Below are 56,313 nucleotides of genomic sequence, written 5' to 3' on the forward strand. Positions count from 1 at the left end.
CCCCGTCCTTGGCGGGCGACCCCTCCAGCGACGTGGCCGCCATCCCCAGCGGCTCCAGCACCGCCTGCCGCGCGTACTCGGCGAAGGGCATGTCCGTCGCCTTGGCGACATGGTCCCCGAGCTGCTCGAACCCGGCGTTGGAGTACAGCCGCCGCTGCCCGGGCGGCGCGGTCGTGCGGTGCTCGTCGAAGGCGAGCCCGGAGGTGTGCGCGAGCAGGTGGCGGACGGTCGCCCCGGGCGGCCCGGTCGGCTCGTCCAGCTCGATCGCGCCCTCCTCGTAGGCGACCAGCACGGCGTAGGCCGCCAGCGGTTTGGTCACCGACGCCAGCGGGAAGCGCTGCCCGGTCGGGCCGTGGGTGCCCAGGACGGTCCCGTCGGCCCGTACGACACCCGCCGCGGCGGTGGGAACCGGCCAGTTCTCGATCAACGCGAGGCTCTGCAGCGACATGCCGTCGAGCCTAAGGGGGTCACAGCGGCAGCTCCATCAGCGGGTCCGGTTTGGGCCGGAAGCCGAGCGAGGCGTACAGCGGCTCGGCCTCCCGGGACGCGGTGAGCTGCACCCGGCGCACGCCGCGCGCGCGGAACCACTCCAGCAGGACGTCCATGCACGCGCGCGCATAGCCGCGGCGCCGCGCGTCCGGATCGGTGGCGACGCTGAAGACGTACCCGACGATCCCCAGGGGGTTGCCCGTCCTCCCGATCCGGTAGTCGACCGTCCCGGCCACCAGCGCCGCCAGCGTTCCGGGCCGCTCGGGATGGTCCACCACGAACGCGGCGAAGTCCCCGTCGGGCTCGGCCAGCCGCGCGCGCAGCGTGGGCAGGGACTCGGCCTGCCAGTCGGTGGCGGGGTTCCCCCCGCGCACCGAGTCGAGCATGACCTGGCGCAGGCGGAGCACTTCCTCCGCGTCCTCGGGCGTGGCCCGGCGTACTGGTGTCATGGCCCTCACGGTACTGACAACAGGGGCTGATTTCTTACCGATTCCGCTTGCTTGGAGCGCGCTCGAAGGTCCTAGCGTGGGGGTCATGACGGTCATGCAGAGCACGCCCGCGACCACCGAGGAGCGCGCGGCCCCGGCGGCTGCCCGGGTGGGGGGCTGCGGCGCCCCGCCCCGGCGGCATCCACGCCCCGACGGCCAGGACCGCTACACGATCAGCGAGGTCGCCGCCTTCACCGGCCTGAGCGCGCACACGCTGCGCTGGTACGAGCGGATCGGGCTGATGCCGCACATCGACCGTTCGCACACCGGCCAGCGGCGCTATTCCAACCGCGACCTGGACTGGCTCGACCTCGTCGGCAAGCTCCGGCTGACCGGCATGCCGGTCGCGGACATGGTGCGCTACGCGGAACTGGTGCGCGAGGGCGAGAGCACCTACGGCGAGCGGTACGAGCTCCTCGCGGCGACCCGCCGGAACGTCCTGGCGCGGATCACCGAACTGCAGGACACGCTCGCCGTGCTCGACCAGAAGATCGGTTTCTATGCGGACGCCGGATGTCCGAGGGAGGCGGGGAACACCCGATGACCGACAGCACCATCCCGACGGTACGGCTGGGCGAGAACGGGCCCGAGGTCGGTGTGCAGGGCCTGGGCTGCATGGGCATGAGCTTCGCCTACGGCCCCGCCGACGCGGACGCCTCCCGGGCCACCCTGGAACGCGCGCTGGACCTGGGCGTGACGCTGTACGACACGGCGGACGCCTACGGCGCCGGCGACAACGAGCGGTTCCTGTCGCCGTTCTTCCGGGCGCACCGCGACCGGGTCGTCATCGCCACCAAGTTCGCCCTGTCCATTCCGCCGGACGACCCGACGAAGCGGACCATCCGCAACGACCCGCCCTACATCCGCCAGGCCGTCGACGCCAGCCTGCGGCGCCTCGGCGTCGACGTCATCGACCTGTACTACATGCACCGGCGCGACGTGAACGTGCCGATCGAGGAGAGCGTCGGCACCATGGCCGAGCTGGTGCGCGCCGGCAAGGTCAAGCACCTGGGCCTGAGCGAGGTGACCGCCGACGAGCTGCGCGCGGCGCACGCCGTGCACCCCATCGCGGCGGTGCAGTCGGAGTGGTCGCTGTTCAGCCGGGACATCGAGGCGAAGGTCGTGCCGGCCGCCCGCGAGCTGGGCGTGGCCCTGGTGCCGTACTCGCCGCTCGGCCGCGGCTTCCTCACCGGGTCCTTCACCAACGCCGAGACCGACCTGACCGCCGACGACTTCCGCCGCCACCAGCCCCGCTTCACCGGCGCCAACGCGGCCGCCAACGCCGCCCTGCTGGAGCCGGTCCGCGCGGTCGCCAAGGCCCACGACGCCACCCCCGGGCAGATCGCGCTGGCGTGGGTGCAGCAGCGGGCCGCGGTGCACGGCCTGCCGGTGGTGCCGATCCCCGGCACCCGCAAGCCGTCCCGGGTCGAGGAGAACGTGGCCGCCACGCGCATCGAGCTCACCGAGGAGGAGCTGGCCCTGCTGGAGCCCATCGCCGGGCAGGTGGCGGGCGACCGCTACGCGGACATGACGTTCACCTCGGCGGGCCGGGAGTAGCCGGTCCGGGCCGCTGGGAGTAGCCGGTCCGGGCCGCCGGGAGCAGCCGGTCCGGCCCGCTGGGAGCAGCCGGTCCGGCCCGCTGGGAGCAGCCGGTCCGGCCCGCCGGGAGCCGGTGGCCGTCACAACTCCGCCAGGAGCTGCGCCTTCTTCACCGAGAACTCCTCGTCCGTGACCAGCCCCGCCTGGTGCAGCTCGCCCAGGTGCCGGATCCGCTCGGCGATGTCGGCGGGGTCGCGGCGGGGCGCCGGAACGGCGGCCGGGTCCGCCGCCGCGGGCGCGGCGGCCCGTACGGCGGCCAGCACGGCGGCGGCGAACGGCAGCGACTCGTGCACGGCGCCGTAGCCGAGCCCGAACACGACGGCCGCCGGGTCCTGGTCCGGCTGCGCCGGCTGGGCGGCCGCGGCCGCCGGGTCGCGGTGCAGCAGCCGCAGGTGGCCCTCGAAGACCTCGGGGGAGCGCCACTCGACGCCGCTGAGGCCGGTGACCGGGAACACCTGGTCGCCGGCCTTCCACTTCGCGGAGGACGCGCCCGTCCAGAACCAGCGGAAGGTGACGGCCGTGCCGTCGAAGGACGCCTTGCCGTCGTACGCCTTGAACCGCACCGGCGGCTCGGGCGCGGCCACCAGATGGCGGTCGGCGGGCCCGGTCTCGGTGAGCCGGGCGCGCAGTTCGTCGGCGTAGTACTCGGCGAGGGTCGCGCGGTCGGCGGGCAGCACCAGCCGGTAGGGGTCGCAGGTCTCCTTCAGCTGCCCGGCCGCCGCCTCCATCAGCGGGTCGGCGCCGGGCCGCGGCGCGGCGCGCAGCACGACGGTGCCGCGTCTGCCGGGCGTCAGGGTCACTCCGGCCAGGGCGGCGAACGGGACGCGGCGTTCCCCGAGCGCCTGGAACAGGCGAGGCGTACGGATGCCTCGTTCGTAGCGGATGAGGACGGAGTCGGACTCGAACTCCCAGGCGGCATGAAATCCGGCCAGTACGTCACCCATGCGGCTCATCGTATGCGGCACGCGCTTCTTCCGTCCCTCCTCCGCGCACACCGCGGTTCCTGCGGCTCTACGCGCGTCCGTCCGCAGGTGCGGCGGTCAGGTCCCGGCGGCACGTGTCGTCCCCGTGCACGCACCCGACTGCGTCATATGCGCCAACGCCGATCCGCGCGAGGTTGCGCAGGCTCTCGGTGCCGGGCGTGAAGTACCCGGTGTGGCCCCGGGCGCCGGCCGCGGACAGCACCCGCGCGCCGAACGCGGGCGAGACCGGGTCGGCGCCGTGGCCCAGGCCGCCGAGCTCCAGGTACGGCACGTCCTGGATCCAGTCGGTGGGGTTCCGCATCGCCCACACGTGGGCGGCGGTGCCCAGCTGCGCGGCCCGCCGCACCCGCATGCCGGGGCTGCCGGCCACCGCGATGTCCGCCACCCGGCGCGGCAGGCCGCGCGCGGCCACCCCGCACACCACCGAGCCGTAGCTGTGGCAGAACAGGGAGACGGGCGCGTGGCCGGGCAGCGCCCGCACCAGCGCGTTCAGGCGGACGGCGCCCTCCTCGGCGCGCATCGCGGTGGCCGCGTCCACGCCGAGCCCGCTGGGCGCGGTGTAGTCGGCCCAGGCGATCACGGCGGTCCGGGCGTCGGGGCGCGCCGCGCGCTCGGCGTCGTACAGCGACTCGGCCATGCCGACGGGCGCCGCGTACCGGCGGTTGGTGCGCTGGAAGGTGAGCAGGTCGGTGTCGACGCCGGGCACGACGACGGAGACGCGCCGGGCCCGCGTCAGGTCGCCGAAGACCTCGGCGACCCGGCCGGAGCCCTCCGGGTCGAAGGCGAGGATGTGCCGGCGGGCGCTCATCAGCATGGTGTAGCGGTGCATGCGCCGGCCCGCCTCTTGCTGCCCGGCCGGGGTGAGCCGCGGGTCGTGCAGGCGGGCGAGCTCGGCCCTGCGGGCCTGCCCGAGCGCGATGCGGTTGGCCTCGTAGCGCAGGGCGACCGGGGCGCCGTTCATGTTGCCGACCGCGAGCGGGTAGCGGTGGGCGAGGACGGCGCGCTCCCGGGCGGTGAGGGAGGCGAAGAAGCGGGCGATCCGGGCCGGGGCCGCCTGCGGGTCGGGCAGCCGGTGCCCGCGCAGGCGGCCGTGCTCCCAGGCGGCCACGGAGGCCTGCAGCGCGGTGGTGGCCCGGTGGCCGCGCACGGCCGTCCAGCCGGTGGTCGCGAGCATCACGAAGACCACGGCCAGCGCCGCCAGCGCACGCCAGACGTTCGGGGAGGGGGAGGTGTCGAAGGAAGTCACTGGGAGGACACACTAGGAGAACGAACCGGTCTCGCGTGAATCGAGTGACAGGGATCACGTTTCGACCGCGGGGCCGACGGTCACCGGTCCGCCCCGCTCACCGCCCGCCTGCCTGCGTCTTCCGCGTCGGCCGCCGGCCGCCTGTCCGCGCCTTCCGCGCCTTCCGCGTCTTCCGTGTCGGCCGACGGCCCGCCCGCGCCCCCCGCCCCGGTCCCGCGCCGGTCAGCCCGTCAGTCCGCGCGCCAGTGCCCGGTCAGCGCCGGGCCCACCTGGTCGAGGTAGGCCGCCGTCAGCGTCCGGATCGCCGCCAGGCTGAAGTCCTCGCCGGTGCTCCACTGCCGTTCGGTGACCCGCATCACCCCGCCGAAGACGGCCACCGCCAGCCGCGGCCGGGGATCGGTCGCCACGTCGACGCCCTCCCGCTCGGCCAGCAGGCGCGCGAGGCGCTCCTCGATCTCCGCCGAGCGGCGCAGGTGCGCGGCGAGCAGCACCGGCGTCGACTCGATCAGCCGGTACATGCGCAGGTACAGCTCCACCGGCACGACCGACTCGACGGCCTCGCGCAGGGTGTCCCAGCCCTCCAGCACGGCCCGGCGCAGCGCCTCCATGGGCGCCTCGTGCGGCGGGCGCGAGCGCAGGGCGGCGAGGAAGTGCTCCTCGGCCAGGGCCTGGACGGCGAAGGCGGCCTCCTCCTTGCCGGGGAAGTAGCGGAAGAAGGTGCGCTGCGAGACCTCGGCGGCCTCGGCGATCTCGTCGACGGTCGTCCGCTCGTAGCCCTGGGTGGTGAACAGCTCCAGGGCGGTGCGCAGCAGGGTGTCCCGGGTGCGCCTCTTCTTGCGTTCGCGCAGCCCCGGCCGCGGCGCCGGACGTGCGATCTCCGCCGTGTCCATGGGTCCTCTCCAACCGGTCCTACCCGCTCAGGGTAGAGGCGGATGTTCTGTCAGTGACCGACTGGTGAACCGGTTTGTCAACTGTCAGCGGCTGTCACTAGCCTCGAACGCATGACTGGTCAGACCGCCATCGAAGCGACGGGCCCGGGGGGCGCGGCCGGCTCGTCCGGCTCGACGCCGCCCAGGGGGCTGCGCGGCCACCCCTGGATCACTCTCGTCACCGTCGCCGTCGGGGTCATGATGGTGGCCCTCGACGGCACCATCGTCGCCATCGCCAACCCCGCCATCCAGAAGGACCTGGACGCCAGCTTCTCGGACGTCCAGTGGATCACCAACGGCTACTTCCTCGCCCTGGCGGTCACCCTGATCACCGCGGGCAAGCTCGGCGACCGCTTCGGCCACCGCCAGACCTTTCTCGTCGGCGTGACCGGCTTCGCCGCCTCCTCCGGCGCCATCGGCCTGTCCCACTCCATCGCCCTGGTCGTCTCCTTCCGGGTGCTGCAGGGCCTGTTCGGGGCGCTGCTGATGCCGGCCGCGCTCGGCCTGCTGCGGGCCACCTTCCCGGCCGAGCGGCTCAACATGGCCATCGGCATCTGGGGCATGGTCATCGGCGCCTCCACCGCGGGCGGCCCGATCCTCGGCGGCGTCCTCGTCGAGCACGTCAACTGGCAGTCGGTGTTCTTCATCAACGTGCCCGTCGGCGCCCTCGCGCTGGTCCTGGGCCTGCTGATCCTCCTCGACCACCGCGCCGAGAACGCCCCGCGCTCCTTCGACCTGCTCGGCATCGCCCTGCTGTCGGCCGCGATGTTCTGCCTGGTGTGGGCCCTCATCAAGGCCCCCACCTGGGGCTGGGGCGACGGGCGGACGTGGGCCTTCATCGGCGCCTCCGTCGTCGGCTTCGCCCTGTTCGCCTTCTGGGAGACGAAGGTGCGCGAGCCGCTGATCCCGCTGGCGCTGTTCCGCTCCGTGCCCCTGTCCGCGGGGGTCGTGCTGATGGTCCTCATGGCCATCGCCTTCATGGGCGGCCTGTTCTTCGTCACCTTCTACCTGCAGAACGTGCACGGCATGAGCCCGGTCGACGCCGGCCTGCACCTGCTGCCGCTCACCGGCATGATGATCGTCGGCTCCCCGCTGGCCGGCGCCCTCATCACCCGGCTCGGCCCGCGCATCCCGCTCGCGGGCGGCATGATCTGCACCGCGGTCGCCATGTACGGCATGTCGACGCTCGAGGCGGACACCGGCGGCGGCGTGATGTCCCTGTGGTTCGCGCTGCTCGGCCTCGGCCTCGCCCCGGTCATGGTCGGCGCCACCGAGGTCATCGTCGGCAACGCGCCGATGGAGCTCTCCGGCGTCGCCGGCGGCCTCCAGCAGGCCGCCATGCAGATCGGCGGCAGCCTCGGCACGGCCGTGCTGGGCGCCGTGATGGCCTCCAAGGTGGACCACGCCCTGCCCGGCAACTGGACGCGCGCGGGTCTGCCGCGGCTCACCCCGGCCCAGCTCGACCAGGCGTCCGAGGCGGTCCAGGTCGGTGTCGCGCCGGTGCCGAAGGGCACGCCCGGGCCGATCGCCGCGAAGGTCACGGCCGTCGCGCACGACACCTTCATGTCCGGCATGAGCCTGGCCTCGCTCGTCGCGGCCGGGGTCGCGGCCGTGGCCGTGCTGGTCGCCCTGCTGACCAAGCGCGGCGAGAACGCGCAGGCGGGCGCGGGCGTCGGGCACATCTGAGGGCGACACGTCCGAGGGCGGCCGCCTGCGGCTTCCCGCCGCGGGCGGGCACCCGTGGGCGGGCGACCCACGGATAGGCACCCGTGGGCGGGCACCCATGGGCGGCGGACGGCCGTCCGCCGCCCACCGGCCGGACCGGCCGGTGGGGAAACCGGCCTGTGGGGAAATGAGAGAAATTCACCTATTTGGGTGACTCTGTTCAAGATCCCTCGCCTCCGGCGCGCGCCGCAGGTCACAGTGGGTCACGTCCTCCGCAGGGCATGGGGACGGATCGCTGCGGCGCGCTGCTGGAGGGGGGCAGCGCGCGGGCAGCGCCCTCTCCCGCCCGGAACATGGGGACTCCCGCCCGGGACGTGGGGGCTCCCGCCCGGGACACCAGGAAGAGCACGGCCGCCGAGGCGGAAAAAAGTACGGCCGTCAAGGATTGCCCGCCAGGGCCGGGGTACCCGCACCAGTATCACGGAGAACCCGAACTGGCCGCACGGCCAAGGGAGTTGATATGGCGGGCTTGGGGCACGGAACGCGCGGGTACCCCCGCTCACGTGGCCGGACGGGGTCACGGACCGGGCCGGACCGCGCGACACTCGGGATCATCGGGGCCATCTGCGCCGTCGCCGGATTCTTCGCGCTGAGCATCGTCCTCGGCCCGGTGGCGGTCGTCTGCGGCCGGCTGGCCATGGGTCGCGCCTGGGCGGGCGGCCGCGGCAACCTGCCGGCCCTGATCGCTCTCGTGCTGGGCGCCATCGACACCCTCCTGGCGGTCGTCCGGCTGATCGGAGCCGCGGCTTCGGGCAGCCCGGTGTTCTGACCGGATCCGGTCCGGGGCCGCGGCCCCCGGCGGGCATCCGCCGGGGGCCCGCCCGTGCGCCGGTGTGCTCACCGCCGCAGCTCCTCCGCCCGTTCGGAGAGCAGGGCGACCTCCGCCCGCAGCGCGCGGACCTCCTCCGCCAGCCTCTCGATGGCCTCGGTCTGCCGCCGCTCCGCCATGTCGTCCCGCTCGAACCGGGCGATGAACCATGTGGCGATGTTCGCGGTCACCACACCCAGCAGCGCGATGCCGGACAGCATCAGCCCGACGGCCAGCATCCGCCCCAGTCCGGTCGTCGGCGCGTGGTCCCCGTACCCGACGGTCGTCATCGTCGTGAACGACCACCACACCGCGTCGCCCAGCGTCTTGATGTTCCCGTTCGGCGCGTTCCGCTCCACCGACAGCACCGCCAGCGAGCCGAACATCAGCAGCCCCACCACGGACCCGGCGACATACGTGGTCAGCCGGATCTGTGAGGCCATCCGCGCCCGCCGCCCGACGAGCAGCAGCGTCGCCACGACCCGCAGCAGCCGCAGCGGCTGCAGCAGCGGCAGCAGCACCGCGCACAGGTCGAGCCAGTGCGTGCGCACGAACTCCCGGCGCCGCGGGGTCAGCGCCAGCCGGACCAGGTAGTCCACGGCGAACGCGCCCCACACCGCCCACTCCGTCACCGTGCAGGCGAGCGTGACCGGCCGGCTCGCGGCGCTGTCCACGATCGGCACGGCGTAGGCCAGCGCGAAGACCACCGCCAGCGCCAACAGGGGCCGCTGGGTGCGCCGTTCCCAGCGGGCCTGGGCCGAGTCTTCCCTCATGGGGGCATCGTAAAGAAAACGTAAGGGCGGCGGAGCTGCGCGCTCCGCCGCCCCGCGGCACCGGGACCGCGCGGCGCTACGCGTCGCCGCCGGCCGTCCCCGGGTGCGCCGCCGTCACGTCCAGCAGCCGGTAGCGGTCGACGGCCTGCTTGAGCACCGACCGGTCCACCTTGCCCTCGCGCGCCAGCTCGGTGAGCACCGCGACCACGATCGACTGGGCGTCGATGTGGAAGAACCGCCGCGCCGCACCCCGCGTGTCGGCGAAGCCGAAGCCGTCCGCGCCGAGCGACTGATAGGTGCCCGGCACCCACCGCGCGATCTGGTCGGGCACCGACCGCATCCAGTCGGACACGGCCACGAACGGGCCCTGGCAGCCGCTGAGCTTGCGCGTCACATACGGCACCCGCTGCTCCTCCTCCGGGTGCAGCAGGTTGTGCTCCTCGCAGGCCACCGCATCGCGCCGCAGCTCGTTCCAGGAGGTCGCCGACCACACGTCGGCCCGCACGTTCCAGTCCTCGGCGAGGATGCGCTGGGCGTCGAGCGCCCACGGCACCGCCACGCCCGACGCCATGATCTGCGCCGGGATCGAGCCGCTCGAGCCCGCGCTGATCCGGTGGATGCCCCTGAGGATGCCCTCGACGTCCACGCCCTCCGGCTCGGCCGGCTGCCGGATGGGCTCGTTGTAGACGGTGAGGTAGTAGAAGACGTCCTCGCCGTTCGGGTGCTCGGGGGAGCTGCCGTACATCCGGCGCAGGCCGTCCTGGACGATGTGCGCGATCTCGTAGGCGTACGCCGGGTCGTAGGCGACGCACGCCGGGTTGGTCGACGCCAGGAGCTGGGAGTGCCCGTCGGCGTGCTGCAGCCCCTCACCGGTCAGTGTCGTACGGCCGGCGGTCGCGCCCAGCACGAAGCCGCGCGCCAGCTGGTCGGCCATCTGCCAGAACTGGTCGCCCGTGCGCTGGAAGCCGAACATCGAGTAGAAGACGTACACCGGGATCATGTGCTCGCCGTGCGTGGCGTAGGCCGAGCCGGCCGCGATCAGCGAGGCCGTGCAGCCCGCCTCGGAGATGCCGTCGTGCAGCATCTGCCCGGTCGGTGACTCCTTGTACGCCAGCAGCAGGTCGCGGTCGACGGACTCGTAGAGCTGGCCGAGCGGCGAGTAGATCTTCGCGCTGGGGAAGAAGGAGTCCATGCCGAAGGTGCGGTACTCGTCCGGCGCGATCAGCACGAACCGCCTGCCGATCTCCTTGTCGCGCATGAGGTCCTTCAGCAGCCGGACGAACGCCATGGTGGTGGCGATCATCTGCTGCCCGGAGCCCTTCTTCACCGTGGCGAAGGTCTTGTCGTCGGGCTGCGGCAGGGGCTTGGCGCGCACCACGCGGGTCGGCACGTACCCGCCCAGGTTCCTGCGCCGGTCGTGCATGTACTGGATCTCCTCCGAGTCCCGGCCCGGGTGGTAGTACGGCGGCGGGCCGGACTCCAGCTCCCGGTCGGAGATCGGCAGGTGCAGGCGGTCCCGGAAGCGCTTGAGGTCGTCGACCGTCAGCTTCTTCATCTGGTGGGTGGCGTTGCGGCCCTCGAAGTTGGGGCCCAGCGTCCAGCCCTTGATCGTCTTGGCCAGGATGACCGTCGGCTGCCCCTTGTGCTCCACGGCCGCCTTGTACGCCGCGTAGATCTTGCGGTGGTCGTGCCCGCCGCGGCCCAGGTGCAGGATCTGGTCGTCGGTCATGTGCTCGACCATCTTGCGCAGCCGCAGGTCGTCGCCGAAGAAGTGCTCGCGGATGTAGGCGCCCGACTCGGTGGCGTACGTCTGGAACTGGCCGTCCGGCGTGGTGTTCATCTTGTTGACGAGCACCCCGTCGCGGTCCTGGGCGAGCAGCGGGTCCCAGGAGCGGTCCCAGATCAGCTTGATCACGTTCCAGCCGGCGCCGCGGAACACCGACTCCAGCTCCTGGATTATCTTGCCGTTGCCGCGCACCGGGCCGTCCAGGCGCTGCAGGTTGCAGTTGACCACGAAGGTCAGGTTGTCCAGGCCCTCGCGGGCGGCCAGGGTGAGCTGGCCGAGCGACTCCGGCTCGTCCATCTCGCCGTCGCCGAGGAACGCCCACACCCGGCAGCGGGAGGTGTCGGCGATCCCGCGCGCGTGCAGGTAGCGGTTCATCCGCGCCTGGTAGATCGCGCCGATCGCGCCCAGGCCCATGGAGACCGTCGGGAACTCCCAGAAGTCCGGCATGGAGCGCGGGTGCGGGTAGCTGGACAGGCCGTGGGGGGCCTTGGACTTCTCCTGCCGGAAGCCGTCCAGATTCTCCTCGGAGAGCCGGTCGAGCAGGTACGCGCGCGCGTAGATGCCCGGGGAGGCGTGCCCCTGGAAGAAGACCTGGTCGCCCCCGTCGCCCTCGCCCTTGCCGCGGAAGAAGTGGTTGAAGCCGACGTCGTAGAGGGAGGCGGAGGAGGCGAAGGTGGCGATGTGGCCGCCGACGCCGATGCCCGGCCGCTGGGCGCGGGAGACCATCACCGCGGCGTTCCAGCGGGTCGCGTTCAGGATCTTGCGCTCGATCTCCTCGTTGCCCGGGAAGAACGGCTCGTCCTTGGTGGCGATGGTGTTGACGTAGTCCGTGCTGCGCATCTCGGGCACGGCCACGCGCCGCTCGCGGGCCCGCTCGATCAGCCGCAGCATGAGGTACCGGGCCCGCTCGCGGCCGCGCGCGTCGATCGCCGCGTCGAGCGAGTCGAGCCACTCCTGGGTCTCTTCGGGATCGAAGTCAGGAACCTGACTCGGAAGGCCGCCAATGATGATCGGGTTGCGATCGGATCCGGAAGCCACGCTGTTCCTTACCTGTCGGAGGGCGACATTTTCTGGGTTTCTCGGGGTGTCGTGGGACTTCGGGGGGAGTCTGGGGCTGGACCTGAGCTGTTCCCCATCGTGTACCTCGCGGAAGCGAAACGACATCTCTACCGAGAGGTAACCCGGGAACCGGCCGGGCTCCCCTCCACCCGGGCCGGGTTCCCCCGCGTCCGGGCTCGTCCGTGCTCATTCGGGCCGGGTTCCCAAAGTCGCAAAGCGGGCACAACGCCGTGGTGTGCGTCACCGCGGAGCGCGATACCGTGTCAGGAGTTGCGGCGACCCGGCCCGGATCGTCACCGTTTCGACGGTCCGAACCGCCGGGTACTTGCGCGATCCGCCCCGCCCGTGTGGACTACGGCCAATGCTTCGCGCACGCGCGTGGCTGAAGACCTATATCGCAACATCACCAGGAGGCAACCCGTGAGCGCGACCGCGGACCACGCGGAGGAGCGGACGAACCCTGCCGTGAGGCTGGGGTTCCAGCCCGGGCAGGTGGTCCAGGAGATCGGCTACGACGAAGACGTCGACCAGGAGCTCCGCGAGGCCATCGAGGACCTGATCGGCAGCGAGCTCGTCGACGAGGACTACGACGACGTGGCCGACGCCGTGGTGCTGTGGTTCCGCGACGAGGACGGCGACCTGACGGACGCGCTGGTGGACGCCACCACGTACGTCGAGGAGGGCGGCGCGATCCTGCTGCTCACGCCGAAGACCGGCCGGGACGGCTACGTGGAGCCCAGCGACATCTCTGAAGCCGCGACGACGGCGGGTCTGTCGGCGAGCAAGAGCGTCAGTGTGGGCAAGGACTGGAGCGGCTCGCGTCTGGTGACGCCGAAGGCCGCCAAGTCCAAGCGGTGACGGCTCCGCCCCGGTGAGCGACCCCGGACGGGCCGGCGTTCCCCGGCCCGTCCGCCACCTCTCGGCGGGCGCTGCGTAGGGTGGTCCCACCCGAACAGCCCACCGAAGGGAAACCGAGGACGATGGCGATCCAGGTCGGCGACAAGGCGCCCGACTTCGAGCTGAAGGACAACCACGGCCGCACCGTACGGCTCTCGGACTTCCGCGGCAGCAAGAACGTGGTCCTGCTCTTCTACCCCTTCGCCTTCACCGGCGTGTGCACCGGCGAGCTGTGCGAGCTGCGCGACCACCTGCCGCAGTTCTCCGACCGCGACACCCAGGTGCTCGCCGTCTCCAACGACTCCATCCACACCCTGCGCGTCTTCGCCGAGCAGGAGAACCTGGAGTACCCGCTGCTCAGCGACTTCTGGCCGCACGGCAACGTCTCCCGCGCCTACGGCGTCTTCGACGAGGACAAGGGCTGCGCCCTGCGCGGGACCTTCATCATCGACAAGGAGGGCGTCGTGCGGTGGACCGTCGTCAACGGCCTGCCGGACGCGCGTGACCTGAACGAGTACGTGAAGGCGCTCGACACCCTCTGACGTGTTCGGCTCCAGGGCCTGCGGGGGGCGGGAACCCGTCACTAGGATCGACTCGTTGATCCGGCATACGGCACACGACGTACGAAACGACGGGGCTCCCCGCCCCCGGAACCCAAGGAGGACTCGTGGGAGTCAGCCTCAGCAAGGGCGGCAACGTATCGCTGACGAAGGAGGCCCCGGGCCTGACCGCGGTCATCGTCGGTCTGGGGTGGGACGCCCGCACCACGACCGGCACGGACTTCGACCTGGACGCCAGCGCGCTGCTGCTGAACTCCTCCGGCAAGGTCGTCAGCGACCAGCACTTCGTCTTCTTCAACAACCTCAAGAGCCCCGACGGCTCCGTGGAGCACACCGGCGACAACCTCACCGGTGAGGGCGAGGGCGACGACGAGCAGATCAAGGTCAACCTCGCCGGGGTCCCGGCCGAGGTCGACAAGATCGTCTTCCCGGTGTCCATCTACGACGCCGAGAACCGCGGCCAGTCCTTCGGACAGGTGCGCAACGCGTTCATCCGCGTCGTCAACCAGGCCAACCAGCAGGAGATCGCCCGCTACGACCTGAGCGAGGACGCCTCCACCGAGACCGCCATGGTCTTCGGTGAGCTCTACCGGCACGGCGCGGAGTGGAAGTTCCGCGCCATCGGCCAGGGCTACGCCTCGGGCCTGCGCGGCATCGCGCAGGACTTCGGCGTCAACGTCTGAGCGAGCGGCCGCAGCACCCACCGCACCCGTCCGGCGCCGCACGCCTTCGTGCGGCGCCGGACGCGCAGGACCACCGGCACACGGCACGACCCGCACAGGGCACGACCCGCACACGGCACCACCGGCTCCGCTCGGCACCATCTCGCACCGTCTCGGGGAGGACCATCATCATGGGCGTCACGCTCGCCAAGGGGGGCAACGTCTCCCTGTCCAAGGCCGCACCCAACCTGACCCAGGTGTCGGTCGGGCTCGGCTGGGACGCGCGCTCCACCACCGGCGCACCCTTCGACCTCGACGCCAGCGCGCTGCTGTGCCAGGGCGGGCGGGTGCTGGGCGACGAGTGGTTCGTCTTCTACAACAACCTCAAGAGCCCCGACGGCTCCGTGGAGCACACCGGCGACAATCTCACCGGTGAGGGCGAGGGCGACGACGAGACGATCCTGGTCGACCTCTCCCGGGTGCCGGCGCAGTGCGACAAGATCGTCTTCCCGGTCTCCATCCATCTGGCCGACGAGCGCCGCCAGACCTTCGGCCAGGTCAGCAACGCCTTCATCCGCGTCGTCAACCAGGCCGACGGCCAGGAGCTGGCCCGCTACGACCTGAGCGAGGACGCCTCCACCGAGACCGCCATGATCTTCGGTGAGCTCTACCGCTACCAGGGCGAGTGGAAGTTCCGGGCCGTCGGACAGGGGTACGCATCCGGTCTGCGCGGCATCGCCCTCGACTTCGGGGTGAACGTCGCGTAGGTGCCGGCCGAGGGGGCCCCGCCCGCTCCGCGACCTACAAGCACTCTAAACTTCGGGGTCAACGTTGAGTAAAGCCGAGTGCGGCGCGGGGGGTTCTCCCTCCAGCTCCGCCCGGGGACCCCGACACACGATTGGGTAGCCAGTGCTTCTGAAAACCTTCGGCTGGTCGTTCGCGGTCACCGCGCTCGGTCTGGTCGCAGCGGTGCTCTACGACGGGTGGACCGCCCTCGGCATCGTGGCGATCCTCGGCATCCTCGAGGTCTCGCTGTCCTTCGACAACGCGGTGGTCAACGCCGGGATCCTGAAGAAGATGAGCGCCTTCTGGCAGAGGATCTTCCTCACCGTCGGCGTGCTCATCGCGGTCTTCGGCATGCGGCTGGTCTTCCCCGTCCTCATCGTCGCCGTCACCGCGAAGAAGAACCCGGTCGACGCGGTCGATCTGGCGCTGACCGACCGGGACCTCTACCAGCAGCTCGTCACCGACGCCCACCCGGCGATCGCGGCGTTCGGCGGCATGTTCCTGCTGATGATCTTCCTGGACTTCATCTTCGAGGACCGGGACATCCAGTGGCTGCGCTGGATCGAGCGGCCGCTGGCCAAGCTCGGCAAGGTCGACATGCTGTCGGTCTGCCTCGCGCTGATCGTCCTGCTGATCACCTCCTTCACCTTCGCCACCCACGCCCACCAGCACGGCGGCGCGCACGTCGACAAGGCGCAGACCGTGCTCATCGCCGGCATCGCCGGCCTGATCACGTACATGATCGTCGGCGGGCTCTCCGGCTACTTCGAGGACCGGCTGGAGGAAGAGGAGGAACGCGAGCACGAGGAGGAGGAAGAGGCCGCGCGCAGCGGCAGGCAGCGCTCGGCGGTCGCACTGGTCGGCAAGGCCGCGTTCTTCATGTTCCTCTACCTGGAGGTCCTGGACGCGTCCTTCTCCTTCGACGGCGTCATCGGCGCCTTCGCCATCACCAACGACATCGTCCTGATGGCCCTCGGCCTGGGCATCGGCGCGATGTACGTCCGCTCCCTGACCGTCTACCTGGTCCGCCAGGGCACCCTGGACGACTACGTCTACCTGGAGCACGGCGCACACTACGCGATCGGCGCGCTCGCCGTGATCCTGATGGTCACCATCCAGTACGAGATCAACGAGGTCGTCACCGGCCTGGTCGGCGTCCTCCTGATCGCCTGGTCCTTCTTCTCCTCCGTGCGCCGCAACCGCGCGCTGGCGGCCGGGGAGGGCAAGGCGGAGGATTCCGACGAGCCGGCCGAGGTCTCCTCCCGCGCGTGAGGCGGGCCCCCGCCGCCCGCGCCGGCCCGGGTGTGTGAACGGCACCCGGGTGAGGCAGGCTCTCAGCGGGGCGGCCCGGAAACCGGCCGGTTTCCGGGCCGCCCCGCTGAGTCGTGTCCACGTGCGCAACAGGGGGCGGGAGACGGGAGATGGGACTTTTCGACGGTCTGCTGGGCGGGCGGGCGGCCCAGTTCGACTCGGGCAGCTCCTCCACCAACGCCATCGAGCTGACCAAACGGCACCATCAGGTGTCGCTGACCAAGCAGGGCGCGGCCACCGGCCACCTGCGGATCAACCTGACCTGGCGGATGCGCACCTCCGACGTGGGCGGCGGCCGGCGCGAGAGCCTGCTGCGCCACCCGCTGCGGGCGCTGAAGCCGCCGGAGGTGATGGGCCACACCCAGAGCATGGTCGACGTCGACCTCGACCTGGGCTGCCTGTACGAGCTGGCCGACGGCAGCAAGGGCGTCGTCCAGCCTCTCGGCGGCTTCTTCGGCGACGTCAACTCGCCGCCGTACGTGAAGCTCAGCGGCGACGACCGGTTCGGCTCGGCGTCCGGCGAGACGATGTACGTCAACCTCGACCACCGGGACGACATCAAACGGCTGCTCGTCTTCGTCTACATCTACGACCAGACGCCCGCCTTCGACCGCACCCACGCCATCGTCACGCTCTATCCCGGCAACGGCCCCCGCATCGAGATCCACCTCGACGAGCGCCACCCGCAGGCCCGTTCCTGTGCCGTCGTCATGATCGAGAAGGTCAGGGACGAGATCGTGGTGCGCCGTGAGGTGAAGTTCGTCTACGGCTTCCAGGCCGAACTGGACCGGCTCTACGGGTGGGGGCTGCAGTGGGGCCGGGGCTACAAGACGAAGGTGTAGGCGCAGCCCCGGCCGCGGCGCGGCTCAGTCCCGTACGCGGCGCGGCTCAGCCCCGTACGAACTGCGGGCCCATCGGCGGCATGCGGAACTCCGCGTCCGGCACCGGTGGCGCCGCCGGCGGGTAGCCGTAGCCGAAGGCCCCGCCCTGCGCGGTCGCGGCGCCCTGCGCGGTCGAGGCGGGCTGTGCGGTCGCGGCGGGCTCGCCCTGCGGGTGCCCGTAGGCCGCGGTGCCCGCCGGCTGCGGGTAGCTGTACGCGGGCTGTGCATGCTGCGGCTGCTGCGGCTGCGGATAGCCGTAGGAGGGCGGCGACTGCTCCGGCGGCAGCGGCCGGGACAGGTCCGGTGCCGGGGCGCCCTGCTGGAGTGCCGTCGACGGGGCACCGTCCGCCCCCTCCGACTCGTCCACGGAGATGCCGAAGTCGGTCGCCAGGCCCTTAAGGCCCTGGGTGTAGCCCTCGCCGAGCGCCCGGAACTTCCAGCCCTCCCCGCGCCGGTAGAGCTCACCGCAGATCAGCGCGGTCTCCTCGCCGGTCTCCGGCTTGATGTCGAAGGTGGCCAGCGGCTCCCCGTCCGCGGCGCCCGCGTCGTACAGCAGGATGCACAGCGACCGCACCCGGCCGAACGGCACCCCGTCCGCGGAGGCGACCAGCAGCACCCGGCCCACCTCCGCCTCCATCGCGGCGAGGTCCGTCTGGATCGTGTCGGTCAGACCGTCGGCGGTGCGCTTCTTGCCCAGCCGCCACACCGTGCCCGACGGGTGGCGGGGCTGGTTGTAGAAGACGAAGTCCTCGTCCGAACGCACGCGCCCGTCCGGGCCGAGCAGCAGCGCCGAGGCGTCGACGTCGGGAACGCCCTGACCGGGCTGCCAGCGCAGGACGGCGCGTACCGTGGCGGCTTCCAGCGGGACGTTCGACCCCTTCAGCATGGCGTGCGTCATGCGGCAATCCTGCCTTGCCGGTCCTGGCCACGACAATGCGGGTGCGGCGGCGCGGGCGCCACCCGCACGGCACCGCCACCGCGGGAGCTCCCCGCGTGCGTTACCTGATTTTCATGCGCCGGGGGAACCGGGGGCACCCGCACCTACGTACTATTACCGGCCACCTTTCGACCGTCTGTTCTCGGCCGTCACGGCCGCAGAGGGAGCTCCATGCGTCATTTCGGGCACATCGCCCCGGAGGTGCGGCAGCGCCTCTTCCACCGCCAGCCGTGCGAGTTCACCACCGACTCCCCGGCCCGGCTGCTCTCCGCGGCCCTCGGGGCCACTCTGTACAGCCCGGCCACCCGGCCGCGGCTCGCCGACGACATCGTCAAGCAGACCGGCCGCGGCGTGGTGTCGATGGTGCTGTGCCTGGAGGACTCGATCGACGACGCGGACGTGCCGGCGGCCGAGGAGAACCTGGTGCGCCACCTCACCGACCTGGCCGGACGCGCCCCCTTCGACACGGACCCGCCGCTGCTGTTCGTCCGGGTCCGCGCCCCCGGGCAGATACCCGACCTGGTCCGCCGTCTGGGCCCGGCGGTGCGGCTGCTGTCCGGTTTCGTCCTGCCGAAGTTCACCGAGGAGCGCGGCATGCCGTTCCTGGAGGCGCTGGCGCAGGCCGAGGCGGACAGCGGGCGGCGGCTGTTCGCCATGCCGGTGCTGGAGTCGCCCGAGCTGCTGTACCGCGAGTCGCGCGTGGAGACCCTGGAGGGCATCTTCCGCGCGGTCGACAAGTACCGCGAGCGGGTGCTGGCGCTGCGCCTGGGCGTGACCGACTTCTGCTCCTCCTACGGGCTGCGCCGCGCCCCCGACATGACCGCCTACGACGTGCAGGTCGTCGCCTCCGTCATCGCCGACGTGGTCAACATGCTGGGCCGCGCCGACGGCACCGGATTCACCGTCACCGGACCGGTGTGGGAGTACTTCCGCGTCCAGGAGCGCATGTTCAAGCCGCAGTTGCGGCAGAGCCCGTTCCTGGAGGGGCACGCGGTGGAGCTGCGGCAGGCGCTGATCGAGCACGCCATGGACGGACTGCTGCGCGAGATCAGCCTGGACCAGGCCAACGGCCTGCTCGGCAAGACCTGCATCCACCCCTCGCACGTGCCGCCCGTGCACGCCCTGTCGGTCGTCAGCCACGAGGAGTTCAGCGACGCCCGGGACATCCTCCGGCCGGAGCGCTGCGGCGGGGGCGTGCTGCGGTCGGCGTACACCAACAAGATGAACGAGGTGAAGCCGCACCGCGCCTGGGCCGAGCGGATCCTGCTGCGCGCCGAGGTGTTCGGCGTCGCCCGCGAGGACGTCGGCTTCGTGGAGCTGCTCGCCGCCAGCATCCCCGGCGGCCTGCGCGGCACCGGCACCGGCACCCGGACGGGTGAGGCCGGCTGAACGGGGAGAGACTGGGAAGACCGCAGCACACGCGACGCAGGGACGGGGAAGTGAACGACGAGGCCGACGAGGCCAACAAGAGCAACGGGGTCAACGGGGCCGATCGGGACGGCAGGACCGACGGGAGCGGCAGGACCGGCGGGGACAGCAGGATCGACGGGAGCGGCAGGATCGACGGGGACGGCAGGATCGACGGGGACGGCAGGACCGGCGGGGACAACAGGGCCGACGGCACCGGTGACGTCTGGTCGGGCAGGTGGGTCGCCGAGCGGCTCGGCGTGGAACTCACCGGCGACGACGGGCTCACCGGCCTGCTGGGACTGGCACTGCGCCGCAACCCCAAGCGGGCGCACCTGCTGGTGTCCCACGTGCTCGGCAAGCACGTCCCGCAGTCGCCGTCCGTCGTCTACGGCCACGGGTTCGCCCTGGGCCGCCGGGTGCGCGACCTGCTCGGCGACGCCGAGGCGCGCCGCGCGGTCGTCCTCGGCTACGCGGAGACCGCCACCGGCCTCGGCCACTCGGTCGCCGACGGCCTGGGCCACGCCCCCTACCTGCACTCCACCCGCCGCCCCGTGCCGGGGGTCGCCCCGGCCGGCGGCTTCGAGGAGTCCCACTCGCACGCCACCTCCCACCTGCTGCTGCCCGAGGACCCCGGGCTGCTGGCCGGCGGCGGCCCGCTGGTCCTCGTCGACGACGAGTTCTCCACCGGCAACACCGTCCTGAACACCGTGCGCGCCCTGCACGAGCGCCACCCCAGAAAGCGGTACGTCGTGGTCGCCCTGGTCGACCTGCGCTCGCCCGCCGACGCCGGCCGCCTGGAGGAGTTCGCGCGGGAGATCGGCGCCCGCGTCGACCTGGTGGCCACCGCCTCCGGCACCGTACGGCTGCCCGAGGGAGTGCTCGCCCGGGGACAGGAGCTCGTCGCCCGCCACGAACGGCCCGCGCCCCCGCCGCCGCGGCCCCACGGCCGCATCGCGCGCGTCGAGCTGCACTGGCCGCGCGGGGTGCCCGACGGCGGCCGGCACGGCTTCACCCCCGCGCACCGTGCCCGCCTGGAGCGCGCCCTGCCCGCCATGGCCGCCCGCGTCGCCGAGGCCCTGCCCGCCGGCGCCCGCCGGGTGCTCGTCCTGGGCTGCGAGGAGCTGATGTACGCGCCGCTGCGCATCGCCCGCGAACTGGAGCAGGTCGTCGACGCCGAGGTGCGCTACTCCACCACCACCCGCTCGCCCGTCCTCGCCGTCGACGACCCCGGCTACGCCATCCGCACCCGCCTGGTCTTCCCCGCGCACGACGACCCGGCCGACGGCCCCGGCGAGCGCTATGCCTACAACGTCGCGGGCGCCGGCTTCGACGCGGTGGTCGCCGTCGTCGACTCCGCCGCCGACACGCCCGCGCTGCACGCGCCGGACGGCCTGCTGGCCCAGCTCGCGGCGCACACCCCGCACGTCCTGTACGCGGTCGTACCGTCGTACGTGCCGCCCGCCTCCGCAGAAAGACCCGCCATGCTGCCCGAGCCCCTCCGCGGCCCCGCCTTCTCCTCCTACGCGCCCGACGAGGTGGGCTGGCTGCTGCAGGACCTGTCGGACGTGACGCTGGAGGCGCCCACCGAGGAGCGGGAGGAGGCCATCCAGAGCGGCGGCGCGCACTACGCCGAGTCCCTGCCGGTGGAGTACCAGCCCAGCGAGCAGTACCAGCAGTTGTTCCACGCGGCGCTGCAAGCCTCCGCCGCCCGGCTGGCGCAGGCCGTCGGCGTGGTCACCGAACTCGTCCTCGCCGAGCGCTCCCCGCGTCCCGTGCTGGTCTCGCTGGCCCGCGCCGGCACCCCCGTCGGCATCCTGATGCGCCGCTGGGCCAGGCACCGGCACGGCCTCGACCTGCCGCACTACGCCGTCTCCATCGTGCGCGGCCGCGGCATCGACGCCAACGCGCTGCGCTGGCTGGCCGCCCACCACGACCCGCGGGACGTGGTGTTCGTCGACGGCTGGACCGGCAAGGGCGCCATCGCCCGCGAACTCGCCGCGGCCCTGCGCGACTTCGAGCAGGCCCACGGCATCACGGGCTTCGACCCGGAGATCGCGGTGCTCGCCGACCCCGGCTCCTGCGTGCGCACCCACGGCACCCGCGAGGACTACCTCATCCCCTCCGCCTGCCTCAACTCCACCGTCTCCGGCCTGATATCGCGCACGGTGCTGCGCGCCGACCTGGTCGGCCCGCACGACTACCACGGCGCGAAGTTCTACCGCGAACTCGCCGGCGCCGACGTGTCCTCGGTGTTCCTGGACGCGGTCTCCGCCCGCTTCCCGGAGGTCGGGCACGCCGTGGAACTGGCCGCGAAGGAACTGCTGAACAGCGACCGCACGCCCACCTGGGCCGGCTGGGCGGCCGTGGAGCGCATCAGCGAGGAGTACGGCATCCACGACGTCAACCTCGTCAAGCCCGGCGTCGGCGAGACCACCCGCGTCCTGCTGCGCCGGGTGCCGTGGCGGATCCTCGCCCGCGCCGGGGCCGGCGCCGACCTGGACCACGTCCGGCTGCTGGCCGAGCAGCGCGGGGTGCCCGTCGAGGAGGTCGCCGAACTTCCCTACTCCTGCGTCGGGTTGATCCACCCCAAGTACACGCGCGGGGCGATCGGCGCCGACGGCCGGGCGGTGGGCGCCTGATGCCGGTACTGGTGGCGAGCGACCTCGACCGGACGCTGATCTACTCCGCGGCGGCCCTGTCCCTGACCATGCCCGACGCCCGCGCGCCGCGGCTGCTGTGCGTGGAGGTGCACGAGCACCGGCCGCTGTCGTTCATGACGGAGACGGCGGCACAGTTGCTCACCGACCTCGCGGACGCCGCCGTCTTCGTACCGACGACGACCCGCACCCGCAAGCAGTACCTGCGCATCAACCTGCCGGGCCCCGCCCCCGCGTACGCGGTCTGCGCCAACGGCGGCCACCTCCTGGTCGACGGCGTCTCCGACCCCGGCTGGCACCGGCGGGTCACCGCGCGGCTGGCCGGCGAGTGCGCGCCGCTCGCCGAGGTGCAGGAGCACCTGCTGCGCACCGCCGACCCGGTGTGGGTGCGCAAGCACCGCGTCGCCGAGGACCTCTTCGCCTACCTCGTCGTCGAGCGCGAACTCCTCCCCGAGGACTGGGTGAAGGAGCTCGCCGTGTGGGCCGAGAACCGCGGCTGGACGGTGTCCCTGCAGGGCCGCAAGATCTACGCCGTCCCCAAGCCGCTCACCAAGAGCGCGGCCGTCCGCGAGATCGCCCGCCGCACCGGCGCCGACCTGGTGCTCGCCGCCGGGGACTCGCTCCTCGACACCGACCTGCTGCTGGCCGCCGACCGGGGATGGCGCCCGGGCCACGGCGAACTCGCCGACTCCGGCTGGACGGCTCCGTCGGTCGGCGCCCTCCCGGAGCGGGGGGTGCTGGCGGGGGAGCGGATCGTGCGGGAGTTCCTGCGGGAGGCGCGGCAGGGGGGCGTGCGGCGCTGAGCCGGGCGGTGCCGAGGGCGGATGGTGCCGGGGGTGGATGGTGCCGGGGGTGGACGGTGGTGGGCAGGGGGCGTTGAGCCGGGCGGTGTCGGGGCGGTGACGGCGCCGGGCCGGCGGAACGGGGCCCGGCCGGCGGGGGCGGGGCTACGGTGGAGACGTGGCCCGGACCGGGAGGTGGGCGTGAGCGAGGACAGGCGGCGGCCGCGGACGCACGATCCGGTGGTGGAGCGCATGCTGGCGGGCGTCCCGCACACGCCGTGGCCGCTGTTCCCGCGCCGGCCGGGGGACGCGGAACTGCCGGAGCTGCTGGGCTTCCTGGCCCGGCTGACGGGCGCGCGCCGGATCGCCGTGCTCGGCGCGCCTGCCGCCGACTGGCCTGCCGCCGACTGGCCGCCCGTCGGCGCGACGGTGGTGACGTTCGTCACCGAACCGCCGGACGGGGACGGGCAGCGGCTGGACATGGCGGTCGTCGGCCCGGCGGCAAAGGACCGCGTCGCCTGCTGGGACCGGCTGGTGCCGCACCTGCGCGAGGGCGGGCTGCTCGCCGTGACCGATCTCACTGACCCCGCCGATGTGGCCGGCGCGTTCTTCGCGCACGTGCGTGCCGACGACCGCGTGGACGCGGTGCGGCTGCCGCCGCCGACGGCGCTGGTGCTGGGACGGCGACGGTGAGGAGGAAGTGAGGAGAAGGGGGCGTGGAAGCGCCGGAGCGGAAGTCAACGACCGTGGGCCCACATGTGTTGACCGGCCGTAGGCCCACATGTGTTGACCCGCATCAGCGGGTCAACGGTTGTAGGCAAACGCGCGTTTACGCACGTCAGCGGGTCGACGGCCGTAGGCCAACGACTGTTGGCCACCGGATGTTGGCAAACGCCCGTCGGCGAACACCCGTTGGCCACCGCCCGTTGGCAAACGCCCGTGGGTCACCCTCCGCAGCATCCCCCGCCGCAGCAGCCCCCACCGCCACCGCCGCTCGGAGCGGCGCCCGGCGCGGAGGAGGAACCGCTCACCGCCACCGTCGACAGCAGCTTCACCGTGTCGTCGTGGCCGGCGGGGCAGGTCGCCGGGGCGGAGGATTCGGCCATCGGACGGCTGAGTTCGAAGGTGTCGCCGCAGCTGCGGCACCGGTACTCGTAGCGAGGCATGTCCCCAGGTTAACCGCCGGACGGGCGGTGCGGGCGGGACCGCTGAACCTCTCTGTGCCCCTTGAGATCCAGGGATGTTCGTTTCTGTCTGCTTCCCGGCCGCGGAAAACAAAAAGTTCGCTGGTAATTTGTGAAGGCCGCGAGGAGCCGCAAGGCCCGGGGAAAAGGGGGGCTCGGACAGGGGGGCTCGCAGCCGCGTCTGCGGCCGCTCCGTCAACCGTACGTCCACCCGCGCGAGCACCATCCAGTGCGGAGGGAGACGCAGGCGTGAGCGAGGCAGGTCAGGACGGGAGCATGCCCGAGGAGGGCCGCCGTCCGGAGGGACGCGGCAGGCGTGCCGCGCCCAGGCGTTCCCGGCGTCACCGCCCGGAGACCGGCCCCACGGCCGCCGGCCCGGAACAGACCGGCCCCGGGCAGACCGGCCCCGGGCAGCACCCGCACGACGCCCGCGACGAGGCGCCGCCGGAGCCGGACGCCACCCTCCAGCTCAAGGTCGGCTCCCTGCCGGAGTCGGACGCCACCCTCCAGTTGAAGGTCGGCTCCCTGCCCAAGCCGGACGCCGCCGCGCCCAAGCCGGACACCGCCGCCCAGCCGCCGGACGCCACCATGCAGTTGCGGGTGGTCAAGCCGCAGAGCGAGGCCGCCCGTCGCGCCGAAGGCCGAGGCGGCCGCTCCGGGGCCCGGGACGGCCGCCGCCGCGCCGCGCCGCCCGCCGCCCCGGCCGGCCGCGTCCCCGCCGCGCTCGCCGCCGTGACGGCCCGCCTGGCGCCGTACACCCGCCGTCTGGCGCCGTACGCGCAGCGCCTCGCGCCCTACGCCCGCCGCCTGATACCGGCCTACCCGCGCCCCGGCCGCACCGGCTGGCGGCGCTGGATACCGTCCTGGCGGCAGTGGCTGGGCGGGGTGCTGGCCGTGTTCGGGCTGAGCACGGTATTCCTGACCGTGGCGTACGCCGCCACCGACATACCCTCCGACCTCAACACCTTCGCCACCCAGCAGGACAACGTCTACTTCTGGTCCGACGGCACCCCCATGGCCCGCACCGGCTGGGTGCAGCGGCAGGCGATGCCGCTGAAGGACATACCCGAGCACGTCCGCTGGGCCGTGCTGGCCGCGGAGAACGAGAGCTTCTACAGCGACCCCGGCATCTCCCTGAAGGGCATCACCCGCGCCCTGGTGCGCACCGTCGGCGAGGGCGACACGCAGGGCGGCTCCACCATCACCCAGCAGTACGTGAAGAACGTCTACCTCACGCAGAACCGGACCGTCGGCCGCAAGTTCACCGAGGCGATGATCGCCCTCAAGCTCGACAACCGGATGAGCAAGGACAAGATCCTCGAGGGGTACCTCAACACCAGCTGGTTCGGCCGCGGCACCTACGGCATCCAGCGCGCCTCGCAGGCCTACTACGGCAAGGACGTCACCAAGCTCAACGCCAGTGAGGCCGCCTTCCTCGCCTCCCTGCTCAAGGGCGCCGGCCTGTACGACCCGTCGCTGGGCAAGGCCAACCACCAGCGCGCCGTGGAGCGCTGGTCGTGGATCCTGGACCGGATGGTGAAGATAGGCAAGCTGTCCCCGGCCGAGCGGGCGAAGTACACCAAGTTCCCCGAGCCGCTGAAGCAGTACCGGCCCTACGACACCGGCAAGCAGAGCGACTACCTGGTGGAACTCGCCGCCCAGTACGTCAAGAAGGCCGCGCACATATCCGACCAGGAGTTCGACCGGGGTGGCTTCCAGATCTACACGACCTTCGACCGCAAGCGGGAGGCCGCCCTCACCGACGCGGTGACCAAGGCGCGCAAGCAGGGCAAGAAGAACCACCCGGCCCTGGCGAGGAGCGCGCACTACGGCGCCGCGTCGGTCGCCTCCGACGGCCGGATCCTCGCCGTCTACGGCGGCCCCGACCACCGCGTCCAGGGCTACAACGAGTCCAACGCCACCACCGTCCCGGCCGGTTCGGCCTTCCTGCCGTTCGTGTACGCGGCGGGCCTGCAGCACGGCGTCGTCAAGAAACGCGACGAGCCCCGGCAGCAGGTCACCCCGCAGACGGTGTACGACGGCGACGACGGCGTCCCGGTCACCACCCCGGAGGGCCCCTACTGGGACCGCAGCGGCCGCAAGGTGGCCGCCCACAACGACGACGGCAAGTCGTGGGGCCCGATCACCCTGCACCGGGCGCTCGCGGAGTCGGTGAACACGCCGTTCATGCAACTCGGCATGGACACCGGCCTGGACAAGGTCAAGCAGACCGCGCTCGCGGCCGGTCTGCTGCCCTCCAGCATGGGCCCGCAGGTCCCGGATTTGTCGCTGGGCAGTTCCACGCCGAGCGCGATCCGCATGGCCAGCGGCTACGCCACGTTCGCCGCGCAGGGCCTGCACACCGAGCCGTACTCGGTGCGCCGCCTGACCCGCAACGGCTCCACCGTGCACCTGGACACCCCGCGCCCCCGCCGCGCCGTGCGGGCCGAGGTCGCCCGGGAGGTCACCGCCGCGCTGACGGACTCCTTCCGCCTGCACCACGCCGCCGCTCCCTTCGGCGCGGGGCTGGTGGCCGGGAAGGCCGGCACGAACGACAAGGACACGGCGTCCTGGTACGTCGGCACCGACCGCGCCGTCTCCACGGCGGTCGTCGTCTACCGCATCGACCTGGCCAAGAGCCTCGAACCGCTGCCGTTGAAGGGACTGGCCGGAACCACCGCCGACAGCGTCCCGTACGGCATCTGGGAGGGCGCCATGAGCCCCTCGGCGGAGCCGGGCGCACGGACCGCACGCACCCAGCCCACCCCCCTCGCAGAATGAGCCCCCGTATGACGTCCCGCACCAGTCCGCAGCGCGGCCGCCGTCGCAAGGCCCGCGCCGGCCGCCGCGCCACCCGCCCGGAAGTGCTGACCCTGGCCGCCCTGCTGGTCCTGGCCACGGTGGTGGCCGCCTTCCTGTCCCTGGCCCGGCCGGACAGCGCCACGCCCACCGCCTCCGCCGGCGGCCGGGACGGCGCCGCCGGCAAAGGCCCCCGGGCGAGCGAGGAGCCGTGGGACGGGAGGACCAAGGTGCTGGGGGACGGCTCCACCTCCTACACGGGGCCGCAGAAGGGCGCGTTGAAGCCGTGGCGGCTCAAGCCGGGCGAGAAGCCGCCGCAGTTCGTCGTCTTCTCCTGGGACGGCGCCCTGGAGAGCGACGACCACCTCTTCTCCCACTACCGGGAGCTGGCCAAGGAGTACCACGCGCACATGACCTTCTTCCTCACGGGCATCTACCTGCTGCCCAAGAGCAAGAAGGACCTGTACCACCCGCCGCAGCACCCGGTGGGCTCCGCGGCGATCAGCTACCCCACCGACGAGCACATCCGCACCACCCTGGAGCAGTTGCGCCTGGCGTACGAGCAGGGCAACGAGATCGGCACCCACTTCAACGGCCACTTCTGCGGCGCCAAGGGCGGCGGCGACTGGAGCGTGGCCGAGTGGAAGAGCGAGATCGACCAGTTCTACTCCTTCGTGGAGAAGTGGAAGACCAACACCGGCTACCGGGACATTCCCGCCCTGCCGTTCGACTTCAAGAGGGAGGTCGTCGGCGGCCGCGCCCCCTGCCTGGAGGGCCAGCCCAACCTGCTGAAGGCCATCAAGAGCTACGGCTGGCGCTACGACGCCAGCTCCCCGGGCGACTTCCAGATATGGCCGGCGAAGAAGAACGGCGTCTGGGACTTCCCGCTGCAGATGCTGCCGTACGAGAACGGCAAGTACCAGGGCCTGTCGATGGACTTCAACTTCCTCTACAACCAGTCCAACGGCGACACCCACGGCGATCCGGCCAAGTACGCCCAGTGGGAGCAGCAGACCGTCGACTCCTACATGGCCGGGTTCAACCGCGTGTACTACGGCAGCCGCGCCCCGCTGTTCATCGGCAACCACTTCGAGGACTGGAACGGCGGCATCTACATGAAGGCCATCGACCAGGTCGTCAAGAACGTGTGCACCAAGAAGGGCGTCAAGTGCGTGTCCTTCAAGGAGCTCGCCGACTGGCTGGACGCGCAGAAGCCGTCCGTGCTGGAGCGGCTGCGCAGCCTGGACCCGGCGCAGTCGCCGGACTGGTCGACGGTCGTGCGGTGACGGCCGTGCGGTGACGGGTCGTCCGGTGACGAACCCGCCCGCACCGGCCCGCACCGGGCCGGCGAACGGCCGTCCCATGGCTCACTTGGGACACCCACTTCACGGAACACCCACATGCCGTGGCAAGATGCGGTTCCCCCGGCACGGGAGCGCCGGGGTAGAGGGGAAACCGAGTGAAATCAAGGAAATTGAGCCGAAAGCGGCAGCGCGCGACCATAGTCGCGGCGGCGGCGGCCTCCGTGGTCGCCGGTGTGGCCCTGCTGCCCAACTGGAGCGCCGGCGCGAGCACCGTGGCCGAACCCGCGGTGGACCCGGCCACCAAGGCCACGTTCCAGAAGCTGGCCGACGCGGTGTTCACCGACCGCACCGACGCGCTGGTGGACGGGGGCCGGCAGGCCCGGCAGCAGCGGCTGGCGGCCCGGTTCTCCGGTGACGTGCGGCTGTCCGGCACGCTGACGCACCGGGAGAAGTCCGCCCTGTCGCAGCTGCGCGACCGCAAGCAGCGGCTGGCGGCGCTGGGCGAGCGCTACAGCAAGGCGAACACCACCGTCACCCTGGACCGCACCCGGGTGCACGGCCGCAAGGCCACGGTGCGGGTCACCGAGACCACCACGCTGACGTACGCGAAGGCCACCGGGAACCAGCCGAAGACCACCGGCTTCCAGGCGCACCACGAGCTGACCTTCAAGGCCGACCGCAACGGCGACTGGCAGCTGACCGGCATCCGCGACACCGACGACGGCATCGCCGTCAACCAGCTCGCCAAGCCGACCGTCGCCAAGCCGGACACCGCCGACGACAACCCGCCGGCGGCGGCCCGCTCGGCCACCACGTGGCCCGCGCCCGCCAACCCGAAGAACTTCTCCGCCACCGGCTACGACTACAAGGCCATGGCGGCGTACGCGCAGAAGTACTGGAACAACTACAACCCGGACTACCCGGACTTCAACGGCCACGGCGCCGGCGGCGACTGCACCAACTTCGTCAGCCAGGCCCTGAAGGCGGGCGGCTGGAAGCACGTGCCCGGCTACACCAACGACTGGCACAAGTGGTTCGGCAACGCCGACATCCAGTCGGACTCGTTCGTCGGCGTCAACGAGTTCTCGTGGTTCGCCCTGTCCTCCAAGCGGGTCACCAGCCTCGCCAACGTCTACCAGCTGGACGTCGGCGACGTGCTGCAGATGGACTTCAACCGGGACGGGTCCAAGGACCACTCCATGATCGTCACCTACCGCAGCCCGCAGGGCGTGCCGTACCTGACGTACCACTCCACCAACACCTACAACCGGTCGCTGGCGAGCATCATCGCGTCCTACCCGAACGCGTACTACTACGCCTACCGCACCTGACCGGTGCCGCCGCGGGCGGGGAGTCTCAGTGCGCGGCTCCCCGCTCCTCGCGGATGCGGGACACGACGTCCGCCACGGAGTGCCGGATCGCCTCCGTCTCGGTCAGAAAACGCCAGTAGTCCGGGTGCCGCCCGGTCAGCCCGGCGACCGCGCGCTCCAGGCGCGCCACCGCCTCGTCCAGCGGCCCGGCGTGCCGCGGATCGGGCGTCGTACGGCCCGCCATGGCCAGCCGCTGCGCGTCCCGGATGGCGAACCGGGTCCGCTCGACCTCCCGCTGCGGGTCCTTCTGCACCTCGTTCAGCCGCCGCAGCCGTTCCCCGGCCGCCGACACCGCCTCGTCGGTGGCGTTCAGCAGCGCCCGCACCGTCGACAGCAGCGCCGTGGCGTCCGCCCAGCGCTGCTCCTCCCGCGCGGCCCGCGCCTCCGCCAGCTTCCGCTCGGCCTGCCGGACGTTCTCCGCGGCCTGCTCCGGCACGTGCTGCAGGTCCTGCCAGCAGGCGAGCGCGAACCTGCGGCGCAGCTCGCTCAGCACCGGCTCCACCTGGCCCGCCCGCGTCGTCAGCGCCTGCGCGCGGGTCCGCAGCGACACCAGCCGCCGGTCGATCTCGGCGGCCTTCTCCGGCAGCCGCTCGGCCTCGGCCCGCACCGCCTCCGCCTCCCGCGCGACCCGCTCGGCGCGCTGCAGCGTCTGCCGCACCCCGTGCCGCCCCGCGCCCTCGTTGAGCCGGGTCAGCTCGGGGGAGAGGGCGGCGAGCCGGGCGGCCAGGTCGTCGGCGCGCAGCCCCGCGGACCGTACGCCGTCCAGCGCGCCGGCGGCGCCCCGCAGCGCCTGCCGGGCCCGCTCCACGGCGGGCGCGACCCGGGCGAGCTGCGTCTCGGCCTTGCCCAGCAGCGGTCCCAGGCCCTCGGCGAACCGCTCCAGCTCCCGGCGGACGTTGTCCAGGTCGTCCTTGGCGCGGGTCAGCGCGGTGCGCGCCCGGGCGGCGGCCGCGGCGTCGAGGTCGTCGCGGTCCAGGTCGGTGGCGTCGACGGCCTCGATGTAGCGGGCGCTGACCTCGTCGATGCGCCGGCCCAGCGCCGCGAAGTCGTCGATCGCGCGCCGGGCGGCGGGGGAGTCGTCCACCGCCGTGATCGTCTCGATGGAGATGCGCAGCTCCCGCTGGGCGGTGTCCAGTTCGTAGAACGCGGCCGCCGCGGCGTCCTTCGCGGCCTGCGCCCCGGCCCGCTGGCTTTCGGCCCGCCCCCCGAACCAGCGCCGGGTGCCGCCCCCGGCGAACGCGGCGGGCAGCGCCAGCGCGGCCAGCACCGGCAGCGCCGCCAGGACGAGCAGCGGCCCGCCGGCGGGTCCACCGGGGCGCGAGCCGCGCCGGGGCCGTACCGGCGACGCGTACGGCTGCGAAGGTGTCGCCGGTGTCCCCGTCACATCCCTCTCCCGTGGTGCGCTCGCCCTGCGTGGTGCCATTCTCCCACCCGTACAGGACGAACACACGGGCCGGTCAGTTCGCCGTACGCACCGTCAGACTCCCGCCGCCGGTCCGCGCCGACAGCACGTGCCGGGCGGCGCAGCCGGCGACGGCGGCCCCAGGAGGGCGAGCACGGCGGCACCGGCGAGGGTGCGGGCGGCGGCGGTGCGGGCGGTGGCGGTGTGGGCGGTGGCGGTGTGGGCGGTGACGGTCCGGGGGCGGCGGAGGTGCGGACGGCGGACACGCACGGTACGGCGGCGGCTCATGGTGGTCCCCCCGGTGGCGGACGGCCCCTCGGCCGTCCCCGGCCCCTCGACCGTAGAAATCGGGAGCCGCCCGGCATGATCCGGGCCGTTCCCGGAAGCGGGGTGGGGAACCCCCGGGTCCCGGCGCTCCACGGGTTTGCGGCGGGGCACCACCGGCAAGGTAGGCTGTCGACTCGTCCCGGGTGCGTAGCTCAGGGGTAGAGCGCCTGCCTTACAAGCAGGATGTCGGCGGTTCGAAACCGTCCGCGCCCACCGACCACGACGAGGCCCCGGCCGGTGACCGGCCGGGGCCTCGTCTCTGCCGTCGTGTCCCGACCGGCCTTTCCTGGCCTTTCCCGGCTGCCACGACCGCCTCGTCCGCCACGCCCCGGCGGCTTCGTCCCGGCCGCCTCCGCTCAGCCGCCCTCCTCCTGCGCCTCCTCCTGTGCCGCCTGCTGCGTCTCGTGGGCGTGCTTCAGCCTGGTGCGGGCCTCGACGACGTCCGCGCCGGAGAGCTCGGACCAGTAGCGGTGGGTCGTGACGAAGACGGCCAGTTCGCGTTCGCGCGCGCGGAGCTTCTCTACCTGGGCCTGTTCGTCGGGGGTCCAGCCGGGGGAGGCGGGGCGCTCGACCTTGCGCCAGCCGTTGTCGTCGCTGAAGCCGTCCATCGGCTCGACCGACCAGGGGAGCCGCTTGAGCAGCGCGGACAGTTCGGCCCGGACCTCGTGGAGCTCTGCCTGACCGGCGAGGAGGTCACTCGGAAAGTCATAGCTCGTTGCCACGGGGCAATGCTACGCCTGTTCGATTTCAGGTTTCGAGTGGTGTCCGCCGGATGCCATGTGGTGTTCGTACCCGCGGCGCCCGCCGGGCTCCGGCCCGGCGTGGACTGTTCGGACTCCGGCCCGGCGTGGACTGTTCGGACTCCGGCCCGGCGTGGACTGTCGGACCCCTGCCCTAGCGTGGAATCCGGACCCCGCCCCGGCGTGCGGGGAGCGAAGGAGCCGACGACCATGTGCCGGAGCATCAAAACCCTGCGACCGCCCGCCCTGCCCGGCGAGGCGACCGACGACGAGATCCGCGCCGCCGCCCTGCAGTACGTGCGCAAGGTGTCGGGCTTCCGGGCCCCGGCCGCTCACAACCGCGAGGTGTTCGACCGGGCCGTGGACGCGGTGGCCCGGGCCACCGCGGAGCTGCTCGCGGGGCTGGAGGTGCGGGGGCAGGGGGGTGCGGCGGCCCGCGGGGCGGGGTAGCGGGCGGCCTCCTGCGGCGGGGTGGCGGAGGGTTCGACCGGGGTGAGTGCGGTCGGTCGTCTTCGCTGTGCGTGGGCGTGTGGACGTTCGGACGTCTGGGCGTGCGGCCGCGGGGGTGGGGTGGGGGCGTGCGGCCGCGGGGATGGGGTGGGGGTGCCGGACGTCAGGCGGTCGCCGGGCTGCGCCGCGCCGCCGGCTCCTCCTCGTCCCGCGCCGGGCGGGCGAGGAGCCGGTCCAGGCCGAAGGCGCCGGAGCCGGTGAAGACCAGCAGCAGGAAGGACCAGCAGAACATGGCCGCCGGTTCGCCGCCGTTCTCGATGGGCCACAGGGCCACTCTCTGGTGCACGTCGAAGTAGGCGTACGCCATCGAGCCGGAGGCGACGAGCGCGGCCGGCCGGGTGCCCAGGCCGAGCAGGACCAGGGTGCCGGCGACCAGTTGGATCACCGCCGCGTACCAGCCGGGCCAGGTGCCGGCGGGGAGGGTGCCGCCATGGGTGCCGAAGGCGCCGCCGAGGACGCCGAAGAGCGAGGCCGCGCCGTGGCAGGCGAAGAGCAGGCCCACGACGATGCGGAACAGGCCGAGGGCGTATGGCTGCGCGGTGCTGAGACGTGCCGTCAGAACGGTCATGTGGGGGGTCCTTCTACGGCCGGGCCGGTCCCCGGGTGGAACCGGCGGGGAAAACCGAGCAGGATCACAGGTTAGGTGCACCTAAATAATACTTTCAAGTTCAACATTTGGCCAAAGATGGGCCCGTGTCCGCCCGTGCGCCCGCACCCCCCGCCGCTTCCGCCGCAGCGCTCCCGCCGGGCACGACGGCATCCAGGGTCGGCTCCCACCGTCATGTGACGGGGTGTCAGTTTCGGCCACCGGCGTCACACGTCGGCCCGAACCGCCGCCCCTAGGGGGCGAGTTCGCGCTCCAGCACCGTCTCCAGACGCTGCCGCCCGGGGCGCGGGGCGCGCGCCCTCTCCAGCCGCAGCCGCGCCGTGCGGCCGTGCAGCGTCAGTGTCATGAGCTGGTTGCCGAACCACGGCCCGCCCGTCCGCCGCCAGGTGACGGGCGGCGGCGCGCACCGGCCGTGCCGGGCGAACCACCGGCCCAGCGCCCGGGCCGGCGCGCTCCAGCCGAAACGGAAGCCCAGGCGGATGGAGAGCGGCACCGAGTTGTGCACGGGCGAGCAGGTCAGCTGCACCACCCGGGCCCGCGGGGCGCGGCCGGGCCAGTGCGCCTCGGCGGCGTAGGCGTGGTGGACGTCCCCGGACAGGACGAGGACGCTCGCCGGCGCCCCGGGTCCGGACCCGGCCGTCGCGATCAGCTCCGCCAGTGCCGCGAACGACTCCGGGAACGCCGCCCAGTGCTCCAGGTCGGCCTGCCGCCGCAGCCGCTCCGCGATCCGCGCCCACCGCGCTCCCCGGCCGCCCCGGCACAGCATCGCGTCCCACGCCTCCACGTCGTGCACCAGGTGCGGCAGCAGCCACGGCAGCGACGTCCCGACGAGGAGGTGGTCACAGGCGTCCGGCCGGTCCAGGGCCTGCGCGCGCAGCCACGCCGCCTCCCGGGGGTGCAGCATCGCCCGGCGCTCCTCGTCCAGCACGCGGGCGGCCCGGCTGTCCACCATCAGCAGCCGGACGCGGCCGAAGTCGCGCCGGTAGCTCCAGCGGACGCACCCCGGGGCGTCGTCGGCCCGGGCGGCGAGGGCGCGCAGCGCCTCCGTGCCGTCGGGTGCGGCGCGCACGGCCGCGTACCCGGGGTCGGCGGCCAGGTCGGCCGGGGAGAGGTTGCCCAGGTGCTGGTGGACCCAGTACGCCATCAGGCCGCTCAGCACGCGCTCGCGCCACCACGGGGTGGCCCGCATGTCGGCGAGCCAGGCGGCGGAGGTGTTCCAGTCGTCGACGATGTCGTGGTCGTCGAAGATCATGCAACTGGGCACGGTGGACAGCAGCCAGCGCACCTGGGGGTCGAGCCAGGACTCGTGGTAGAGGTGGGTGTACTCCTCGTAGTCCGCGACCTGGGCGCCCGGCGCCTCCCGCAGGTCGCGGCGGGCGGCGAGCCAGCGGCGGGTGGCCTCGGAGGTCTCGTCGGCGTAGACCTGGTCGCCCAGCAGGAGCAGGATGTCGGGCCGCTCGCCGCCGGGGTCGGCGGCGATCCGGGCGGCCAGCGTGTCGAGGGCGTCGGGGCCGACCGGGTCCCTGGCGCCCCGGCCGCCGCTGGGCGGCGCGGCCCAGCGGCAGGAGCCGAAGGCGACGCGCACCGGGCCGTCCCCGGCGAGGGTGCGGATGACGGACGGCGGGAACGGCGCGCCGGGCCGCGGCCACACCCGCGCGCCGTCGAGCAGCACCTCGTACGCCGTCGCCGTGCCCGGGGACAGGCCGGTGACCGGGACGAGCGCGTAGTGGTGCCCGGCGACCTGGAAGGTGCGGGCCGCGCCCCGGGCGCCGTCGGCGCAGCGCACCTCGGCGGTGCACGGACGGCTCGCCTCGACCCACACGGTCGCGGACGAGCCGTCGATGTACCTCAGCAGTGGTCCCAGGCGCAGTTCCGCCACGGCCTCGCCCTCCTCCGTCGCCCCGTACGGTACGGAACGACGGGCGCCGAGGGGAGGTTCGGGCCGCCGGCCGGAGAGCCGGCGGACCGGCGGGCGGCCCGACCGGGCGGCGCGGGGGTCAGCAGCCGGCGAGGTAGCCCTGCAGCGCGGACTTCTCGGCGGAGTCCACGGAGAGGTCGTAGTAGTACTTCACCTGTACCCAGGCGCGCACGTAGGTGCACACGTACGCCGAGCGCGACGGCACCCAGGTGGCCGGGTCCTGGTCGCCCTTGGCCTGGTTGACGTTGTCGGTGACGGCCAGGAGCTGGGGGCGGGTGACGTCGTTGGCGAACGCCTGGCGCTGGGAGGTGGTCCACCGGCTCGCGCCGGAGTCCCAGGCCTCGGCGAGCGGCACCAGGTGGTCGATGTCGACGTCGGTGGGGGAGGTCCAGGTCGCGCCGTCGTACGGCGAGTACCAGCTGCCGCTCGTCGGGTAGCAGGAGGAGTCGGTGGTGACGTTCGTGCCGTCCCGCTTGAGGATCCACTCGCGGGTGTTGCAGGCGCCGCTGATGGTGATCCACGTCGGGAACAGGTCGCGGCTGTAGCCGGTGCGGTTCTCGGCGGCCACCGTGAGCTGGGAGAGGTAGCTGCGGGCGGTGGACGCGCTGACGGGGGTGGGGAGGGCGGCGGAGGCGGACGGGCCGTCGAACAGCGCCGCGGAGGCTATGAGGCAGGTGAGGGCCGCCAGTGTGCTCAGCCTTCGACGCGCGTAGAACTTCGGCATGCGAACTCCCTTGGGGATGGGGGTGACGGGGTGGGGTGACGGGGCCCGGGCGGTGCAGCGTTGGCATGCTCGCGCCGGTGTGTTGCCGGGAGGTGTGCGCGCGGTAAGACGCTAGTGACGCGTGCATGTCACAACAAGAGGCGTGACGGGACTTTCGGTGGCGGTCCGAGGGGGGTGATTCGAGGGATGGAGGGGTGGGCGGGGTATCGGCGGCGACCCGGGGGGCTCCGGGTGGGTTCGGGCGGGTTCGGGCGGGTTCGGACGGGTTCGGACGGTCGCGCACCACGCGGACTTGAACGACCGGTGAAGGCTTGCCGGATGCGGTGGCGGAATCCCGGACCTATTTTGTACCGTGGAGAAACAAAGTGGTCCCCGCCCGCTCTCCCTGACCGGCGGGCGGGACCGCTTGTCCCGCCGCCCGTCCCCTCCGGGGCCGCCCCGCGCCCCCTCGCCACGCCCCTCGCCGTGCGGCCCGAGTCCCCTGCTCGCCCCGCACCCGAAGTCCCGACGTCCCGAGAAGCCCCGAAGCCTCGAAATACCGAAACCCTGGAGCCCTGGAGCTGCCGATGACGGCCACCACCGTGCTCACCGCCCGCGCCCTCCTGCTCGACATGGACGGCACCCTGGTCAACTCCGACGCCGCCGTCGAACGCGTCTGGCGCCGCTGGGCCGACCGGCACGGCCTCGACGGCGACGAGGTCATGAAGGTCGTCCACGGCCGCCAGGGCTACGCCTCCATGGCGCTGCTGCTGCCCGACCGGCCCATGGAGCAGAACCTCGCCGACAACGCGCGCATGCTCGCCGAGGAGACCGCCGACACGGACGGCGTCGTCGCCATCCCCGGCGCCCCCGAGTTCCTCGCCTCCCTGCGCGGCCTGCCGCACGCCCTGGTCACCTCCGCCGACATCGGCCTGTCCACCGCCCGCATGGCCGCCGCCGGCCTGCCGCTGCCCGACGTGCGCGTCACCGCCGAGTCCGTCGGCGCCAGCAAGCCCGACCCCGAGGGCTTCCTCAAGGGCGCCGCGGAACTGGGCGTCGCCCCCGCCGACTGCGTCGCCTTCGAGGACTCCGGCGCCGGCATCACCGCCGCCCGCGCCGCCGGCATGCGCGTCGTCGGCGTCGGCCCGCGCGCCGCCCGGCACGCACCGGACGCGCTCGTGACGGACCTGCGGCAGATCCGGGTGGAGCGCGCCGGGCAGGGGTGGATCCGGCTGCACGTGGGATAGGGGCGGAACCGGGCCGTACGCGGGACAGGGACGGGACCGGGCCGCACACGGAACAGGGGCGGAGCCAGGCGAGCTGCACGCGGAATGGGGGCGGAACCGGGCGGGCCGCACGCGGAAGTGGGGAATCGGGGCGGAACCGGCTGTGCGCGGGACGGGAGGCGGCGGGGGACGCGCCGGTCAGGGCTCCTGCGTCTCCGACTCCAGGCGGGCGCGGGTGGCCGGGCCGTACACCCCCGGTTCGTCGCCCTGGACGTTGCGGGACAGCTGATAGGTGCGGACGGCATTCTCGACCTGGGAACCGAAGACACCGTCGGCCTCGCCGCTGTACAGGTACACCTGGCGCAGGCGGAGCTGTAGTTCGGTCACCTCGGGACCGGAGTCGCCCCGCCGGAGCACGGGGGGCTCGCTCCGGCGGTCACCGCCGCCGTCGCCGGCGGTGGCCGTGGGGCCGGGAGTGCCGGTGGTGGCCGTGGGTGCCGGTCCGGTCCGGGTCGGGGAGGCGGTGGACGCCGAGGGCGACGCGGTGGGGGAGGGGCTGGTGCTCGGGGAGGGGGACGTGGACGGGGGCGCGGTGGTGCCGGCGGCGGGCGGCACCGGCCTGGCCGGTGTGGCGGGCGGGGCGTCGACGGTCGTGTCGGGCACGCTCGCGCGGATGTCGTCCGGCAGGGCGTCGTCGTGCGCCGGCGGCCGGTAGGCGAGCAGACCGCCGGCGACCCCGGCCGCCACCAGCGAGGTGACGGCGGCCGCGCCGGCGGCCACCAGGAGAGTGCGGCGCGGCCGACGGCGCCCGGCACCGGAGACAGGCACGGGTACGGGCACGGCCGGGGACGGCGAGGACGGCGGTACGCCGGAGGAGTCCTCGGCGACGCGGGAGCCGCCGGAACCGGAGGAGCCGGCGGGGGCGGCGCCGGCGGGGCTCGGACCGACCGTCGGCAGCGGAACGGTCCGCTCACCGGTTCCGGCGTCCGTGTCGGGGCCGGTGCCGGTGCCGGTGCCGGGGCCGGCGGCAGTGCCGGTACGGGCTCCGGCGCCCGGGTCCGTGCCGGGGCGGGCGCCGGACGCGGGCTCCGGATCCGGTTCCGTGGGTTCCTCAGGTACCGCAGGCACCGCAGGCACCGCGAGCCCTGCGGGCTCCGCGGTGTCGTGTGTCGCCGCCGGCTGCCGGACGCCGTCGAGCGCGACGTAGGGCCGTATGCGCAGCGGATCGAAGTCCTCCGCCGCGGCCGCCGCGGCCGTACGGTTCTCCCGGTGGGCCTCGGAGGCGCGCTCGGCGCAGGCGCACGACGAGGTGTGGTCCGGTGCCCGCGGCGTGCCGCACTCCGGACAGGCGTACCCCTGCGGCTGTTCCACGCGTCCGTTCCCTCCCCCGGTGGCTCCCGGGATTATGCGCATCTTCCGCACAAGTTTTCGCCCACCTCCCCGGAATCGTCGCTTCCGGCGAAAACAAGGCGCCACGGCGGGCAGCCGCGCGGCGGAGGAGCCGGCAGGACTCGGTAGGACTCGGCAGGACTCGGGAGGCCGTAACGGGTCACACGGACCACGATGGACAGCGGTACCGCAACCCGACACCGCGGGAGGTCGCCATGGCCGGGGAAGTGCAGGGCAGGACGGATCAGCCGATGCGCGCCGGGACCGGCGCCGCCTCCGGCACCGGGGAGCACGTGCCCCGCAACGTCCTCGTCCCGATCGGCGCCCTGCTGCTCGGGATGCTGCTCGCCGCCCTCGACCAGACGATCGTGTCGACGGCGCTGCCGACCATCGTCAGCGACCTCGGCGGCCTGGCGCACCTGTCGTGGGTGGTCACCGCGTACCTGCTGGCCTCGACCGCGGCGACCCCGCTGTGGGGAAAGCTCGGTGACCAGTACGGACGCAAACGGCTGTTCCAGGCCGCCGTCGCGATCTTCCTGGTGGGGTCGGCGCTGTGCGGGATGGCGCAGAACATGCCCCAGCTGATCGCCTTCCGCGCGCTGCAGGGCCTGGGCGGCGGCGGGCTGATGGTGCTGTCCATGGCGATCGTCGGCGACCTCGTCCCGCCTCGCGAACGCGGCCGCTACCAGGGCCTGTTCGGTGCCGTCTTCGGCGCGACCAGCGTGCTGGGGCCGCTGCTGGGCGGGCTGCTCACCGAACACCTGAGCTGGCGCTGGGTGTTCTACGTCAACCTGCCCGTCGGCGTCGTCGCCCTCGCGGTGATCGCGGGCGCCCTGCGCATCCCGCGCCTGACCACCCGGCACACCATCGACTACCTCGGCACCTTCCTCATCGCCTCCGTCGCCACCTGCCTCGTCCTGGTCGCCTCCCTCGGCGGCACCACCTGGGCCTGGGACTCGGCGCAGATCATCGGGCTGGCGGTGCTGGGCGTGGTGCTGGCGGCGGTGTTCACGGCGGTGGAGCGGCGCGCCGCCGAACCCGTCCTGCCGCTGAAGCTGTTCCGCATCCGCACCTTCACCCTGTCGGCCGTCATCAGCTTCGTCGTCGGCTTCGCGATGTTCGGCGCGTTGACCTACCTGCCGACGTTCCTGCAGGTCGTCCACGGCGTGTCGCCGACCCTGTCCGGCGTGCACATGCTGCCGATGGTGTTCGGGCTGCTGCTGTCCTCCACCTTCTCCGGGCAGGTCGTCAGCCGCACCGGCCGCTGGAAGGTGTTCCCGGTCACCGGCACCGCCGTCACCACCGTGGGCCTGCTCCTGCTGCACCAGTTGGACGAGCACAGCTCCACCGCCGGGACGAGCGCCTCCTTCCTCGTCTTCGGCCTCGGGCTCGGCCTGGTCATGCAGGTGCTGGTCCTCATCGTGCAGAACGCCGTCTCCTACGAGGACCTGGGCGTGGCCACCTCCGGCGCCACCTTCTTCCGCTCCATCGGCGCCTCCTTCGGCGTCGCCGTCTTCGGCACCGTCTTCGCCCACCGGCTCAGCGGCGAACTCGCCGACGCCTTCCGGGGCGTACGGCTGCCGGCCGGGGTGAGCGCCGGCGCGCTCGAGTCGGACCCGCGTGGCATCGCCGCCCTGCCGCCGGCGCTGCGCCCGGCCGCGCTGCACGCCTACTCGACCGCCATCACCGACGTCTTCCTCTACGCCGCCCCGGTCGCCGCCGTCGCCTTCCTCCTCGCCTGGTTCCTGAAGGAGGACCGGCTGCGCGGCTCGGTCACGGCCCCCGACGGCACGGAGACCTACGCCAGCAACCCGGTCCAGCGGTCCTCCTACGACGAGGTGTGCCGCGCGCTGTCCGTCCTCGGCACCCGGGAGGGACGGCGCGAGGTCTACCGCCGGATCACCGAACGGGCCGGCTACGACCTGCTGCCCGCCGCGAGCTGGCTGCTGCTGCGCGTCAGGAAGCACGGCTCGGTGGAGCCCGCCGTCCTCGCCGAGGGCGGCCCGGTGCCCCTCTCCGTCGTCCTGGAGGCCGCCCGCCAGCTGGAGGAACGCCACCTGGCCGAGCGCCGCGGCCTCGACCTCGTCCCGACCGCCCGGGGCCTGGAGGTCGCCGGGCACCTGGCCCGGGCCCGCGAGGAGTCCCTCGCCGAACTGCTCGGCGACTGGTGGGGCCCCGACCGCCCCACCGACCTCGTCCGGCTGGTCGGGGAGCTGACCGCCGAACTGTGCGGCTCGGACCGGGAGCGGCCGCAGGCGAGGGAGCCTCGGGCGAGGGGGCCTCGGGCGAGGGCGGGCGGGGGCGCCTGAACCCCGGGCTCCTGAACTTCGGGCGCCGGAGTCCCGGACGGTCCGGGCGGCTCGGGTGGCCCGGACGACTCGAATGACCCGTATGGTCCAGACGGTCCGTACGGTCCAGACGGTCCGTACGGTCCGGGTGGTCCGTACGGTCCGGGCGGTCCGGGCGGTTCAGAAGGCTCGGGTGGTCAGGCTCTTGCCGAACCAGTGCTCCGCGTACGGCGCGTCGTTGTGCGGCGCCGTCTCCGCGTAGCCCAGCCGCGCGTACAGCGCCCGCGCCTCCACCAGGTCGCTGCGCGTGTCCAGGGCGATCCGCCGGGCACCGAGCGCCCGCGCGGCGTCCTCCGCCGCCCGCACCAGCAGCGCCGCACCGCCCCTGCCGCGCAGCTCCGGGCGCACGTACACGCGCGTGAGCTCGGCCGTCGCCGCGTCCAGCAGCCGCACCCCCGTCGTGCCGGCCGGCTCGCCGCCGTACCGCGCCACCAGCAGCCGCCCTCGCGGCGGCGCCAGGTCGGTGCCGGGCTGCGCGGCGATCTCGCGCTCCAGCTCGGCGGGGTCGGTGCGTCTCCCCTCGTACCGCAGGTACCAGCGGTCGTTGATCTCCGTGCAGTACGCCCGCCAGAGTGCGGTGGCGGCGGGGGAGTCGAGGGCTTCGGGGGCGGTTGACCACGCGGTGGCCGCAGGAGGCGTCATGCGGTCATGGTGGCAGCGGGGGAGACGGTGGCCGCAAGCCGATGACCCGGTGGGCGGCTTGCGGTCCGCCCGTGCGGGCGGGTGCCGTTTGCCGATCTCCGTCCGGGCAACCCGCATGGCTAACCCGCCCGGCACTCGGGCGGATTGGGCCGAACACCGGCGAGAGACCGGCGAGACACCGGAAGGCATCCATGTCCACAGGGCTGATCATCGCTCTGATCGTGATCGTCGCGGCCGTCGTCCTGGTGGCGGCCGCCCTGACACTGCGGGCGCGGCGCGACCCGCACGGCGGCCGGAACCTGAAGCGGCGCTTCGGGCCGGAGTACGAGCGCACGCTCGCCCGGCACGGCGGCGACGCCAAAGCCGCCGAACGCGAACTGGCCGCGCGCGTGGAACGGCACGGCGCGCTGCGCGAACGGCCGCTGACGGCCGGGGAACGGGAGCGGTTCGAGGCGCGGTGGACCGCCGCGCAGGAGCGGTTCGTCGACGCGCCGCGCGAGGCGGTGGCCGAGGCGGACCGGCTGATCGCCGAACTCGCCGCGGCCCGCGGCTACCCGGACGGCGACCGCCACGACGAGCGGATCGAGGCGCTGTCCGTCCATCACCCGCACCACGTCCACGGCTACCGGCGCGTCCACTCCGTCCTGCAGCCCCCGGCGGACGGCGCGGCCGGGGCCGGCGCCGGCACCGAGGGACTCCGCGCGGCCATGGTGGAGGCCCGGGCCCTCTTCGAGGCGCTGCTGAGCCCGTCCCGCGACTCCGGCCGCCACCGCGCCGCCCTCGGCGAGGGCCGCCGGACGGACGCGTCCGACCGGGCCCCGGCCCGTTCCGGCGGCCGTCCGCACCTGGCGTGGGGCCTCCACCGGCGGCAGGCGAAGGAGAGTTGAACGCCATGAGCGACCTGACACCCGGCACGGGCGCCGGCAGGACCGGGAAGACCGGCGCCAAGGGCACCGAGGGCGCCGAGGACATCAAGGGCACCGACAGGACCGACGACGCCGTCGGCACCGACCGCACCGACCGCGCCGACCGCGCCGGGCTCGACACGTCCGGCGCCGACACCGCCGGACGGGACTCCGACACCGGGCACGGCACCGGTCACGACACCGGGCACGGCACCGGTCACGTCAGTGGGCACGACACCGTGTTCGGCGGCGAGACCGAGGGCGGCCGGGACGGCGGGGCCGCGCCGGCCGCGACCACCGCGCCGGCCGGCGCGGCGGCCGCCGTCGAGCGGGACCGGAGTCCGGGCGGGTCCAAGGCCCCGGGCGGGGCCGAGACCCCGGCCGGTGACACCGGCCCGGCGTCCGGCGGGCGGCTGCTGGCGCGGGAGGAGTGCGACAAACTGGCGCAGCGGCTGCAGCACGCGGTGACCGGGTTCGTCGACGGGCCCCGGGAGGCCGTGCAGGAGGCGGACCACGTGCTGGAGGAGCTCGCCTCCCGCTTCACCGAGGCCCTGGCACACCGCCGCCGCACCCTGCGGACCGCCTGGCAGTCCGCCGACGAGGGCGGTCCTGCCACGAGCACCGACACCGAGCAGCTGCGCCTGGCCCTGCGCGACTACCGCGAACTGGCGCAGCGGCTGCTGCACTTCTGACCCGGCTCCGGGCCGACACCCGCCCCCCGGACCCGAGCCGACTCCCGCCTCACGGACCCGAGTCGGCTTCCACCCCACGGGTCCATCCCAGGGGCCCACCCCACGGGTCCGGCGCCCGATTCCGGGCCCCGGGCCCGTGGCTCACTCCGCCGCCTTCCGGCGCTCCCGCCGGCGCCGTACGACCTCCTCGACGTCGTACGGCTTCATGCCGAGCGGAGGGCCGGGCGGCGGCTTGAACAGGACGTCGCGGATCTTGACGTTGACGTCCTCGACGATCTTCCGGGCGCGCTGCTCGGAGGGCGCCCGCAGGGCCGCCTCCAGTGCGTCCTCGGCCTCCTTGCGCAGGGCGAGCGTCGGCGGCAGCACGGACAGGCCCTCGCGGGCCGGCTTCCGCTTGACCCACCACAGCTCGTCGTACGGCGCGTCGACAATCTCCGGCAGGGGCTTGCCCGCGCCGGGCAGCCGGTCGAAGTCGCCCCGCGCCTGCGCGTCCCGGATCTGCTTCTCCACCCAGGACTCGAAGGGAACCCCGGGCGGCTTGCGATCGGCCATGGGACCATTGTGTCCTTCTTGTGCCGGACACGGCGCGGCCGGGCGCTTTATCATGCCGCCGCGGTGCACCGATCCGGCCACCGCGTACGGACGACGACGCGGTGCCAGGGGGTGGACGGCGACGGCGGTGCCGCGCGTGCGGCACGCCACCGCCGGGCCGTGACCGCGCCCGGGGCCACGCCCGGCCCGCGCCACGATCAGAAGGAGCGCACGTGCTCGAACTCACCATGGCCTCCGTCTCCGGGACGGACGCGGGCGCCACGGCCGGCATGTCGATGGCCGAGGCGCCCAGCGACCCGGGGAGCGTGCTGCGGGTGGGCCGGGACCGGGCCGTGTGCCGGCTGGTCACGCCGGACGACTGGCTGTTCGTCTCCCGGGTCCACCTGGAGTTCCAGTGCGGGCCGGACGACACCTGGCACGTGACGTGGCTGCGCGGCTCGCAGCCCGACCCGGCCTCGGCGGTGCGGCTCGTGGTCGGCGAGTACGCGCAGCCGCTCGCCTACGGCCAGACCGTGCCGCTGCCGCGCGGCGAGGCCGGGGAGCTCGTGATCCAGGAGCGCACCGGTCCGCGCAGCGTCAACGTCGGCTTCTACCACGAGGCGTGAGCCGGGCGGGCCCCGGCCCGTCACGCCGCCCTGCCTTCTTTCGCACGGCCCGTCACGCCGCCACCCGGCCCGTCATGCCACCACCCGGGCCAGGGCGAAACCGTCGTAGCCCTTGCTGCCGACCGTCTGGATCGCGGTGCCCGACAGGCGGGGGTGGGAGCCGATCAGCTCGATCGCGGCGCGGCTGCCCCGCACGTCCGGGGCGGTGCTGCCGGCGTCGGCGACGCGGCCGTCGCGCACCACGTTGTCCACGACGATCAGGCTGCCGGGGCGGGTGAGCGCGAGCGCCCAGTCGAGGTAGTGCGGGTTGTTGCCCTTGTCGGCGTCGATGAAGACCAGGTCGAAGGGGGGCGGCTGCTCGTCGGCGAGCTTCGGCAGCAGCTCCAGGGCCGGGCCGACGCGGACCTCGGCCACACCGTCCAGCCCGGCCCGGGCGAGGTTGCGGGTGGCGACCTGCGCGTGCCGGGCGCTGTACTCCAGGGAGACCAGGCGGCCCCCGGCGGGCAGGGCGCGGGCCAGCCAGATCGTGCTGTAGCCGCCCAGGGTGCCGATCTCCAGGATGGTGCGCGCGCCCTGGATCTGCGCCAGCAACTGGAGCAGCTTGCCCTGCGTCGCCGTGACGTTCACGGGGGGCAGCCCGGCGGCCTCGCTGTCGCGCAGGGCCGCCCGGAGGGGCTCGTCGTCGGGGGCGAGGTGGGCGCTGAAGTAGGCGTCCACCTCGCCCCATCGCTGCGGCTGGCTCATGCCGGTGCCTTTCGTCGGCGCGCTAATTAGTCATTCTAACTAGTCGTGCTAACGAATATAGCCGCGTGTGGGTTCCCCGCTCGGAACTTTTCCCCCGCTCCCCGCCGGCTTTCCCCCGCTCCCCGGTCCCGGCCGCCCCGAGGGGGCCGGGACCGGGCCGGGGTGTCACCGGGACCGCTCGCTCCGCTCGCCCCGCTCGAGGGCCGGGGCCGAGCCCGGGAGCGGGCGCCCGGCCGACTCGGCCATGTACCAGGCGGCGACGCCGCCGATCACCGCCGCGGCCATCATGTAGTACGCCGGCATCATGACGTTGCCCGTGGCGCCGATCAGCGCGGTCACCGCCAGCGGCGTCGTGCCGCCGAAGAGGGAGACGGAGACGTTGAAGCCGATGGAGAGGGAGCCGTAGCGCACCCGGGTCGGGAACAGGGCCGGCAGGGCCGAGGGCATGGCGGCCGTGAAGCACACCAGGAGCAGGCCGAGCGCGCCCATGCCCAGGGCGACGGCGGTCAGGCTGCCCTGGCGGATCAGCAGCAGGGCCGGGACGGACAGCAGCAGGAAGCCGGCGCAGCCCGCCGCGATCACCGGGCGGCGGCCCACGCGGTCGGTCAGGGCGCCCGCGAAGGGCTGGACGACCATCATCAGGGCCATCACGCCGAGGACGACCAGCAGGCCGTGGGTCTCGTCGTAGTGGAGCTCACTGGTGAGGTAGCTCGGCATGTACGACAGCAGCATGTAGTCGGTGACGTTGAAGACCAGCACCAGGCCCATGCACAGCAGCAGCGCCTTCCACTGGCCGGTGATCATCTCGCGCAGCGGCGCCTTCGGGCGGCGCGCCTCGGCCTTCTCCACCTCGGCGGCGAACGCCGGGGTCTCCTCCAGGCGCAGCCGCAGGTAGAGGCCGATGACGCCCATGGGTCCGGCGATGAGGAAGGGGACGCGCCAGCCCCAGGAGACCAGGTCGCCGGCGGGCAGCAGGGCCGTCATGACGGTCACCAGGCCCGCGCCGCCGAGGTAGCCGGCCAGCGTGCCGAACTCCAGCCAGCTGCCGAGGAAGCCGCGCCGCCGGTCGGGGGCGTACTCGGCGATGAAGGTGGACGCGCCGGCGTACTCGCCGCCGGTGGAGAAGCCCTGCACGAGGCGGGCGGCCAGCAGGAGCAGCGGCGCGCCGACGCCGATGGTGGCGTAGGACGGGATCAGGCCGATGGCGAAGGTGCCCGCGGCCATCATGATCATGGTGATGGCGAGGACCTTCTGGCGTCCGACGCGGTCGCCGAGCGGGCCGAAGACCATGCCGCCGAGCGGGCGCACCAGGAAGGCCGCGGCGAAGGCGCCGAACGTGGACAGCAGCTGGGCGGTGGGGTTGCCGGAGGGGAAGAAGACCTTGCCCAGGATGACCGCGAGGTAGCTGTAGACACCGAAGTCGAACCACTCCATGGCGTTGCCGAGTGCGGCGGCCTTCACGGCGCGCCGGACGAGGGCCGGCTCGGTGACGGCGGGGGTGCCGTGGGGGTGCTTCCCGGACTGCGCGACGGCTGTGACGCTCGCCAAGACGGTGCTCGCCTACCTTTCGACGGGGACAGGGGCCGGGCCCGCACGGCGGCGCTGACGTGCGGGCCGAAAAGGGGGACAAAGGGTGGATACGGCCACCGTAGGAGGCCCGGGAGGGATCACGGATCGTGGCCAATTAGATGCATGATGCAGCAAAATGTCGTCTGTCCAGGTGCTTCTGCCCGCGATCAAGGCGGACTCCCCGGCTCCGGATGTGATCTTTGTCGCGCCCCGTGCGGGCAACCCCATCCCCTCCCGACTATCGTCATGCGGACCGGAGGCGGGTGGACGACAGGTGAAGACGGGGTTTTCCGCGTCTCACCCGGGGGGCGGTGCCGGCCATAGGCTGCGCACAGGACCCCACGCCTGTGACGCGTGGGACGGACGGGGCGGGAGGCCGACGGGGCGTGGCGAACGTGGAGCGCAGCGGGCGACGACCGGCAGGAGCGGCGGGCGCGGCGGCGGCCGGCGCGGCGGGAGCTTTCGGGGCCGGTGCCGTCGGGACCGGTGCCGTCGAGGCCGGGGCCCGCCTGCGCGCGGCCCGCCTCGGGCTCTGGCTGGTGGCCGCGCTGCTCGCCGCCCGCCAGATGACCGTCGTCCTCGCCACCCCCCGCGGGCAGCGGCTGACGGACCTGGAGACGTGGGTCGGGCCGCACGGCGTGTTGCACGTGAAGGGCTCGCTGTACGACTCGACGCGCTTCACCGGCACCCCGTTCGGCGGACTCGTCCTCAAGCCGCTCACCCGGGCCGCCGAGCAGGCCCTCGGCTGGGGCTGGACCTTCGGCACGCTGCTGCTCGTCGTCGCGCTCGGGCTGATCGCCGCCCGCGCCCTGCCGCAGCCCGTGAGCCGCCGCACCTCCCTGCTGGCCGCGCCGGTCGCGATCAGCCTGCTGATGCTGTCGCTGCCGGTGCGCAGCGCGCTGTGGCTCGGCCAGACCAGCATCATCCCGGTGCTGCTGGTCCTGCTCGGCTGCTTCACCGTGCGCGGGCAGCGGGCGAGCGGCGCGCTGATCGGCGTGGCGGCGGCGCTGCAGCCGACGCTCCTGCTGTTCGCGCCGCTGCTGTGGCTGACCGGGCGGCGGCGCGCGGCGCTGTCGTCCACCGCCGTGTTCGCCGGGTGCACCGTGCTGGCGTGGGCGGTGATGCCGCACGACTCGTACACCTACTGGGTGCACCACATGGCCGGCGTCGGCCTCGGCGGCCGGGCCGACGACCTCGCCAACCAGTCGCTGCACGGCGCCCTGCTGCGCCTGGGCCCGACCGGCCCGGCCGAGATCGGCCTGTTCTTCGCGCTGGGCACGGTCGTCGCCGCCCTCGGCGTGCGCCGCGCCGTCCGCTACGCCCGCGACGGGCAGCTGCTGCTCGCCGTGGCCGTCACCGGCTGCGCCGCGATCGCCGTGTCGCCCACCGCCTGGCAGCACCAGCTGCTGTGGGTGCTGCTCGCGGTCGTCGGCCGGGTCGGCCGGCGCGCCGCGGACCGGTACGTGTGGCCGGTCGCCGTCGTCCTCGTCATGACCCTGCCGTCGCGGATGCTGCTGCCCAACATGGCGGCGCTGCAGCCGCTGCGCGACGACGTCGTCCTGCTCGCCGCCCTCGCCGCCGCCACCGCCGTCCCGTTCCTGCCCCGCACCTCCCCCTACTACCGCACGCCGGTCCCCACGCGGTACGCCACGCCCGCCCCGGCCCGCCTGCGGCACGTGCCGCTGCTGCCGTTCCTGCGCCGGGCGCTCAGCCGCCCGAACCTGCTGCTGGAGCTGCTGCTGATCCGGGTGACCTACGCCGCCTACTCCTCGATCCGCGCCGCGGCACAGGGCGGCCGCGCCACCGCCGAGGCGCACGGCCACCAGATCCACCGCCTGGAACAGGCCCTGTCCCTGGACGTCGAGCACTGGGCCAACCACACGGTGGTGCGCGTCCCCTGGCTGGAGCACTTCCTCGGCTTCTACTACGAGTCGTTCCACTTCGTGGTGCCGCTGACCCTCCTCGCCGTCCTCTACGCCCGCAACCCCGTGGACTACCGCTGGGCGCGCACCACGCTCGGCCTCGGCACGCTGCTCGGCCTGCTCGGCTTCTGGCTCTACCCGCTCGCCCCGCCCCGGCTCATGCCGGACCTGGGCTTCATCGACACCGTGCACGGCGTGCAGGACTTCTCCAAGCCGGACTACGGCATGATGACGGCCGTCACCAACCAGTACGCCGCCATGCCGTCCCTGCACTTCGGCTGGTCCCTGTGGTGCGGCATCGTCGTCGCCGTGGTGGCGCGCCGCCGGTGGGTGAAGGCGCTGGGCCTGCTGCACCCGTTCTTCACGGTCTGCGCGATCGTCGCCACCGCCAACCACTGGGTCCTCGACGCGGTCGGCGGCGCCGCGGTGATCGGCACCGGGTTCGGGCTGACGTACCTGCTCACCGGGCCGCGCGCGATCCGCGGCGAGGAGCCGGCGGCCGAGACGGCCGCCCCCCGCACGTCCCCGCCGCCGGGCGGCCCCGAGGGTCCGGCGGCGGTCGGCGCCGGCCGATGACCCCGGGGGCACGGGAGACGCGGGAGACGCGGGAGACGCGGGAGACGCGGGCGGACACCGCCGTCTCCCGCGGCCGGCCCGCCGCCCGCCCGGCCGGCCCCTCTCTCCCCGTCGGCCCCTCTCTCCCCGCCCTGCTCGTCCCCGCCCTCGCGGCCACCGTGCTCGGCCTGTGGGACCTCGACCGGCACCACAGCATGTGGCGCGACGAGTCGGTCACCTACCAGGTGGCCCACCGCTCCCTCGCCGACCTGTGGCGCCTCCTCGGTCACATCGACGCCGTCCACGGCCTCTACTACCTGCTCCTGCACGCCGTGTTCCACCTCTGGGACGGCGGCCTCACCGCGCTGCGCCTGCCGTCGGTCGCGGCGACGGCCCTGGCCGCCGCCGGCGTCGGCGCCCTCGGCCGCCGGCTGGCCGGGACGCGGGCCGGGATGCTGGCGGGCCTGGTCTTCGCCGCCCTGCCGATCGTCCAGCAGTACGCGCAGGAGGGCCGCTCCTACGCGCTGGTGTGCGCGGCGGTGACGTGGGCGACGTACTGCTTCGTCCGCGCGGCGGACGGGGAGACGCGCTGGTGGCCGGCGTACGGCGGGCTCCTCTCGCTCGCCTGCTGGCTGCACGAGTTCGCCGCGCTCGCCGTCCTCGCCCACGGCCTGACGCTGTGGCGCCTGGGCGCACCGCGCGCGACCCGGCGGCGCTGGGCCACGGCGGCGGGCGCGGCGCTGGCGAGCCTGGCGCCGCTGGTGTACGTGAGCGCCGGCCAGTCGGACCGGCAACTGGGCTGGCTCGGGCGCCCCGGCGCCGCCCTGTGGCTGCAGTTCCTGGCGGTGTCGGCGGCGGGGCTGCTGCTGGCCCGGTTCCTGCTGCCGCGCGGGGCCGCGGACCCGGAGGCGGACTCTGGCCCGGAGGCGGACCCGGATTCGGAGCCGGACCCGGACATGGACCCGGATTCGAAGCCGGACTCGGACTTGGGCTTGGAGGCGGCCCCGGACTCGGACATGGACCCGGACTCGGCCCCGGAGCCGGACCCGGACCCGGCCCCGGAGCCGGACCCGGACCCGGCCCCGGAGCCGGACCCGGACCCGGGCCGTGACCGGATGCGGACCCTGGTCGCCGTGGCGCTGCCGCTGCTCGTCGCCCCGGCCGGGCTGCTGATGACGGTCTCCCTGATCGAGCCGTGGTACGTCGACCGGTACGTGCTGTACGGCATGACGGGCCTCGCCCTGCCGGCCGGGGCGGCCCTGGACCGGGCGCTGGCCCGCCGGCACCGGTCGGCCCCCGCCGTACGGGCGCTGACGGCGGCCCTGCTCGCGACGGCGGCCGTGGCCGTCCTGCTGCCGTGGTCGCTGCTGGTCCGCTCCCCGCAGAGCCGCAAGGACGACGTGGTCGCGGTGGCCGGGGCGGTGCGGCGCGCCGCACGTCCCGGTGACGTCGCCCTGTTCATGCCGGCCCGGCGCCGGGAGTGGCTGCTGTCGTACCCGGCGGTGTACGCCCGCGTCCGGGACGTGGCGCTGGCCGAGTCGCCGACGGCCTCGGGCACGCTGGAGGGCACCGAACTGCCCGCGTCCGTGATCCGGCGGCGGCTGCTGGGCGCCGACCGCGTGATCGCCCTGATGGATCCCCCGGGGCAGCCGCTCGACCCGTTCCCGCGGGAGGCGGTCAAGCGCCGGACGCTGCAGACCTCGTTCCGGGTCTGCCGGCGCACGCGTCTGCACGGGGCCCAGGTGGTGGTCTACGCCCGCGCCGGGCACTGCGCGGGGTGACGGCGGGGCGGGACGGGGCCCGCAGAGGGCGCCGGGATGCCGGGGTGCCGGGGTGCCGGGATGTCGGGGGGCCGGGATGTCGGGGGGCCGGGTGCCGGGATGTCGGGGGGCCGGGGTACGGCGGAGGCGGCGGCCCCGGGGATCGGAGGGCCGCCGCCTCCATGACTGCCGTGTACCGGCAGGGCGCGGAGCGGCATCGGCGACGCGCCGCCGCGGTGACGGACGAACGCCGGATCGCGGCGGCCGGGTGCCCGGCCGTGGTGGCCGGACGCCGGGCCGTGGCGGCCGGGTGCCCGTCCGTGGTGGCCGGACGCCGAGCCATGGTGGCCGGACACCGGATCGTGGTGGCCGGGCGCCGGGGTCGGCCGGCTCAGTACCAGCCGTTGGCCTGCCAGAAGCTCCAGGCGCCGCACGGGCTGCCGTAGCGGGACTTCATGTAGTTCAGGCCCCACTTGATCTGGGTGGCCGGGTTGGTCTTCCAGTCGGCGCCGGCGGAGGCCATCTTGGAGCCCGGCAGGGCCTGCACCAGGCCGTAGGCGCCGCTGGAGGCGTTGGTGGCGGTCACGTTCCAGCCGCTCTCGCGCTGGACGATGTTCGAGAAGCACCGGTACTGGGCCGAGTTCCCGATCATCTTCTGCGCGATCGCCTGGGCCGAAGCGGCGGACGCGGCCTGCGCGGGCGCGGCGGCGAACAGCGTGCCGCAGGCGGCGACGGCCACGGCGGCACCGGCGAGGGCCTTCCTGGGAGACGCGAGACGGCGTATGAGGGAGACGGACACGGCGGAAACCTCGTTCATGGGGGACAGGGCGGCCCCGTGGACGGGGCGGGCATGCGTCGGCGCCGCGGCCCGTGGGGACGGCGGCGCCTGATGGCCGGTACAGAGAAACAGCCCCTGTCGATCGTCCGCAATCACCCCTTTTACTAGTGGACGTCGCATTGAGCGGGAAGGCCGGATCTGTGACCGGCCTCTCAACGCCCAGGTCAGAAGTGCCGTACGGCCGCTGCCGGAACCCCGGCGCGTCCACTACGGCGCGTCGTAGGTGACGTAGGTCATGTGGGGCGCTTCACTCCGGAAACAGGTTTCCCACGCCCCGGATGTGACCCGGGTCTCGGGGGCGGGAGCCGGCCGGGGGCGCGCGGCCGGCGATCCGGCGGTCGAGGGGAGCCGTGCGACCGGCGCCGCCGGGGAGCCCCGCGCGGGGGCCGCCGGTTTCTCCTCAGTCGTCGGATCAGCCGTCGGATCAGCCGTCGGACGACATCAGGTCGAGCAGCCGGCACGCCGTCTCGATGTCGGTTCTCACCTGGGCGATGGACGCCCGGCCGGAGAGCCAGGTGATCAGGGCCGAGTGCCAGGTGTGCCCGACGACGCGGACGGCGGACAACTGCTCGGGGGTGGGGTGCTCCAGGCCCGTCGCGTCCAGGATGATCGCCGTGGTGCGGCGGGAGACCTGGTCGGCCTCGGCGCTGACGCTGCGGTCGGCGAAGGTGAGGGCGCGGACCATGGCCTCGGCGAGGTGGGGTTCGCGCCGCAGGGCGCCGAAGGCGCGCATCAGGGTCTCGGCGACCCGCTCGGCGGCCGTGTCGCCCGCGGGCGGCTGCTTGCGCAGGGTGGCGTGCAGGCGCTCCAGCTGGTCCTGCATGACGGCGACCAGCAGGTGGATCTTGGACGGGAAGTAGCGGTACAGCGTGCCCAGCGCCACCTGCGAGGACTCCGCGACCTCCCGCATCTGCACCGCCTCGAACCCGCCCCGGCAGGCCAGGTGCGCGCCGGCGCGCAGGATGCGGCGGCGGCGCGCCTGCTGCCGCTGCGTCAGCGGCGGCGACGGCCGCTCGGCGGCGGGCGGCGCGGGCCGCCCGGTCCCGGCCTTCTCCTTCTCGGCTTCCGCAGGCATGGGGTTCCGGTCCGTTCCGTGACAGTGGCGATGGTGACGGCGATCGTGGTCGTAGGCGTGACGGTGGGCGTGGGCGTGACGGCGGTCGTGGTCGTGGGTGCGACGGCGGTCGTGGTCGTGGTGGCGGTCGCGGTCGCAGTGGTGGTGACGGTGGTGAGGGGGAGCGGCCGTACGGTCCGGCCCGGCGCCGGTCGTGGCGTGAATCACCTGATCCACTGCTCACAGCGCCTTTACCTGCCGGTAGATTCAGAGCCTCCCGGACGATCAAGTCTGAAACTTGTTCCAGGTTAGCGTCCCAGTGTGATGTTGCGGGACAAATGCAGTCAGAAGGGGGCCCGGAGTGACCGCTGAGGCCAGGGAGGCGGGTCCTCGCACCGACCCGGCCGCCGACGGCGAGCGACCGCTCAACATCGCGCTCCTCACCTACAAGGGGAACCCGTTCTGCGGCGGCCAGGGCGTCTACGTCCGCCACCTCTCGCGCGAACTGGCCCGCCTCGGCCACCGCGTCGAGGTCATCGGCGCCCAGCCCTACCCGGTCCTGGACGAGGGCTACGACGGGCTGAGCCTGACCGAGCTGCCCAGCCTCGACCTCTACCGCCAGCCGGACCCCTTCCGCACCCCGGCGCGGGAGGAGTACCGCGACTGGATCGACGTCCTGGAGGTCGCCACCATGTGGACCGGCGGCTTCCCCGAGCCGCTGACGTTCTCCCTGCGCGCCCGCCGCCATCTGCGCGCCCGGCGCGGCGAGTTCGACGTCGTCCACGACAACCAGACCCTGGGCTACGGCCTGCTGGGCGACCTGGGCGCCCCGCTGGTGACCACGATCCACCACCCGATCACCGTCGACCGGCAGTTGGAGCTGGACGCGGCCGAGACCTGGCAGCGGCGGCTGTCCGTGCGCCGCTGGTACGGCTTCACCCGCATGCAGCGGCGCGTCGCCCGCCGCCTGCCCTCCGTGCTCACCGTCTCCGGCACCTCCCGGCAGGAGATAGTCGACCACCTCGGCGTGCGCCCCGAGCGCGTCCACGTCGTCCACATCGGCGCCGACACCGACCTGTTCGCACCGGACCCGTCCGTGCCCAGGGTGCCGGGCCGGATCGTCACCACCTCCAGCGCCGACGTCCCCCTCAAGGGCCTGGTGTTCCTCGTCGAGGCGCTCGCCAAGCTGCGCACCGAGCAGCCCGGCGCCCACCTCGTCGTCGTCGGCAAGCGCCCCACCGAGGGCCCGGTCGCCCAGGCGATCGAACGCTACGGCCTCGCCCACGCCGTCGAGTTCGTCAAGGGCGTCTCCGACGCCGAACTCGTCGACCTGGTGCGCTCGGCCGAGGTCGCGTGCGTGCCGTCGCTGTACGAGGGCTTCTCGCTGCCGGCCGCCGAGGCGATGGCCACCGGAACCCCGCTGGTGGCCACCACCGGTGGCGCCATCCCCGAGGTCGCCGGCCCCGACGGGGAGACCTGCCTGGCGGTGCCGCCCGGCGACGCGGGCGCGCTGGCCGCCGCGCTGGCCCGGCTGCTGGGCGATCCGGAGCTGCGCGCCCGGCTGGGCCGGGCGGGCCGGGAGCGGGTGCTGCGCCGCTTCACCTGGGCGCGGGCCGCGCAGGGGACGGTGGAGCACTACCGCGAGGCCCTCGCCCGCGCCGCGCGGCCCGCCCCGGGGCGCGCCCCCGGCCGCCGCACCGCCCCGGCCGCCGCGCCGGGAGCGGCCACGGCGGGAGCGGCCGTGCCGGAAGCCGCCGTACCGGAAACAGCCGTACCGGAAGCAGCCGTACCGGAAGCAGCCGTACCGGAAGCAGCCGTGCCGGAAGCAGCCGTGCCGGAAGCGGTCACGCCGCAGGCGGCCGCCGCCTCAGAAACCGTCTACTCCGAAAGCAGGGCCACGTGCTGACCGTCGACTTCTCCCGGTTCCCGCTCGCGCCCGGCGACCGCGTCCTGGACCTCGGCTGCGGCGCCGGCCGGCACGCCTTCGAGTGCTACCGGCGCGGCGCGCGGGTCGTGGCGCTGGACCGCAACGGCGAGGAGATCCGCGAGGTCGCCAAGTGGTTCGCGGCGATGAAGGAGGCCGGCGAGGCGCCCGCCGGGGCCACCGCCACCGCCCTGGAGGGCGACGCGCTCGCGCTGCCGTTCCCCGACGAGTCGTTCGACGTCGTGATCATCTCCGAGGTGATGGAGCACATCCCCGACGACAAGGGCGTACTGGCGGAGATGGTGCGGGTGCTGAAGCCCGGCGGCCGCATCGCCGTCACCGTCCCGCGCTACCTGCCGGAGCGGATCTGCTGGGCGCTGTCCGACGCCTACCACGAGGTCGAGGGCGGCCACATCCGCATCTACAAGGCGGACGAGCTGCTGGCGAAGATGCGCGGGGCGGGCCTGGAGCCGTACGGCACCCACCACGCGCACGCGCTGCACGCGCCGTACTGGTGGCTGAAGTGCGCCTTCGGCGTCGACAACGACAAGGCGCTGCCGGTGCGCGCGTACCACAAGCTGCTGGTCTGGGACATCATGAAGAAGCCGCTGGCGACCCGGCTCGCCGAGCAGGCCCTCAACCCGCTGATCGGCAAGAGCTTCGTGGCCTACGCGACCAAGCCGCACCTGCCCCGGGTGGACGCGCAGTGACCACACCCCGCACCGAACACCTCGTCCTGCCCGGGGTGCTCACCGCCGAACAGGCCGCCGCCACCGTGCGCGGCATCCTCGCCGGGCAGCGCGCGGACGGCGCCATCCCGTGGTTCCGCGGCCACCACCTCGACCCGTGGGACCACGTCGAGGCCGCCATGGCGCTGGACGCGGCCGGCGAGCACGAGGCCGCCGAGCGGGCCTACCGGTGGCTGGCCCGGCACCAGAACGAGGACGGCTCCTGGTACGCCGCCTACGCCGACGGCGACCCGCGCGAGGTCACCGACGTCGGCAAGGAGACCAACTTCGTCGCCTACGTGGCCGTCGGGGTGTGGCACCACTACCTGTCCACCGGCGACGACACCTTCCTGGACGGCATGTGGCCGGTGGTGTACGCGGCCGTGGAGTTCGTGCTGCGGCTGCAGCAGCCCGGCGGGCAGATCGGCTGGAAGCGTGAGGCCGACGGCACCGCCGCCACCGAGGCGCTGCTGACCGGCTGCTCCTCCGTGCACCACGCCCTGCGGTGCGCCCTGGCGATCGCCGAGCACCGCGAGGAACCACAGCCCGACTGGGAGTTGGCGGTGGGCGCGGTGCGCCACGCGATCCGCCGGCACCCCGAGCGGTTCCTCGACAAGGGCCGCTACTCGATGGACTGGTACTACCCCGTCCTCGGCGGTGCGGTGACCGGCGCCGAGGCCAAGGCGCGCATCGAGGAGGGCTGGGAGAGGTTCGTGGTGCCCGGCCTCGGGGTGCGCTGCGTCGTGCCCAACCCGTGGGTGACGGGCGGCGAGTCCGCCGAACTCGCCCTGGCCCTGTGGGCGACGGGCGAGTCCGACCGGGCGCTGGAGGTGCTGCAGTCCATCCAGCACCTGCGGGATCCCGAGTCCGGCCTGTACTGGACGGGCTACGTCTTCGACGACGACGCGATCTGGCCGCGGGAGCTGACCACCTGGACGGCCGGCTCCCTGCTGCTGGCCGTCGCCGCCCTCGGCGGCCACGAGGCCACGTGCGCCGTGTTCGGCGGCGAGCACCTGCCCCGCGGCCTGGAGACCGGCTGCTGCGACTGAGCCGCGACGTGGAGACCGGCTGGACCGGCTGGTCCGGTTGCGCCGACTGGTCCGGTTGGGTCGGCTGCCGCGACCGAGCCGCGCGCCGTCGCCGTCCCAGCGGGTCTCCCGGGGGCCTCAGTGGATCACAGTGGATCTCAGCGGGTCTCAGCGGGTCTCAGCGGGTCTCAGTGGTGCAT

At 73.6% G+C, this 56,313-nt stretch carries 51 protein-coding genes and 1 tRNA gene (2 of these 52 running past the window's edge); 29 read left to right on the forward strand and 23 right to left on the reverse strand.

The genetic code is table 11. The features are described 5' to 3' along the window. Both IE225_RS04820 and IE225_RS04825 read right to left on the reverse strand, forming a co-directional pair. Positions 1-448 carry the 5' portion of a serine hydrolase domain-containing protein gene (locus IE225_RS04820; RefSeq protein ID WP_190056027.1) on the reverse strand. 371 nt of this gene lie to the left of the window's left edge, so 448 of the gene's 819 nt are visible here — the first part of the coding sequence; it begins with the start codon at positions 446-448; the stop codon falls past the left edge of the window. 19 nt (positions 449-467) lie between these two features. Beyond that, positions 468-938 (reverse strand): GNAT family N-acetyltransferase, encoded by a 471-nt coding sequence (locus IE225_RS04825; protein WP_190056028.1) that lies wholly within the window; start codon positions 936-938, stop codon positions 468-470. An 85-nt stretch (positions 939-1,023) separates the two neighbouring features. Here IE225_RS04825 and IE225_RS04830 point away from each other — a divergent pair, with 85 nt between their 5' ends. Both IE225_RS04830 and IE225_RS04835 read left to right on the forward strand, forming a co-directional pair. Beyond that, on the forward strand, positions 1,024-1,521 hold the full coding sequence (locus IE225_RS04830) for a MerR family transcriptional regulator (RefSeq protein WP_190056029.1): 498 nt from the start codon (positions 1,024-1,026) through the stop codon (positions 1,519-1,521). Continuing rightward, complete coding sequence (locus IE225_RS04835) at positions 1,518-2,534, forward strand: aldo/keto reductase (RefSeq protein WP_190056030.1); 1,017 nt, start codon at positions 1,518-1,520, stop codon at positions 2,532-2,534. Before IE225_RS04830 ends, IE225_RS04835 begins: the two co-directional genes overlap by 4 nt. Positions 2,535-2,656: 122 nt before the next feature. Here the strand turns inward: IE225_RS04835 and IE225_RS04840 are convergent, their stop codons facing one another. The 3 genes from IE225_RS04840 to IE225_RS04850 form a co-directional block, all read right to left on the reverse strand. Continuing rightward, a complete protein-coding gene (locus IE225_RS04840) occupies positions 2,657-3,520 on the reverse strand; it encodes a DUF4429 domain-containing protein (protein ID WP_190056031.1) in 864 nt (287 codons plus the stop codon). A gap of 67 nt (positions 3,521-3,587) precedes the next feature. Then, positions 3,588-4,805: an alpha/beta hydrolase gene (locus tag IE225_RS04845; protein ID WP_190056032.1), complete on the reverse strand. Its 1,218-nt coding sequence runs from the start codon at positions 4,803-4,805 to the stop codon at positions 3,588-3,590. A gap of 230 nt (positions 4,806-5,035) precedes the next feature. Then, positions 5,036-5,695 (reverse strand): TetR family transcriptional regulator, encoded by a 660-nt coding sequence (locus tag IE225_RS04850; protein WP_190056033.1) that lies wholly within the window; start codon positions 5,693-5,695, stop codon positions 5,036-5,038. Between the two features lie 111 nt (positions 5,696-5,806). On the opposite strand from IE225_RS04850, the gene IE225_RS04855 reads away from it, so the two are divergent. Both IE225_RS04855 and IE225_RS04860 read left to right on the forward strand, forming a co-directional pair. After that, positions 5,807-7,420 (forward strand): MFS transporter, encoded by a 1,614-nt coding sequence (locus tag IE225_RS04855; protein ID WP_190056034.1) that lies wholly within the window; start codon positions 5,807-5,809, stop codon positions 7,418-7,420. A gap of 499 nt (positions 7,421-7,919) precedes the next feature. Then, the gene (locus tag IE225_RS04860; protein ID WP_190056035.1) at positions 7,920-8,228 is read left to right on the forward strand and encodes a small hydrophobic protein; all 309 of its coding nucleotides are present in this window, start codon (positions 7,920-7,922) and stop codon (positions 8,226-8,228) included. A gap of 68 nt (positions 8,229-8,296) precedes the next feature. Here the strand turns inward: IE225_RS04860 and IE225_RS04865 are convergent, their stop codons facing one another. Both IE225_RS04865 and aceE read right to left on the reverse strand, forming a co-directional pair. Continuing rightward, entirely contained in the window at positions 8,297-9,040 is a 744-nt protein-coding gene (locus IE225_RS04865) for a potassium channel family protein (RefSeq protein WP_190056036.1), read from the reverse strand. Between the two features lie 76 nt (positions 9,041-9,116). Beyond that, positions 9,117-11,864, reverse strand: coding sequence for a pyruvate dehydrogenase (acetyl-transferring), homodimeric type (aceE, locus tag IE225_RS04870; RefSeq protein ID WP_190056037.1), 2,748 nt, complete (start codon positions 11,862-11,864; stop codon positions 9,117-9,119). 441 nt (positions 11,865-12,305) lie between these two features. Here aceE and IE225_RS04875 point away from each other — a divergent pair, with 441 nt between their 5' ends. From IE225_RS04875 to IE225_RS04900, 6 genes are all read left to right on the forward strand, one after another. Next, complete coding sequence (locus tag IE225_RS04875) at positions 12,306-12,743, forward strand: DUF3052 domain-containing protein (RefSeq protein ID WP_190056038.1); 438 nt, start codon at positions 12,306-12,308, stop codon at positions 12,741-12,743. Positions 12,744-12,865: 122 nt separating this feature from the next. Next, positions 12,866-13,324 (forward strand): peroxiredoxin, encoded by a 459-nt coding sequence (locus IE225_RS04880; protein WP_190056039.1) that lies wholly within the window; start codon positions 12,866-12,868, stop codon positions 13,322-13,324. Positions 13,325-13,449: 125 nt separating this feature from the next. After that, positions 13,450-14,025 carry a TerD family protein gene (locus IE225_RS04885; RefSeq protein ID WP_190056040.1) on the forward strand — a complete coding sequence of 192 codons (576 nt, stop codon included), beginning with the start codon at positions 13,450-13,452 and terminating at the stop codon, positions 14,023-14,025. A gap of 170 nt (positions 14,026-14,195) precedes the next feature. Continuing rightward, entirely contained in the window at positions 14,196-14,771 is a 576-nt protein-coding gene (locus IE225_RS04890; protein ID WP_190056041.1) for a TerD family protein, read from the forward strand. A 142-nt stretch (positions 14,772-14,913) separates the two neighbouring features. Continuing rightward, a complete protein-coding gene (locus IE225_RS04895) occupies positions 14,914-16,062 on the forward strand; it encodes a DUF475 domain-containing protein (RefSeq protein WP_190056042.1) in 1,149 nt (382 codons plus the stop codon). Positions 16,063-16,211: 149 nt separating this feature from the next. After that, positions 16,212-16,943: a TerD family protein gene (locus IE225_RS04900; protein WP_190056043.1), complete on the forward strand. Its 732-nt coding sequence runs from the start codon at positions 16,212-16,214 to the stop codon at positions 16,941-16,943. Positions 16,944-16,989: 46 nt separating this feature from the next. Here the strand turns inward: IE225_RS04900 and IE225_RS04905 are convergent, their stop codons facing one another. After that, entirely contained in the window at positions 16,990-17,880 is an 891-nt protein-coding gene (locus IE225_RS04905; protein ID WP_190056044.1) for a TerD family protein, read from the reverse strand. A gap of 210 nt (positions 17,881-18,090) precedes the next feature. On the opposite strand from IE225_RS04905, the gene IE225_RS04910 reads away from it, so the two are divergent. The 4 genes from IE225_RS04910 to IE225_RS04930 all read left to right on the forward strand — a co-directional run bounded on the left by IE225_RS04910 (position 18,091) and on the right by IE225_RS04930 (position 23,461). Next, the gene (locus IE225_RS04910) at positions 18,091-19,308 is read left to right on the forward strand and encodes an HpcH/HpaI aldolase/citrate lyase family protein (RefSeq protein WP_190056045.1); all 1,218 of its coding nucleotides are present in this window, start codon (positions 18,091-18,093) and stop codon (positions 19,306-19,308) included. 188 nt (positions 19,309-19,496) lie between these two features. After that, positions 19,497-21,968 (forward strand): phosphoribosyltransferase, encoded by a 2,472-nt coding sequence (locus IE225_RS04920; protein WP_190056113.1) that lies wholly within the window; start codon positions 19,497-19,499, stop codon positions 21,966-21,968. After that, positions 21,968-22,789 carry an HAD family hydrolase gene (locus tag IE225_RS04925; RefSeq protein ID WP_190056046.1) on the forward strand — a complete coding sequence of 274 codons (822 nt, stop codon included), beginning with the start codon at positions 21,968-21,970 and terminating at the stop codon, positions 22,787-22,789. Before IE225_RS04920 ends, IE225_RS04925 begins: the two co-directional genes overlap by 1 nt. 180 nt (positions 22,790-22,969) lie before the next feature. Beyond that, entirely contained in the window at positions 22,970-23,461 is a 492-nt protein-coding gene (locus IE225_RS04930) for an O-methyltransferase (protein WP_190056047.1), read from the forward strand. Between the two features lie 251 nt (positions 23,462-23,712). Here IE225_RS04930 and IE225_RS04935 read toward each other — a convergent pair whose 3' ends face one another. Then, positions 23,713-23,934: an FmdB family zinc ribbon protein gene (locus tag IE225_RS04935; RefSeq protein ID WP_190056048.1), complete on the reverse strand. Its 222-nt coding sequence runs from the start codon at positions 23,932-23,934 to the stop codon at positions 23,713-23,715. Positions 23,935-24,201: 267 nt separating this feature from the next. On the opposite strand from IE225_RS04935, the gene IE225_RS04940 reads away from it, so the two are divergent. The 3 genes from IE225_RS04940 (at position 24,202) to IE225_RS04950 (ending at position 29,386) form a co-directional block, all read left to right on the forward strand. Continuing rightward, positions 24,202-26,733, forward strand: a complete 2,532-nt coding sequence (locus IE225_RS04940; protein ID WP_373303131.1) for a transglycosylase domain-containing protein — start codon at positions 24,202-24,204, stop codon at positions 26,731-26,733. A gap of 8 nt (positions 26,734-26,741) precedes the next feature. After that, positions 26,742-28,037: a polysaccharide deacetylase family protein gene (locus IE225_RS04945; RefSeq protein WP_190056049.1), complete on the forward strand. Its 1,296-nt coding sequence runs from the start codon at positions 26,742-26,744 to the stop codon at positions 28,035-28,037. A 215-nt stretch (positions 28,038-28,252) separates the two neighbouring features. Continuing rightward, the gene (locus tag IE225_RS04950; RefSeq protein ID WP_373303133.1) at positions 28,253-29,386 is read left to right on the forward strand and encodes an amidase domain-containing protein; all 1,134 of its coding nucleotides are present in this window, start codon (positions 28,253-28,255) and stop codon (positions 29,384-29,386) included. A 25-nt stretch (positions 29,387-29,411) separates the two neighbouring features. On the opposite strand, the gene IE225_RS04955 is transcribed toward IE225_RS04950, so the two are convergent. Together IE225_RS04955 and IE225_RS04960 are read right to left on the reverse strand one after the other, a co-directional pair. After that, complete coding sequence (locus IE225_RS04955) at positions 29,412-30,848, reverse strand: hypothetical protein (protein WP_190056051.1); 1,437 nt, start codon at positions 30,846-30,848, stop codon at positions 29,412-29,414. 54 nt (positions 30,849-30,902) lie between these two features. Then, positions 30,903-31,115, reverse strand: coding sequence for a hypothetical protein (locus IE225_RS04960; RefSeq protein WP_190056052.1), 213 nt, complete (start codon positions 31,113-31,115; stop codon positions 30,903-30,905). A 180-nt stretch (positions 31,116-31,295) separates the two neighbouring features. Between IE225_RS04960 and IE225_RS04965 the strand changes: the two genes are divergently transcribed. Then, positions 31,296-31,367, forward strand: a tRNA-Val gene (locus tag IE225_RS04965). 143 nt (positions 31,368-31,510) lie between these two features. Here the strand turns inward: IE225_RS04965 and IE225_RS04970 are convergent. Next, positions 31,511-31,876: a DUF8825 domain-containing protein gene (locus tag IE225_RS04970; RefSeq protein WP_190056053.1), complete on the reverse strand. Its 366-nt coding sequence runs from the start codon at positions 31,874-31,876 to the stop codon at positions 31,511-31,513. Positions 31,877-32,104: 228 nt separating this feature from the next. On the opposite strand from IE225_RS04970, the gene IE225_RS04975 reads away from it, so the two are divergent. After that, positions 32,105-32,344, forward strand: a complete 240-nt coding sequence (locus IE225_RS04975; RefSeq protein ID WP_190056054.1) for a DUF2277 domain-containing protein — start codon at positions 32,105-32,107, stop codon at positions 32,342-32,344. Positions 32,345-32,507: 163 nt separating this feature from the next. On the opposite strand, the gene IE225_RS04980 is transcribed toward IE225_RS04975, so the two are convergent. The 3 genes from IE225_RS04980 to IE225_RS04990 form a co-directional block, all read right to left on the reverse strand. Further along, positions 32,508-32,963, reverse strand: a complete 456-nt coding sequence (locus IE225_RS04980; RefSeq protein ID WP_190056115.1) for a DoxX family protein — start codon at positions 32,961-32,963, stop codon at positions 32,508-32,510. Positions 32,964-33,243: 280 nt separating this feature from the next. Next, positions 33,244-34,890 (reverse strand): alkaline phosphatase D family protein, encoded by a 1,647-nt coding sequence (locus tag IE225_RS04985; RefSeq protein WP_190056055.1) that lies wholly within the window; start codon positions 34,888-34,890, stop codon positions 33,244-33,246. 118 nt (positions 34,891-35,008) lie between these two features. Then, positions 35,009-35,653, reverse strand: coding sequence for an HNH endonuclease family protein (locus IE225_RS04990; RefSeq protein WP_190056056.1), 645 nt, complete (start codon positions 35,651-35,653; stop codon positions 35,009-35,011). Between the two features lie 566 nt (positions 35,654-36,219). On the opposite strand from IE225_RS04990, the gene IE225_RS04995 reads away from it, so the two are divergent. Beyond that, positions 36,220-36,879: an HAD family hydrolase gene (locus tag IE225_RS04995; protein WP_190056057.1), complete on the forward strand. Its 660-nt coding sequence runs from the start codon at positions 36,220-36,222 to the stop codon at positions 36,877-36,879. Positions 36,880-37,056: 177 nt separating this feature from the next. On the opposite strand, the gene IE225_RS05000 is transcribed toward IE225_RS04995, so the two are convergent. Then, complete coding sequence (locus IE225_RS05000) at positions 37,057-38,229, reverse strand: peptidoglycan-binding domain-containing protein (RefSeq protein WP_229879239.1); 1,173 nt, start codon at positions 38,227-38,229, stop codon at positions 37,057-37,059. Between the two features lie 233 nt (positions 38,230-38,462). On the opposite strand from IE225_RS05000, the gene IE225_RS05005 reads away from it, so the two are divergent. Continuing rightward, the gene (locus IE225_RS05005; protein ID WP_190056059.1) at positions 38,463-40,556 is read left to right on the forward strand and encodes an MDR family MFS transporter; all 2,094 of its coding nucleotides are present in this window, start codon (positions 38,463-38,465) and stop codon (positions 40,554-40,556) included. A 159-nt stretch (positions 40,557-40,715) separates the two neighbouring features. Here IE225_RS05005 and IE225_RS05010 read toward each other — a convergent pair whose 3' ends face one another. Beyond that, positions 40,716-41,237, reverse strand: coding sequence for a GNAT family N-acetyltransferase (locus tag IE225_RS05010; RefSeq protein ID WP_190056060.1), 522 nt, complete (start codon positions 41,235-41,237; stop codon positions 40,716-40,718). A 191-nt stretch (positions 41,238-41,428) separates the two neighbouring features. Between IE225_RS05010 and IE225_RS05015 the strand changes: the two genes are divergently transcribed. Beyond that, positions 41,429-42,124, forward strand: coding sequence for a hypothetical protein (locus tag IE225_RS05015; RefSeq protein WP_190056061.1), 696 nt, complete (start codon positions 41,429-41,431; stop codon positions 42,122-42,124). A 5-nt stretch (positions 42,125-42,129) separates the two neighbouring features. Next, positions 42,130-42,834: a hypothetical protein gene (locus IE225_RS33685; protein WP_268249987.1), complete on the forward strand. Its 705-nt coding sequence runs from the start codon at positions 42,130-42,132 to the stop codon at positions 42,832-42,834. Between the two features lie 141 nt (positions 42,835-42,975). On the opposite strand, the gene IE225_RS05025 is transcribed toward IE225_RS33685, so the two are convergent. Beyond that, positions 42,976-43,386, reverse strand: a complete 411-nt coding sequence (locus IE225_RS05025; RefSeq protein ID WP_190056062.1) for a DnaJ family domain-containing protein — start codon at positions 43,384-43,386, stop codon at positions 42,976-42,978. A gap of 212 nt (positions 43,387-43,598) precedes the next feature. On the opposite strand from IE225_RS05025, the gene IE225_RS05030 reads away from it, so the two are divergent. Further along, positions 43,599-43,991: an FHA domain-containing protein gene (locus IE225_RS05030; protein WP_190056063.1), complete on the forward strand. Its 393-nt coding sequence runs from the start codon at positions 43,599-43,601 to the stop codon at positions 43,989-43,991. A gap of 72 nt (positions 43,992-44,063) precedes the next feature. On the opposite strand, the gene IE225_RS05035 is transcribed toward IE225_RS05030, so the two are convergent. Beyond that, positions 44,064-44,735, reverse strand: a complete 672-nt coding sequence (locus tag IE225_RS05035; RefSeq protein ID WP_190056064.1) for an O-methyltransferase — start codon at positions 44,733-44,735, stop codon at positions 44,064-44,066. A gap of 165 nt (positions 44,736-44,900) precedes the next feature. Beyond that, positions 44,901-46,283 (reverse strand): glycine betaine/L-proline transporter ProP, encoded by a 1,383-nt coding sequence (gene proP / locus IE225_RS05040; protein ID WP_190056065.1) that lies wholly within the window; start codon positions 46,281-46,283, stop codon positions 44,901-44,903. Positions 46,284-46,690: 407 nt separating this feature from the next. Here proP and IE225_RS05045 point away from each other — a divergent pair, with 407 nt between their 5' ends. Beyond that, a complete protein-coding gene (locus IE225_RS05045; protein ID WP_190056066.1) occupies positions 46,691-48,802 on the forward strand; it encodes a bifunctional glycosyltransferase 87/phosphatase PAP2 family protein in 2,112 nt (703 codons plus the stop codon). Next, entirely contained in the window at positions 48,799-50,562 is a 1,764-nt protein-coding gene (locus IE225_RS32840) for a glycosyltransferase family 39 protein (RefSeq protein ID WP_229879241.1), read from the forward strand. The genes IE225_RS05045 and IE225_RS32840 overlap by 4 nt, the downstream gene beginning before the upstream one ends. A 370-nt stretch (positions 50,563-50,932) precedes the next feature. Here the strand turns inward: IE225_RS32840 and IE225_RS05055 are convergent, their stop codons facing one another. Then, positions 50,933-51,358, reverse strand: a complete 426-nt coding sequence (locus tag IE225_RS05055; protein ID WP_190056067.1) for an aggregation-promoting factor C-terminal-like domain-containing protein — start codon at positions 51,356-51,358, stop codon at positions 50,933-50,935. 445 nt (positions 51,359-51,803) lie between these two features. Further along, positions 51,804-52,454, reverse strand: coding sequence for a TetR family transcriptional regulator (locus IE225_RS05060; protein ID WP_190056068.1), 651 nt, complete (start codon positions 52,452-52,454; stop codon positions 51,804-51,806). A 340-nt stretch (positions 52,455-52,794) separates the two neighbouring features. On the opposite strand from IE225_RS05060, the gene IE225_RS05065 reads away from it, so the two are divergent. Genes IE225_RS05065 through IE225_RS05075 form a run of 3 tightly spaced genes read left to right on the forward strand, consistent with a single transcriptional unit; the run spans position 52,795 to position 56,134 of the window. Continuing rightward, complete coding sequence (locus IE225_RS05065; RefSeq protein WP_190056069.1) at positions 52,795-54,339, forward strand: glycosyltransferase family 4 protein; 1,545 nt, start codon at positions 52,795-52,797, stop codon at positions 54,337-54,339. After that, complete coding sequence (locus IE225_RS05070) at positions 54,333-55,067, forward strand: class I SAM-dependent methyltransferase (RefSeq protein WP_190056070.1); 735 nt, start codon at positions 54,333-54,335, stop codon at positions 55,065-55,067. Before IE225_RS05065 ends, IE225_RS05070 begins: the two co-directional genes overlap by 7 nt. Then, complete coding sequence (locus tag IE225_RS05075; RefSeq protein WP_190056071.1) at positions 55,064-56,134, forward strand: prenyltransferase/squalene oxidase repeat-containing protein; 1,071 nt, start codon at positions 55,064-55,066, stop codon at positions 56,132-56,134. Before IE225_RS05070 ends, IE225_RS05075 begins: the two co-directional genes overlap by 4 nt. 167 nt (positions 56,135-56,301) lie before the next feature. On the opposite strand, the gene IE225_RS05080 is transcribed toward IE225_RS05075, so the two are convergent. Further along, positions 56,302-56,313: the 3' end of a hypothetical protein gene (locus IE225_RS05080; protein WP_190056072.1), read on the reverse strand. It continues 279 nt past the right edge of the window; only the last 12 of its 291 coding nucleotides appear in the window; its start codon lies off the right edge, out of view — the gene reads right to left on this strand; its stop codon occupies positions 56,302-56,304.

Origin of the sequence: Streptomyces echinoruber, from assembly GCF_014651135.1 — a bacterium.
GTDB classification, from domain to species: Bacteria; Actinomycetota; Actinomycetes; order Streptomycetales; family Streptomycetaceae; genus Streptomyces; species Streptomyces echinoruber.

What these genes read in the sequence shown, in the direction of transcription:
- IE225_RS04825 (WP_190056028.1), bottom strand. Translation starts at nt 938, where the DNA reads ATGACACCAGTACGCCGGGCCACGCCCGAGGACGCGGAGGAAGTGCTC.
- IE225_RS04830 (WP_190056029.1), top strand. Translation starts at nt 1,024, where the DNA reads ATGACGGTCATGCAGAGCACGCCCGCGACCACCGAGGAGCGCGCGGCC.
- IE225_RS04835 (WP_190056030.1), top strand. Translation starts at nt 1,518, where the DNA reads ATGACCGACAGCACCATCCCGACGGTACGGCTGGGCGAGAACGGGCCC.
- IE225_RS04840 (WP_190056031.1), bottom strand. Translation starts at nt 3,520, where the DNA reads ATGGGTGACGTACTGGCCGGATTTCATGCCGCCTGGGAGTTCGAGTCC.
- IE225_RS04850 (WP_190056033.1), bottom strand. Translation starts at nt 5,695, where the DNA reads ATGGACACGGCGGAGATCGCACGTCCGGCGCCGCGGCCGGGGCTGCGC.
- IE225_RS04855 (WP_190056034.1), top strand. Translation starts at nt 5,807, where the DNA reads ATGACTGGTCAGACCGCCATCGAAGCGACGGGCCCGGGGGGCGCGGCC.
- IE225_RS04860 (WP_190056035.1), top strand. Translation starts at nt 7,920, where the DNA reads ATGGCGGGCTTGGGGCACGGAACGCGCGGGTACCCCCGCTCACGTGGC.
- IE225_RS04865 (WP_190056036.1), bottom strand. Translation starts at nt 9,040, where the DNA reads ATGAGGGAAGACTCGGCCCAGGCCCGCTGGGAACGGCGCACCCAGCGG.
- IE225_RS04880 (WP_190056039.1), top strand. Translation starts at nt 12,866, where the DNA reads ATGGCGATCCAGGTCGGCGACAAGGCGCCCGACTTCGAGCTGAAGGAC.
- IE225_RS04890 (WP_190056041.1), top strand. Translation starts at nt 14,196, where the DNA reads ATGGGCGTCACGCTCGCCAAGGGGGGCAACGTCTCCCTGTCCAAGGCC.
- IE225_RS04900 (WP_190056043.1), top strand. Translation starts at nt 16,212, where the DNA reads ATGGGACTTTTCGACGGTCTGCTGGGCGGGCGGGCGGCCCAGTTCGAC.
- IE225_RS04905 (WP_190056044.1), bottom strand. Translation starts at nt 17,880, where the DNA reads ATGACGCACGCCATGCTGAAGGGGTCGAACGTCCCGCTGGAAGCCGCC.
- IE225_RS04910 (WP_190056045.1), top strand. Translation starts at nt 18,091, where the DNA reads ATGCGTCATTTCGGGCACATCGCCCCGGAGGTGCGGCAGCGCCTCTTC.
- IE225_RS04925 (WP_190056046.1), top strand. Translation starts at nt 21,968, where the DNA reads ATGCCGGTACTGGTGGCGAGCGACCTCGACCGGACGCTGATCTACTCC.
- IE225_RS04935 (WP_190056048.1), bottom strand. Translation starts at nt 23,934, where the DNA reads ATGCCTCGCTACGAGTACCGGTGCCGCAGCTGCGGCGACACCTTCGAA.
- IE225_RS04945 (WP_190056049.1), top strand. Translation starts at nt 26,742, where the DNA reads ATGACGTCCCGCACCAGTCCGCAGCGCGGCCGCCGTCGCAAGGCCCGC.
- IE225_RS04955 (WP_190056051.1), bottom strand. Translation starts at nt 30,848, where the DNA reads ATGGCACCACGCAGGGCGAGCGCACCACGGGAGAGGGATGTGACGGGG.
- IE225_RS04960 (WP_190056052.1), bottom strand. Translation starts at nt 31,115, where the DNA reads ATGAGCCGCCGCCGTACCGTGCGTGTCCGCCGTCCGCACCTCCGCCGC.
- IE225_RS04975 (WP_190056054.1), top strand. Translation starts at nt 32,105, where the DNA reads ATGTGCCGGAGCATCAAAACCCTGCGACCGCCCGCCCTGCCCGGCGAG.
- IE225_RS04990 (WP_190056056.1), bottom strand. Translation starts at nt 35,653, where the DNA reads ATGCCGAAGTTCTACGCGCGTCGAAGGCTGAGCACACTGGCGGCCCTC.
- IE225_RS04995 (WP_190056057.1), top strand. Translation starts at nt 36,220, where the DNA reads ATGACGGCCACCACCGTGCTCACCGCCCGCGCCCTCCTGCTCGACATG.
- IE225_RS05005 (WP_190056059.1), top strand. Translation starts at nt 38,463, where the DNA reads ATGGCCGGGGAAGTGCAGGGCAGGACGGATCAGCCGATGCGCGCCGGG.
- IE225_RS05010 (WP_190056060.1), bottom strand. Translation starts at nt 41,237, where the DNA reads ATGACGCCTCCTGCGGCCACCGCGTGGTCAACCGCCCCCGAAGCCCTC.
- IE225_RS05015 (WP_190056061.1), top strand. Translation starts at nt 41,429, where the DNA reads ATGTCCACAGGGCTGATCATCGCTCTGATCGTGATCGTCGCGGCCGTC.
- IE225_RS33685 (WP_268249987.1), top strand. Translation starts at nt 42,130, where the DNA reads ATGAGCGACCTGACACCCGGCACGGGCGCCGGCAGGACCGGGAAGACC.
- IE225_RS05025 (WP_190056062.1), bottom strand. Translation starts at nt 43,386, where the DNA reads ATGGCCGATCGCAAGCCGCCCGGGGTTCCCTTCGAGTCCTGGGTGGAG.
- IE225_RS05035 (WP_190056064.1), bottom strand. Translation starts at nt 44,735, where the DNA reads ATGAGCCAGCCGCAGCGATGGGGCGAGGTGGACGCCTACTTCAGCGCC.
- IE225_RS32840 (WP_229879241.1), top strand. Translation starts at nt 48,799, where the DNA reads ATGACCCCGGGGGCACGGGAGACGCGGGAGACGCGGGAGACGCGGGAG.
- IE225_RS05055 (WP_190056067.1), bottom strand. Translation starts at nt 51,358, where the DNA reads ATGAACGAGGTTTCCGCCGTGTCCGTCTCCCTCATACGCCGTCTCGCG.
- IE225_RS05060 (WP_190056068.1), bottom strand. Translation starts at nt 52,454, where the DNA reads ATGCCTGCGGAAGCCGAGAAGGAGAAGGCCGGGACCGGGCGGCCCGCG.